This is a genomic window from Maribacter sp. HS, from assembly GCF_048059195.1.
Taxonomy (GTDB): domain Bacteria; phylum Bacteroidota; class Bacteroidia; order Flavobacteriales; family Flavobacteriaceae; genus Maribacter; species Maribacter dokdonensis.
This window is the reverse complement of record NZ_JAYLVV010000004.1, coordinates 173014-230320: the sequence shown is the minus strand read 5'-3', so window position 1 is coordinate 230320 and position 57307 is coordinate 173014. Positions and strand designations below refer to the sequence as shown.

Below are 57307 nucleotides of genomic sequence, written 5' to 3'. Positions count from 1 at the left end.
CCTTTGAAAATTGTTTTATCAAAATCAATGAAAGTAATGCTTCAAATTACCCCGATAACACGGCATTTTTTAGCAATATCATTATGTCCGGAGAACTAGATTATTTTTCACCCATTGATAACGATTTTAGAATAGGATTTGAAAGTGAAGCCTTTAACAAAGGGGATGTAAATACAGCAAACGCTGTACCTTATGATATTTTAGGAGTTTCAAGAATATCTTCTCCAGATTTAGGTGCTTATCAAGCAATTGAAAAGGAATTTTAGTTATAATTCTTATTTGTCTGCAAGATTTTTCGCTCACAAACCCCATAAACATTGATTTTATAAATATATCCTCTGTTTTTATAAGGACATTCTAGGTCAACCTTTTATAACCTATGTTTAATTTCGTGGTACACGCTATATCATTTGAATTATACTTACACCATAATAGACTCTGATGCTGTTTCAAATTTACAGCTACATGCTTTCTTAGATGAGTATGGCGATTTTGAGTGTATAAATACCACGAACAACCCTTCTGATGGTTTAAACGATATTCTTAAATATTCCCCGGATATTGTTTTCATAAACCTAAATAATGACTATGCCTCTGTTTTTTTAATGATTACCGAGATTCATCAATATATGAATCAGCTTCCTATTTTGATCGGTATTGCTACAACCAAGAATTACGCATATGATGCAATCAAAAACGGTTTTTTTGATTACTGGTTGCAACCATTCAATGAATTTGATATTCGTAAATCATTGATGAAGCTTCAAAAGCGCATGCCAAAGGAAAAAGCACCGGCTACCCTATGCTTAAAATCATATAACGATTTTCAATATTTGGACACCAATGATATTTTATATCTAAAGGCAGATAATAATACAACGGAGTTTTTCATGAAAGACGGCACAATTATTAATGCCTATAAGACGTTAAAGACTTTTGAGAATACCTTGCCCAAGAACTTTATGCGTATTCACCAAAGCTATATTGTAAACACCAATTATGTCTCTCGTATAAACTTTGGTAAATCTATATGCGCCATAAAAAAGGTAAACGAAAATATCCCATTCTCTAAATCTTACCGTGAGAATATGGACAATTTAAAAAGCATACTTAACAAAAACACACTTTCTGCCTTAAATTAATAAATTCTCTCAAAATTAGGTCATATACTCACAGAACCTAACCATCCACTCATAGCTGTGATTTTATCAATTGTAACCGGCTTTATCATATTACTTTGGTAGTATAATAAACCTAAAACCCCTTAAAACACACAGTATGAAAAAAGTAACAAGTATTTTAGCAGTAGCAGTAATGGCAGTTGGTATGGCTTCTATGTCATCTCAAAATATATCAAATGAAATTGAGACAAAGAACGATGTTTCTAAAACATTTCAATGTGATGACTGTGATGCACCTTTAGGAGATAGAATTCCACCAAAAAAGATAGCATAAGTATAAATTATTATTACAAAAAAAAGCCTTTAACGTATACGTTAAAGGCTTTTTTTTTTACCTTGGTTTTATTTTTACCCATAAAATCTATACTTGAACAAATTTTACATTTATATAATTGCACTTTTTCTACTATGTTTAAGCTGCTCAAAAACTGAGTCTAGAAAAGAAATTCAATCAGAACTTATATCAAATGATAGTATTACCATTTGGACAGCTGAAAGTTATGAGGCGGACTCTAAGAGAAAATTGGAACTTCAATATAAAGCTTATCAATTCGCAATAAATTCACCTACAGATTCTATAAAAAGCTTACACCTTTCTAACCTCTCTTACAATCAACGGTTTATTTCTGACAGCTCATTATACCGACAAATAAATAAAGAGGCCATTTTAGTTAATCAAAAAATCAAAGATACTTCCGCAATAGCATCAGCATACTGGGATTTAGCTTATTTTTTTGAAAATAAGAAAGTACGGGATAGTGCATTTTTCTATTACTCAGAAGCTCTTAATCTATATAATGAAATTAATTTTAGAGAGCACGTTGGTCGCATGTATTTAAACATGGCAGGTATCCAAATGAAAATCAAAGATTATATTGGCAGCGAAGCCAATACCATAAAAGCAATAGAAAATTTTAAACCCTTAAAAAATAACGAGTACCTATATAGAAGTTACAACATGTTGGGCATAGTTTTAACCGACTTAAAAGAATATGAAAAATCTTTAGCCTATTATAACGAAGCCTTATTTTATCTAGAAAAAATTCCTGACAGTTACATTGATGAGGTTACCGTAATAAACAATATTGGTGTAACTTATAGAAATGACAAACAATATGACAGAGCAATAGATAATTTTGAAATAGTATTAAGAACTATTAATGTATTAACAGAAAAGCCCAGTTTATATGCGCTGGCCCTAAGTAATTTAGCGACTTCAAAACTCTACAAAAAGGATACCTCTAATGTTCGTGACTTATTTAATCAAGCCATAAAAATTAAAAAAGAGGTAAATGATCTTGGAAGTATTGCTACCAGTTATTATAATTACGCAGAATTTGAAGCTTTTGCCCATGACACTACCGCAGCTATCCATAAAGCAAAAGTAGCAGAAAGCTTAGCTATAGAAGGAGAGTCCAATGAACGTCTTTTAAAAACTTGGCAGTACTTAGCCATTTTAGATAAAAATAACGCTTCAGATTATTTCAAAAAATTTACTAAACTAAATGATAGTCTACTATCTGAAGAACGCAAACAACAAAATAGATTTGCCCGTATACGTTTTGAAACTGACGAATTTATTGCAGAAAATATTGAGTTAGAAAGTGAAAAACAGGTGCTGTCCAAGCAAAAGCAAATTTGGATAGGTATTGCTACTGGTTTCTTTTTACTGGGGCTATCTGTCTACATCATTATCAATCAACGTGCAAAAAATCAAAAATTAAGGTTTGACCAGCAACAGCAAGCCAACAATCAAGAGATTTTTAATTTGATGTTAATGCAAAAGCAAAAAGTAGATGAAGTAAAAAGGCTAGAGCAAAAACGAATTTCAGAAGAACTACATGATGGTGTTTTAGGCAAAATGTTGGGTGCTAGAATGATACTAACAGGTTTAAATAAACGTGCCACGGATGAAGCTATTCAAGAAAAATCAAAAGCCCTGGGATCATTACAAGAAATTGAAAATGAAATTAGGTCCATATCACACGAATTAAGCCATAGTGCATACCAAAAAATAAGCAACTTTACAGATTCTGTAGAAACATTACTTGCAAATAACCGTAATACCGAGATTAAAACTATTTTTCATTTTAATGAAGATGAAAATTGGGATAGCTTGGCCGGTGAAATCAAAATTAATGTATATCGAATAATACAAGAAACATTTCAAAATGCTATTAAACATGCCAAATGTTCATTTTTTGAAATTACCTTTTACAGAAATGATGAACAGTTCAATGTAATTATGAGCGATAATGGTATAGGTTATAACGTTAATAAAGGCAGAAAGGGAATAGGAATTAGAAACATTACTTCTAGAATTGACAAACTTAAAGGTACCTTTCATATTGACTCTACTGAGGGTAAAGGCACTACTATTTCTTTAAATATTCCAATCTAAATTGAAAGTAATAAATTTGTCGATAATAATAGTTAAGTTAAAAACGTTTAGTAAATTACATTAGAATCACAACTTATGAACACTGTACGAATTTTAGCGGTAGATGATCATGAAATGACTGCTCTTGGATATAAATATATCTTAGAAGATTCTGAATTTGACAACTTTAATGTTAAAGTTGAAATAGCAACGAACTTCGAAAAAGGAAAGAGCAAAATTGAAATGTCAAAAAGAGCAGTACCTTATGACATTATTTTATTGGACATTCAGTTGTTCTCTCCAGAATCCAAAGACCCAAGAACTGGTATAGATTTAGGTATAGTTGCAAGAAATGAAGTCCCTAAATCAAAAGTTGTTTTCATGTCATCTTACAGTGATAACTACAGAATTAATAACATTTTTAAAACGGTTAATCCTGATGGTTATATGGTTAAATCCGAGATTGATGAAATGTCTCTTAAAACCATGGTTGAAACAATAGCAAACGATTCACCTTACTATACCGCTAGTGCATTATCTGCAATTAGACGAAGAATGTCGACAGACATTGTTATTGATGAGCAAGATCAGAAAATATTATATCATTTATCTCAAGGAATACACACTAGAGACATAGCCCCTTTAATTGGATCTGCAAATACAACTGTTGAAGCTAGAAAAAGGCAACTAAAAGCACTTTTTGACGTTAAGAACGGAAATGACCTTGCCTTAATTAACGAGGCTAAAACAAGAGGATTTCTATAGAATTAGCATATTTTTTAAATTATTGATTTACAGGGTTTTATAAAAATTTAATTCATTTTATAATAATATCCTCTGAAATTCTAAGGTTTTTCTATATCAGATTTTGAAGTTAGAAAAGTATCTTTATGATAAAGAATGCTATAAATTTCTACTCGTATGCCATTTAATTACGAAAATTTTATTAATAATTCTAAATCCGAATATACCAAGGAAATCATTGGTATAGATGAGTTTTTAAAATCGTTAGACTTCCATTATTTCTCTAGTGTTAAGCTAAATAACAAGCATATTACATTTAACTCAATTAGCTTAGTTTTGGAAATTTCCTGCAATTTGGATTTATTAGAACTTCTAGCCCATTTTAACACGGATAGATGGGGGCATAACGGTAAAGAAAAATCTCCACTACAACAAGAATTAGAAATCCTTGACTTAAAAAACAAGTACCATATTGATATTGAGGAACTAACATTCTTTTTAAATGATACAAGTGTTGTTATAAAACGTATTTATGACAAAAGCATACCCACCCAGCTGAATGACATATTAAAACAGATTGCGTTTAATTATGTGTTTCTAACAAGAGGATTAACGCAAAAACCATATGAAATTTTTGTCCCCATTTTTGAAGACACGCTTGAAAACCCGGACAATAACGAAGATGAAATGAATATTGCTCCTAAATCGTACTCTGAATTTTGGGGCATATATCTAGATAAAGATGATGAGGCCTCTATCTATGATGTAAATAAAAATACATATGTAAGTGGTGATTTGGAGTTTTTATCTGAATAAAAACCCCAAATCATTACTAAACTTACTTAGGCATTAAAAATTGGTCTTGTTTTCATCATTTCGTTGACCTTACCTCTAACCTCTTTTATTATTGATTCATTCTCAGGATTCATAATTACCTGATCAATAAATTCAACAACCTTTTCCATATCAGATTCCACTAGACCTCTAGTAGTAATTGCTGCTGTCCCAAATCTAATACCAGATGTTACAAACGGAGATTTGTCATCAAATGGCACCATATTCTTATTTGCTGTGATATCAGCCAACACTAGGGCTTTCTCCGCATCTTTACCAGAAATATCTTTGTTTCTTAAATCAATAAGCATCATATGGTTATCGGTACCATCAGAAATAATATTGTAATCTAGTTTTACAAAGGCCTTAGCCATGGCATCGGCATTTTTCTTTACTTGAGAAATATACGTAGCATATGAATCTGTCAAAGCCTCACCAAAGGCAATTGCTTTACCGGCAATAACATGCTCTAAAGGTCCTCCTTGATTTCCTGGAAAAACCGCTAAATCCAATAATGCCGACATTTTTCTTAAGTTTCCATTCTTAAGTTTTATACCAAACGGATTTTCAAAATCCTTGCCCATCAATATTAAACCTCCCCTTGGTCCTCTTAACGTTTTGTGAGTTGTTGTTGTAACAATGTGACAATGCGGAATTGGATCACTTAAAAGCCCTTTCGCAATTAAACCTGCAGGGTGAGAAATATCTGCAAGTAAAATAGCATTTACACTATCGGCAATTTTACGAAAACGTTCAAAGTCCATATCCCTTGAATAGGCAGATGCACCTGCAATAATCAACTTTGGTTGTTCTTTTGTTGCTATTTCCTGAATTTTATCATAATCCAACCTTCCGGTTTCCTTATCTACTCCATAAAAAACAGGGGTATACAATCTTCCAGAAAAATTTACGGGAGAACCATGCGTTAAATGACCTCCATGTGATAAATCAAAACCTAAAATTTTATCTCCTGGTTTTAAACATGCATGATATACAGCCGCATTTGCTTGTGACCCAGAGTGTGGTTGTACATTCGCATATGCTGCACCAAATAACTCTTTTGCCCTATCTATTGCCAATTGCTCTACTTTATCTACTACTTCACAACCACCATAATACCTCTTTCCAGGGTATCCTTCGGCATATTTATTGGTAAGTACAGAACCTTGAGCCTCCATTACTTGAGGACTTGTAAAATTTTCAGAGGCAATTAACTCAATGCCGTTGATTTGGCGTTGTTTCTCTTCTTCAATAAGATTAAAAATTGTGGTATCGCGTTGCATGTGCTATATCTTTTAAATAAGTGGCAAAAATACAAATAGCACATTTAAAGAAATATAAAAAATGACACAATCACATAACTTATTTATTAAAATAAGTTAATAACTACACCTCTACCAAAGGCTTATGTAAGGACAACTATATGTCGTTTATCGAAAATATACTATTAAGCGTGTTAAAACGTTAATTATAAAATGAATTATGGCACGGCTGTTGAATAACATCTATAAATTTTAAAAATATTAGATATGAAAAAATTTCTACTATTTAGTTTTATTGGACTACTACTGGCTTGTAGTGGCGTAAAGAAAACGCAGGAGGCTCTAAATTCGGGAAATTATGAGACTGCCATTAACAAAGCAGTAATCAATATTGTCGAAAACAAGACCAAAAAAAGCAATCAACAATATATTGTTCTTTTAGAAGAAGGGTTTAAAAAGAATACCGAAAGGGAACTACAGCACATTAAGTTCTTAAAAAAAGATGGTAATGCCGCAAACTTTGAGGAGATATTCAATTCATACAATAGATTAAAATCTATACAAGAGAGAATTCGTCCTTTACTACCATTGCATATTCAAGATGAAGGTAGAAAAGCTCAGTTCAATTTTAAAAATTATGATGACGATATCATAGCCTCAAAAACAGCTTTATCTGAATTTCTATATAACAAAGCAACTACCCTATTGTCAAATGCTAATTATAAATCCGATTATAGAAATGCTTATAGTGACCTTAATTATTTAAATGAAATAAACCCTAACTATAAAGATGTGGTCTCTAAAATTGATGAAGCATACCTAAAAGGGCTAGATTATGTTATTGTGAACATGACCAATAATACAGACCAGATAATTCCAAAAAGATTGGAAGATGAACTTTTAAATTTAAATACGTACGGATTAAATACAAACTGGACAGAATATCATACCAACAGAATTCAAAACCAGTTGTATGATTACCAAATGGAGGTGTCTTTTCAAGATATAAATATTTCTCCTGAACAGATCAGGGAAAAACAAATAAGTAAAGAAAAACAAATTAAGGATGGTTATACTTTTGTTGAAGATCAAAATGGCAATGTTGTTGCTGACAGTCTTGGCAATAGTATTAAAGTGGATAAGTTTAAAACTGTTAGATGTGATTTTTACCAATTTACGCAATTTAAAAGCGCACAAGTTACAGGTGTCGTAAGCTTTATCGACTTAAAAAAACAACAAAAAATTAATCAATATCCTTTATCTAGTCAATTTGTATTTGAGCATGTTTATGCCAATTACGATGGGGATAAAAGGGCTTTAGATAATGACTTGGTTTCTTTATTACAATTGGCCAGAGTACCATTTCCCAGTAATGAACAAATGGTTTATGATGCCGGTGAAGATTTAAAGAACAATCTTAAAAACATACTTAATAATCAACGCTTTAATTAAAAAAAAGCCCCGTAATTACGGGGCTTTTTTTATACATATTGATGTATATTTATTTCTGAAATTGACCCATGTGAATCATGTACCACTACTTCCCCATTTTTTATGATCAAAAGTTGTGGAGATTGATGGGTTACCCCAAATTCTGACGCAACACCATTAGAGACATCCCTGTGAGCTAGTAGATCCAGAAAATACAAATCCATTTGTCCTTCTTCCAAACTATAACTGCCTTTAAACATATTTAAAACCATTCTGCTTATTCCACACGTGGTAGAATGCTTAAATATGAGTTGGGGCTTACTATTTGAAGCTTCCTTAATATCCTTTAACTGATCTATAGATGTCAAAGATATCCAAGGTATATTAGATGAATTATCACCTTCCCCACTCTTTGAACCTCCAAATAATCCACCAAATAATCCCATAAAATCCTTAATTTAAAATTGTTTTCCAATTACAGTAAAACTGACTAAATGTCGTTTGTTTAAGCCAAAAATACGCCATTTTGTCTTGCAATCTTAAATGGTAAGATTGTTGAAATACCATGTTCAAAAGTATTACAATAAACTAAAATTAAAGATAATGAACATAAATAATTTCACAATAAAATCACAAGAGGCTATTCAACAAGCCCAGCTGATTGCCCAAAATTTCGGACATCAGCAAATTGAAAACGAACATCTATTCAAAGCTCTTTTAGGCGTAGAGGAAAATGTAATGCCTTTTTTAATTAAAAAATTAGGCATCAACTTTTCTTTGGTTCAACAAATTCTTGATAAAGAGCTATCCAGTTTTCCTAAAGTACAAGGTGGTGAGTTGCAATTTTCTAGAGAAGGTGGTAAAACTTTAAATGAAGCCAGTATTATTGCCAAAAATATGGATGATGAATACGTATCCATTGAACATCTCTTTTTAGCTATTTTAAAATCCAAAAGTAAAATAGCCCAGATTTTAAAAGATCAAGGTGCCACCGAAAAGCATTTGGTTTCAGCAATTAATGAATTGCGAAATGGTGAAAAGGTTACTTCCCAAAGCGCAGAAGACAGTTATAACTCCTTAAAGAAATATGCCAAAAACTTAAATGAGTTAGCTGATAGCGGTAAATTAGATCCGGTGATCGGGCGTGATGAAGAAATTCGCAGAATCCTACAAATACTATCTAGACGCACCAAAAACAACCCTATTTTGGTGGGTGAACCAGGTGTAGGTAAAACAGCAATTGTAGAAGGTTTGGCCCATAGAATTATTCAAGGAGATATTCCAGAAAACTTAAAAGATAAGGTAATTTATTCTCTAGACATGGGTGCCTTAATTGCAGGTGCAAAATATAAAGGTGAGTTTGAAGAGCGCCTTAAGGCCGTTATTAAAGAAGTTGTTAGTGCAGATGGCAATATCATCCTTTTCATTGATGAAATCCATACACTAATTGGAGCTGGTGGTGGCCAAGGAGCTATGGATGCGGCAAATATTCTTAAACCTGCTCTTGCCAGAGGAGAGCTTCGCTCTATTGGTGCAACAACTTTAGATGAATACCAAAAGTATTTTGAAAAGGATAAAGCCCTAGAACGAAGATTTCAAAAAGTCATGGTAGATCAACCAGATACAGAGAGTGCCATATCAATTCTTAGAGGTATTAAAGAAAAATATGAAGCACATCATAAGGTACGTATTAAGGATGAGGCCGTAATTTCTGCCGTTGAGCTTTCTCAACGTTATATTACCAATAGGTTTTTGCCAGATAAAGCAATTGACCTAATGGATGAAGCTGCCTCTAAATTAAGAATGGAAATCAATTCTAAACCAGAGGAATTAGATGTGCTTGATCGCAAGATCATGCAGATTGAAATTGAGATCGAAGCCATAAAAAGAGAAAATGATAAACAAAAGCTACAGGTTTTAAACCTAGAGCTTGCAAACATTAAGGAAGAACGAAATAAAATTTTTGCACAATGGGAAAGTGAAAAATCTGTAGTTGACAATATACAACAGACAAAACAGGATATTGAAAATTTCAAAGCTGAAGCAGAACGTGCGGAACGTAATGGTGATTATGGTCAAGTTGCGGAAATCAGATACGGTAAAATAAAGGAAGCGCAAGAGAAACTTACACAATTACAAGACGACCTTAGCAATCAACAACACTCGGGAACATTGATTAAAGAGGAAGTCACCAGTGATGATATTGCCGAAGTTGTAGCTAAATGGACAGGTATACCTGTGACCAAAATGCTGCAAAGTGAGCGTGAAAAACTATTGAAGCTAGAAAGTGTACTTCATAAAAGGGTTGTAGGACAAGAAGAAGCCATTGAGGCCGTATCCGATGCAATTAGAAGAAGTAGAGCTGGTTTACAAGATGCAAAGAAACCAATTGGATCATTCCTTTTCTTAGGTACTACTGGCGTCGGTAAAACCGAGCTTGCCAAAACGCTTGCCTCATATTTATTTGATGATGAAAATGCCATGACTAGAATTGATATGAGCGAATATCAAGAAAGACACTCAGTTAGTAGATTAGTTGGTGCACCTCCTGGATATGTGGGGTATGACGAAGGCGGACAATTGACGGAAGCCGTGCGAAGAAGACCTTACTCCGTTGTTCTATTAGATGAAATTGAAAAAGCACACCCAGATACTTTCAATATTCTATTGCAAGTATTGGATGAAGGCAGGTTAACGGATAATAAAGGTCGTGTTGCAGATTTCAAGAATACTATTATTATCATGACCAGTAACATGGGGAGCGATATTATACAGGAAACCTTTGAAAATACTGATGATGTTTATAGCGCATCTGAAACCGCAAGAATTGAAGTTCTTGGACTTTTAAAGAAAACGGTTAGGCCCGAGTTCATTAACAGAATTGATGACATTGTAATGTTCACACCTTTAACCAAGGATAACATTAAAGAAATTGTTAGACTTCAATTAGAGCATTTAAAGAAAATGCTTGATAAGCAGCAGATAACTCTTGACGCTACAGAAGAAGCTATCGATTACTTGGCAGAAAAAGGTTTTGACCCACAATTTGGTGCAAGACCGGTTAAAAGAACCATTCAGAAAGAGGTACTTAACAATATGTCCAAATCTCTTTTAAGTGGAGAAATCAAATCTGACAGTATTGTGTTGTTAGATGCTTTTGATAACAGTTTAGTATTTAGAAATCAAGAGGATATTACCGTTTAATTTAAACAATGAGAATAAATGGCGTTCATATTTTTATATGGACGCTTTTTTTTATGCACATTATATACCATACAGTATAGATTTTTTTATATTCGCATAAAACAGTCTTATATGTCCACAAAAGCCGAAAGAACTACCGCTTATATTATTGAGACTGTCGCACCTGTTTTTAACAAACATGGTTACGTAGGTACCAGTATGAGCGACTTAACAGAGGCCACCAATCTTACTAAAGGTGCTTTGTATGGGAATTTTGAAAATAAAGAGGCTTTGGCCTTAGCTGCATTTGAATTTAATAGAAATCTACTTCTCACTGCTATAGATGAACATCTGTCAATTGATGGAAATGCTATGGGAAAGATCAAGAATTTAATAGAATTCTATAAAAAATATGACGTATTCACTTTAAATATGGGAGGTTGTCCTATTTTAAATGTTGGTATAGACGCTCAACATAACAACAGATTACTTGCCGCTGCCGCTAAAGAAACCATTAAGGAAATTGAAGGTAAAATTGCCTTGGTTTTTGAAAATGGAATAAATGGTGGTGAATTCAAATTACCGGTTACACCATTACAGTTTTCAAAGCAATTGTTCACTATAATACAAGGATCCATTGCAATGGCTACTTTGACCAAAGACCGTAAATATCTATTAAATACGGTTAGCTATTTAGAAGTGCTTATAAAAAGAGAACTGAAATAAGCTGTTACTTATTTCAGTTCTAACCAAGGGTGTATTTTGTAAGAGATAAAGTTCTTTACTCACCTGTAACCCTGAATATCCAGATTTTATCGGTGTACTTACCATTCAATTTAGAGTCTCTTGCTTGTCTCGCATCTTTGATAAAATCAAACTTAGCTAAGTATACATAATTATATTTATTCTTTTCCCTAAAGAAAGATTTGGCACTTATCCCTCTTTTTTTCATGTCTGCCAAGAAAGCATCCAAGTATTTTTTAGTTCCGAAAACGTTGGCAATCAAATAATACCCCGGTTCCAAAGCACCCTCTTTGGTAACTTCTTCATATTTTTCGCCAGCTTTTACTTCCACGACCTCATTTCTCATTGCCAAAGCCTTACTTTCAGCTATAGAATCTTGTCTTCTTTGCTGTGCCAATGCAACCGCTTCTGCCTTGCTCTTCATTACGGCCGCTATGGAGTCTTTTTGCCTTTGTTGCTGCAAAGCCTTTGCTTCTGCCAAAGCTTGCTCTGCTTTGGCATTCTCTAGCGAGTCACGCTTTCTTTTAATATCCCTTTTAGATTGTTTAACTGCCAAATCTGATTGTCTAGATGCATTTTGAATAGAATCTTTTATCCTTTTACTTTCTATAAGCGCTAAACGTTCTTGTTTTTTAGACTCACGTTTTAGAGCCAATTTTTCCGCTTTGGTCAATTCAGTAGTAGCCACTTCAATTTCCTCTTGCTGACCAAGTAATTCTTCCTTATTTTTCTCCTCAGCAATTAATTGCTCTTCAAGCTCTTCTGCCGGTGTCTGTTGTTTTCCTAATTTATAAGAAGTGACCAACTCAAATGTAGGATCTTGACCCTTTAAATCTGAACTTGTACCCACTTCAACCAATGCACCAAAAGATAATCTCTTAAAGAAACGACCACCAATACCACCTGAAAATCCATAAAAACTATTATACCCAGCTTGCGCCCAATATTTATTAGTTGTCAATAAGGTGATTAACCCGATTTGATTATCCAATCCTGGAATTGTTTTATAATACAGCATTGGTCTAAATACTGAACCATCATCACTACTTAACACACTTACAGGAAAATCGTAACTTACCAATGCCTGAAACATCCTATCATCAGGACTAGTGTTACGTTCGTTAGTGGTAAAATTATAATCGAACAAATTTTCAGAAGTCAACCCAATATTAAATCTATCGATACTTAAATTTATACCGGGAGCCATTTGTAGTATAAAATCATTTTCAGCGGAGGTCTGTATAGGATTAGGAACAAAAAAACGATCGTCAGCTAATTTTTGTTGAAAGGCAAAAACATTTAACCCAACCCCTAAGAAGATATCTTCACCAAGTGCAATATTATACGCATAATTTAAGTTTGCCCCTGTATTTAAAAAAATACCCGTATTGTGTTGAAAAAAGCCAATACCAGCAGCCGAAACATCATTTAATCTAGCTGTATAATTTAAAAAGAGAGAAGTTGGATCACCGTCATAAGTTTGCCACTGCCATCTAGACCAAAATGCTAAAGAAGATGGATTATTACGGTCTAAACTATATGCAGGGTTTACTATACTCCCGTTGTATTCAGTTAAGTTTTGTTGCCTAAAATCGGTAGGAAGTACTACTTCCTGAGCCTTAAGACCAAGAACTACAAAACCAATAAGAAGTGTCCCACAAAATTTTTTCATATGCAAAAAAACAAAAATTAGACTATTTATAGTACTATTTTGAAGTAATTTTAGTTATTAAATTAATACACCAAACATATTTTCATGAAAGCATTCAAATATATCCTTTTTATTTTGCTGGCTATCAATCTTTCTTGCAAAGATGAACCCACCATTGATAAATCTCAAGAAGAAACTTCCATTTCTACTTTTTACTTGATAAGGCATGCGGAAAAAGATAGAAGCAATCCTGATGATGCAGACCCAGAATTAACGCAGCAAGGTTTGGGAAGAGCCATGCACTGGGCAGAAATATTGGCAGACGTAGAATTAGATGCCATATATTCCACTGATTATAATAGAACGTCTATGACCGCTGCTCCAACTTCGGTAAAACAGAATATAGATGTTCAATATTACGACCCAACCTTAATTGATATTGCCCAATTTAAAAGCGAAAATTTAAATAAGAACGTTTTAATTGTAGGACATAGTAATACAACACCTGAGTTTGTAAACAAGTTAATTGACGAACAAAAATTCTATAGTATTGACGACAGTGAAAACGGCACTTTATTTATAGTTAAAATCACTAATGGCACACCTTCTGTGGATAAACTCATATTTAACTGCAACTGTCCAAAATAATACTATTTTATCCGATTAATACGTGTAAATAGTTACAAAAGATCAAATCATTAAATGAATAGTTCTTACTTTTGTAGGTAATGCAGAATACAATAAACATTAAGAACAAAAGAGCTCGTTTTGAATATGAGCTACAGGACAAGTTCACGGCAGGTATCGTTTTGGCCGGTACCGAGATCAAGGCCATTAGAGAAGGTCGTGCATCAATTTCGGAAAGCTTTTGTGAATTTAACGACAATGACGAACTATTTGTAATCAATATGCAAATAGACGAGTATTCACATGCATCGCATTTTAATCATAAACCTAAAGCGGAACGTAAATTACTTCTTCAGAAAAGAGAACTTAAAAAGCTTAGCAAAGAAGTAAAAACATCTGGTCTTACTATAGTTCCACTTAGAGTATTTATAAATGACCGCGGACTAGCAAAAATGCAGATAGCACTAGCAAAGGGTAAAAAACTCTACGACAAAAGAGAAACCATTAAGGATCGAGATAACAAAAGAGATCTTGACCGTATTAAAAAGAACTTTAATAATTAGTTCTTATTTTCCAATAAGGGTACAAATCTAAAAGACCCGTATTCTGTCTTTGAAAATTCTTTTTCCGTAGTTCTGACGAAAAGGGTCATTATTTGTTCTTCAAAACCAATAGGGATTACTAACCTGCCCCCCACTTTTAATTGTGACAACAATGCTTTGGGTACCTCTGGTGCACCTGCAGTAACAATGATACGATCAAACGGAGCTTCTTTGGGCAAGCCTTTATATCCATCACCAAAAATCACCTGCTTTGGTCTATATCCCATTTTTTTGAAAAAAATATTGGTTTTTTTAAAAAGTTCCAATTGTCGTTCAATGGTATACACCTTCACCTTAAGTTTTAATAGAACCGCTGTTTGATAACCACTACCTGTACCGATCTCCAATATTTTTTGACCAGGCTCTACTTGTAATAACTCTGTTTGGAAAGCTACGGTATAAGGGTGTGAAATAGTTTGGTTTGCAGCAATGGGAAATGCCTTGTTTTGATAGGCATGACCTTCAAAGCTACTATCCATAAACAAATGTCTTGGTATTTGCCTTACGGCGTCCAGGACCTTTTTATCTGCTATTCCTTTGTCAATCAATACTTGCGCTAGGTGGTTGCGCATTCCCCTGTGTTTTAAGGTATCTTTCAATGGTAGTCGGTTTGTTCTTCAAAGTTAACAAAGTTCTTTTAACGATGGAAGAACCTATTAAAACTAATATCCATTTTTTGATAAAATTGAAATAACCGATAACCTAAAAGTACCTAACTATGCGTATTTTTGGGGAAAACGATACAAATGTTAAAAGTTGGTGTTTTAGGAGCGGGGCATCTAGGTAAGATTCACCTGAGACTCCTAAATGATTCTAAAAAATATGAACTTATCGGTTTCTACGATGCCGATAGTACAAATGGCGAAAAAGTTAGCAAGGAATTCGGATATACCTATTTTGAAAAGCTTGAAGATTTAATGAATGCCGTAGACGTGGTGGACATTGTTACCCCTACCCTTTCTCATTATGAATGTGCCAAACAGGCCATAGAAAAGGGCAAGCATATTTTTATAGAAAAACCCATTACCCATACAATAGAAGAAGCAAACTCTCTATTGGCCTTAGAACAAGAATATAACGTTAAAGGTCAAGTTGGCCATGTTGAGCGTTTTAACCCTGCATTTACAGCTGTAAAACACGCTATAAAAGACCCAATGTTCATTGAGTCCCATAGATTGGCAGAATTTAACCCAAGAGGTACAGATGTACCAGTTGTTTTAGATTTAATGATACACGATATAGATGCTATTTTAAGTGTCGTTAATTCTGAAGTTGTGCAGGTTAATGCGAGCGGGGTATCTGTAATAAGTCAGTCCCCAGATATTGCAAACGCTAGATTGGAATTCGAAAATGGTTGTGTAGCCAATTTAACGGCAAGTAGAATTTCATTAAAAAATATGCGTAAGTCGCGTTTCTTTCAAAAGGATGCCTATATCTCAGTAGATTTTTTGGAAAAGAAAGTTGAAGTGGTCAAAATGAAAGACGCTCCTAAAGAACCTGGTGATTTTGATATGATCCTTCAAAATGCTGAAGGAATAAAGAAGCAGATATATTTTGAAAATCCGTCCATTGAAACCAACAACGCCATTTTAGACGAATTAGAATCTTTTGCCGAAGCCATTGAAAACAATTCAACACCAGTTGTTAGTTTAAAACAGGGCACACAAGCATTAAAAGTAGCTTTACAAATTATCGCAGCATTCAATCCAAAAAAAATATGAATAAAATAGCAGTTATAGGTGCTGGTACTATGGGTAACGGAATAGCTCATGTATTTGCGCAAAGCGGATTTCAAGTTCACCTAATAGATGTTTCGCAAGAAGCACTTGACAAAGGTTTAAGTACTATTGCCAACAATTTAGATCGTATGGTGGCAAAAGAAAAAATAACCAATGACGACAAGACAAATACATTGGCCAACATTACACTGTTTACTGAATTAAAAACAGGGGTAAAAAATGTAGACCTTGCCATAGAGGCAGCCACAGAAAATGTAACTATAAAACTGAACATTTTTAAGGAGCTAGACGCTGTCTGTAACAACAATACAATTTTAGCCTCAAATACATCATCAATTTCCATTACGCAAATAGCAGCTGTAACCAATAGAGCTGACAAGGTAATAGGTATGCACTTCATGAATCCTGTTCCAATAATGAAGCTAGTTGAAATCATTCGTGGTTATAGTACTTCTAACGAGACGACTAACATTATTATGGAACTTTCTAAAAAATTAGGAAAAACACCTACCGAGGTTAATGACTATCCTGGTTTTGTAGCAAACAGAATATTAATGCCAATGATCAATGAGGCCATAGAAACATTACATCATGGTGTTACAGGCGTAGAAGAAATTGACACGGTAATGAAACTTGGAATGGCGCACCCCATGGGACCTCTCCAATTAGCAGATTTTATTGGTTTAGATGTATGCCTTTCTATTTTGAACGTTATGTACGATGGATTCAAAAACCCAAAATATGCGCCTTCCCCATTATTGATAAATATGGTTATGGCCGGAAAGAAAGGTATAAAATCCGGTGAAGGATTTTATGATTATGCCGAAAGCAAAAAAGCCGAGGTGGTATCAAGTCAATTTAAAACTAAGTAGTAGTTGAAATCAAGTGTATGTCCATAAAAGAAAATCTTTTAGCTGTTAAAAAAACCATACCCAATTCCGTAACATTGGTTGCCGTATCTAAAACAAAACCTATTTCTGATATTCAAGAAGCGTATGACCAAGGCCAGCGTATTTTTGGAGAGAACAGGGTGCAAGAAATGACCGAAAAATGGGAGAAAATGCCAAAAGATATTGAATGGCATATGATAGGTCACCTTCAACGAAATAAGGTAAAGTACATGGCTGAATATGTTAGTTTGGTTCATGGTGTAGATAGTCCAAGACTTTTAGCCGAAATCAACAAACAAGCTGAAAAACATAATAGAACCATACCATGTCTTTTACAAGTTCACATTGCTGAGGAAGACACCAAATTCGGATTTAACGAAGAAGAATTGCTAGACTTAGTACGCAACGAAAATTTCAAATCGCATAAAAATGTAAAAATAGTGGGATTAATGGGTATGGCTACTTTTACCGAAAATATGAATCAGGTAAGGCGTGAGTTCAAAAGCTTACATTCGCTATACTTAAAACTTAAAAGTGAATATGCAGATTTTACAACGCTTTCAATGGGCATGAGCGGTGACTACCAAATTGCAATTGAAGAAGGTAGTACTATGGTACGTATAGGAAGTAGTATCTTTGGCTCCAGAAATTAACGCTAAAAACTACCGCCGTCCAAAACAGATAATTATACATGTACGCAATTTTAGATATTGAAACCACGGGAGGAAAATTTAATGAGGAAGGAATTACTGAAATTGCTATTCACAAATTTGATGGTCAAAAAGTAGTAGACAAGTTCATAAGCCTAGTAAACCCCGAGAAAGAGATTCAGCCTTTTGTAGTAAAACTTACTGGGATTAACAGTAAAATGTTGAGAACTGCACCTAAGTTTTACGAAGTAGCCAAACGAATAATAGAAATTACGGAAGATACCGTTATTGTAGCCCATAATGCACAGTTCGACTACAGAATCTTAAGGACAGAGTTTAGGCGCCTAGGGTACAATTTTGAACGCAAAACGCTTTGTACCGTAGATCTTTCAAAATTATTACTGCCAGATGCAGAATCCTATAGTTTAGGAAAATTGGTAAGATCCTTGGGCATACCTGTTAGTGACAGGCACCGGGCAAATGGCGATGCTTTGGCTACGGTCAAACTTTTTAAGCTCTTATTGGCCAAAGATTCTGAAAAGATTATCATCAAAGACGCTATTAGAAAAGAAACCCAAGGGGAACTGTCTGAAAAGCAATTGGATATCGTAAGAGACCTACCCAATGAAACCGGAGTGTTCTATATGCACAATAAGGACGGGGACATTATTCACCTTAGTAAAACCAGTGATCTAAAGAAAAAGGTGAATCAAATCTTTACCAAGTCCAACCAAAAATTTAAAAAGCTCGCCAAAGAAACCAAGAAAGTAACTTATGAACTCACTGGGAATGACTTGGTAGCAATTTTAAAAGAACATCAAGAACTGCTTAAAATAAGGCCTAAATACAGCACCATTCCTAAAAAACGAATGTACAGTCATGCAATTTGCACAACTATTGATGAACATGGGTATTATAAGTTAAAAATAGAGCCTTATAGAGAATGTAAAGAACCTCTAGGTCTTTTTAACGGTGTATTTAGTGCAAAAAATTATCGTTATAAGATTACTAAGGAGTTTGGTCTGTGCGAGAAACTAAATGGCATTAGCGAAGCTAGAAATAATTGCTCAGGTTATGATGAAGGCACGTGCCTAGGAGCATGTATCAACAAAGAAGATGTAGCCGAGTATAACAAAAGGGTAACCGCGGCAATAACCAAAAACAGTATTAAGGGCAACAAGGTTTTGATAATAGACAAAGGCAGGGAAATAGGCGAACAAAGTGCTATTTTACTTAAAAACGGATCTTTGGTAGGTTTAGGTTTCTATGATTTGAACCATCAAATAAATAATATTCATATCTTAGAAAGTATAATTACCCCTATGAACGGTACACGAGATGCCAATTATCTAATTGAATCTTACTTAAGAAAAAAACGAGTACTTAAAATATTGGAATTAAACGATTAGTTTGAAAGAAGACCAAAAATTATCTCCATGGAAACAAAAACTTCATGAAATCATTTATGAAGCAGATACCCCTATGGGTAAATTGTTCGATATTATTTTGTTCATCATCATTATTTTCAGTGTTATACTTATAATGCTGGAAAGCGTAAAAGCTATAGATGCAGAATATCATGAAACACTATTTATATTAGAATGGTTGGTAACTATTTTCTTTACTATTGAATATATCGCAAGAATTATATGCATTAAAAAACCAAGTAATTATATATTCAGTTTTTATGGTATTATTGATTTTTTATCCACTATACCATTATATATCTCCTATATTTTTGCGGGTTCTCAGGTGCTTTTAGCGGTTAGAGCATTTAGGTTACTACGTGTTTTCAGAATATTAAAATTAGCACGTTTTCTTGGTGAAGCATCGCAACTGAAAAGAGCATTAAAAGCAAGTAGGGCAAAAATCACGGTATTTCTATTTGCCGTTCTTATTGCATCAGTTATGATGGGTACTTTAATGTACTTGGTTGAAGGTGACGAAGCTGGGTTTACAAGCATACCTACTAGCATATATTGGACTATTGTTACACTTACTACTGTTGGTTATGGAGACATTGCCCCTATAACACCACAAGGCCAAGCTATTGCTACCATTATTATGTTATTGGGTTATGGTATTATTGCCGTACCTACAGGTATGGTAACCGCTGAGTTTGCAAAACAAGGTAAAGACACCTCTACTCTAAAGAATTCTGGCAGCTATGTACATGTTAACACACAGTGTTGCCCAACATGCACCAAAGAGGGTCATAGAGATGATGCTACCCATTGTTATAATTGTGGATCTTTACTTAATGAATAATATTTTAATTTCTGTAGTGGGGCCAACTGCCATTGGCAAAACCAAATTAGGTATTCTATTAGCAAATTATTTCAAGACCGAAATTATATCTGCGGATTCTAGACAGTTCTTTAAAGAAATGAATATTGGCACCGCTGTTCCCGATAAAGAAGAACTAGCACAAGCCAAACACCATTTTATACAACATAAAAGTATCTTAGAAACATATACGGTAGGCGATTTTGAACGAGAGGCTTTACAAAAACTATCTCACCTCTTTGAAAAACACAAAGTAGTAATTATGGTTGGCGGCAGTGGTCTTTATGTAAATGCAATAACAGAAGGATTAAATAATTTCCCCACAGTAGACCCAAACATTCGTAAACAATTGAACGCCGAATTAGAAAATTCTGGGATAGCTGCTTTACAGACAAAACTCAAGGAATTGGACCCAACCTATTACGGCAAAGTAGATATCAACAATCCGCAACGTGTCATTAGGGCGCTTGAAGTTACTATTGGCAGCGGTACACCCTACTCTTCTTTTGTAAATCAACCTAAGGAAAAAAGAAATTTCAATGTTTTAACTATTGGACTAAAGGCGGAAAGACCTATAATTTACGACCGTATCAATAAACGAGTTGATTTAATGATCGATAACGGGTTATTGGAAGAGGCAAAGAATATGCTAGCTTTTAAAAACTTGAATGCCCTACAAACCGTTGGATATAAAGAATTATTCAAGTATTTTGAAGGAGATTGGACTTTAGACTTTGCCGTTTCAGAAATTAAAAAAAATACCAGAAGATTTGCAAAGAGGCAACTTACTTGGTTCTTGCGCAATAAAAATACCATTTGGGTCAATTATGATTATGAACCTAAAAAGCTTTTAAATGAAATTGACGATGAAATTAAAAAACTAAAGCATGGTTAAAAAACAGATTCTATATGTAATGGGTGTTTCGGGCAGCGGAAAGTCTACTATTGGGAAATTATTGGCCAATAAACTACAGTTTCCGTTTTTTGATGGTGATGATTTTCATCCAGAAGCGAACGTAAAGAAAATGAAAGCAGGTCACCCCTTAAATGATGATGATCGCCAAGGCTGGTTAGAAAAATTAAATGAGGTAGCAATAGAAAATTTAGCTACTGGTGCCGTAATTGTATGTTCTTCCCTTAAAAAAAAATATAGAACTATTCTTAGTAAGAATTTAGAGGACAAGCATAAGTTCGTTTATTTAGAAGGAAGTTTTGACCTTATAGACAAAAGGTTGAGTGCAAGAAAAAATCATTATATGCCCGCGGGACTACTACAATCTCAATTTGATATTCTTGAAGTACCTTTAGAGGCAATTACCGTATCAATTGACCAAGAACCCAATGATATTGTCAACGACATTATGAGAAAGCTCTAAAACAAAAAAGCATCCAATAAATTGGATGCTTTTTTAGTATCTGGAATAGTGAATTATTCACCTTCTGTCTTTACGACCAAACGGAATCCTTCACCGTGAATATTTAAAATCTCAACAGTATCATCTACTTTTAAATACTTACGTAATTTGGCTATATAAACATCCATACTACGAGAAGTAAAGTAGTTATCATCTCTCCAAATCTTTGTTAATGCCAATTCTCTTGGCATAAGATCGTTTTCATGTAAGGCCAACAAACGTAACAATTCATTCTCTTTTGGAGATAATTTTATTGATTCTTCATCTTTGTACTTCAAGAATCTTAATTTAGAATTCAAATGGAAACCACCAATAGTAAATTCAAATTTCTTACTGTCCGCCAATCCGTTAGAAGCCTTTCTTTGAAGAATAGCTTTTAGCTTCATTAACAATACCTCAGAATCAAATGGTTTATTCAAATAATCATCTGCACCTGCCTTATACCCTTTAAGAACATCTTCTTTCATTGTTTTCGCCGTCAAGAAAACAATTGGCACGTTCTCATTCTTTTCACGAATCTCCTTCGCCAAGGTAAAACCATCTTTATAAGGCATCATAACATCCAATATACAGATGTCATAATTATCTTTTTTAAACTTCTCAAAACCTTCCATTCCATTCTTAGCCAAGGTGACATCGAAATCGTTCATTGACAAATAATCTTTCAACACAATTCCAAAATTTGGATCGTCCTCAACTAAAAGTATCTTCTTGTTTATTGTTTCCATATTTTTTTATATTAACGGCAATTTGATGTAAAATGTACTTCCTTTTCCTTTTTCACTTTCGGCATAAACTTCGCCTTGGTGGTCTTCTACTATTTTCTTTACGTAAGCCAGTCCTAATCCGTGACCTTTAACGTTATGTATATCTCCAGTGTGTTCTCGATAGAATTTTTCAAATACTTTCTTGACTACACCTTTACTCATACCAGCTCCTTGATCTTGAACTTTAATTATGATATAGTTTTTAGCTCGTTCTGTGAACACATCTATTTTTGGTGCATCTTCAGAGTACTTAATGGCATTATCCAACATATTGACAATTACATTCGTAAAATGCATCTCATTCGCCAATACTTCTGAACGTTCCGCATCTAAATGAGTGTGAATATAACCGCCCCGATCATCTACGATCAATTCTACGTGGGTAATTGCATCTTCTATAATGTCGTGCACATTAACCCTATCCTTACTAATATCCAGCTGATTTTTTTCCAACTTAGATATTCTTAGAACGTTTTCTACTTGGGCATGCATACGTTTGTTCTCATCACGTATCATCTGCAAGTACCTTAAAACCTTTTCTTGATCAACAATTATCTTAGGATTCCTGATTGCCTCAACAGCTAAATTAATGGTCGCAATGGGAGTTTTGAACTCATGCGTCATGTTATTAATAAAATCAGTTTTAATTTCAGATATCTGTTTCTGACGGATCAACTGATATATTGCCCCTGCATAAGCTACCACAATAATAATGGTAAACAATAATGAAAGCATTGCCAGACCTAAAATAGACTGCACCAAGAAACGTTTTTTCTTAGGAAACGAAACTAACAAATCGAAATTTGAAACCCCTTCAAAATCTACGAACATAGGAGATTTATAGATATTTGCTTCGGCATATTTAAACTTAGATGACTTTACTTTGGTAGGTAAGCCATTACTGTACACACCATATTCAAAAGAGATATCTACACCTCTATTCTCAAGTTCACGCTGTAATAACAACTCTATCTCTTGTTTTGATACACGTTTATGAATTGGAACGCGTTTGGCATGAACCATAAACATTTCTTCCATTGCGGCCTTTTCCATTTTATTAAGACCTCCAATTTTCTCAATTCGTTGAATAGGATTTAAACGCGGTGTATTTCCTTCTAAATCAAAATCTTCTTTAAAAATAGAAGTAGTTCGTTTACTGGTATAATTTTTAATGATGGTAGTATCCGCACCATCACTACTATCAAAGAACGTAGACGAGATTCCGTAATCCTCTTCTAAAATACCGTGCTCATACAGTAAGATTTCGTTAGAATTGATATCTCGATCAATAAAGAAAAAATTTGTAAGCTGTGCCCCTTTTAGTTCACCACCTGCACTATCCTTCGCATGTAAATATCTATCGAAGTAATTTTTTGATTCTCTTTCCGTAATCTTATTGGTAACACTGTTCAACGCTTCTGAAACACTGCTTGAAAACTGTTCTTCACTACTATCAATGGATTTGCTTATCCAAAAACTTTGAACGAAAATCAGACCAATAAGTGAAAGGCTCATTAAAACTACTAAGAGCACAAATAACTTTTTGTTCATTGGGGGATAAAATTAAAGATTTAACAGTTAGACGATAGTACGTTTAACCTAACCTTAACAAAAATGTTAAAATTGCTAAATTACTAGCAATCAGTTATGATTGCAGCGTGTACTTGAAGGACAATTGACCTAGTTCTTTCTATGTCAATATTTTCTATAACGAAATCACTTAAGTTCAATTTCTCTTCATCGTCCATTTGATTGTTCATTCTGGCAATTACTTGTTCCCTTGTTCCATTATCCCTACTTACTACCCGTGAGATACGTTCTTCTTTTGGCGCGGTGACCAAAATAATACTATCGTATAAATGCCGCGCATTATTTTCGAACAACAAGGCCGTTTCTTGAATTACATAACAATACTCTTGCTCACCTGTCCATTTAAGAAAATCTTCTCTAACTACCGGATGCACAATAGCATTAAGCTGCGCTAACAAAGTGGTATCATTGAACACCTTTTTTGCGATATATGCTCTGTTTAACTTTTCTTCATGGTAAGATTCTTTACCCAAAAAAGCAATAATTTGATTTTTTATCTCCGCAGATGTATTCATTAATTTTTTTGCTCGCTCGTCTGAATTGTAAACGGGAACACCCAACTCTAAAAACATTTTGGACACAGTAGATTTACCACTGCCTATACCACCGGTTAGACCTACCACTTTCATTCTCTTCGCAAAATAAATTCTACCTCATTAACACTTAGAACAACATTATGCAATGTTTTAGGATATTGTACCAGTTGAATTGACAACCTATTACCGGTTTCTTTATTGGTTTTAGCGTAATCTGCCTCAACAACAAAATCCTCTTCTTCCAATTCTTTTAAATGATCTAGTGTACCTTGACAGCGTACTTCCACTACCTCTGGAAACGTACGCACTTGAACATTATCAGGTAGATTAATTACTTGTACAGGAACGGCTAACACCTTTTCAGAAAACTTCACCACTTTACCTGAGATTTGTACTTTGTGGTCAGAAAACGAAGTGCCATTCAAATTTTTTGGCAAGTTTAGATCCACGTCTTCAACAAAGGTACTATTTAAATTGTCTTTTATAACTTTCATTGACCTTACAACTCTTATGGAATCAATCTGGCTTTTTGGACCAGAAACTTGTATTGAATCTGGATCTACCTTAATGTCTCCTTCAAGTATATGGTTTGCAGAAAAATCTAGTTGCAATACCGCCTCAACCGGTATTTTCTTAGTCTCCAAAGAAGTAAAATCAAAATAAATGGCATCACTTTCAAAATCTACCAAAGCACTTGAATTACTCAATTGAGCTTCTAATTGTATTCTTATTTGATCAGAGGTGAGGTAATATCTATCATTGTTATACATTACCTTACTCACATCTAATTGAATGTGTTTAGGCTTTAATTCATAGCCTAAAAATTGAAATCCGACAGCTTTTAATCTTACAGCTATTTCATCTTTAGGGCTAGTTGCCAGTAAAAAATCATCTGGTATATTAATATATTCAACTTTAAAACTGGTGTTACTTGTATATGTTAAAGACAGTTTATTGATCAACCAAGCAAGTGAAGCACATAACAAGAATATTAGAAAGATTTTCACCTTTCTTTTTTTTAATCCTGTTTTGATCCATTCTAGCAAACGCTCCATTACTTCACTCTAAAAAATAATTTAGGAAAAATCTCCTCTGGTTCTTTATTAGAAAAATTAATATACAGGGTTGATTTTAAAAATCCGTATCCATATCCAAAAAATTGTATCGCAGTTGCCAATAATGCCAAAAACGAAACTTTTAAATTTCGTGTTTTCAAAAGCGCATCAATAAACAAAACCAAAAAGTATGTGCAATACATAAACCATAACACCTTAAAACCTAAAAACAACAAAATCAATGCTAATATAAATCCTAAACAAAAAACGGTTGGAAACCAATATGTAACCTTTTTTGTTTCCGGATGCCATTTGTTTAAAATGGGCCTAACCATTCCAAATTTGTTGACCTGAATATAAAACTTGTTCCAGTCTATTCTTCTTTTATGATACACAAAAGCTTCTGAAATCAATTTTGTTCTATAGCCTTTGTTCCAAATACGAATAGTAAGATCCGGATCTTCACCTGGGTGTATATTACCGTAACCACCAACATTTTCAAAGGCTTCTTTAGATATACCCATATTAAAACTTCTGGGTTGAAATTTGTCTACCGCCCTCTTACCTCCACGTATGCCGCCAGTAGTTAAAAATGAAGTCATGGCATAATTAATTGCCTTTTGTACCGTAGAAAATGATTCATGAGCAGCATCTGGACCTCCATAACAATGCACAAAATCATCCTTTAGACTTTTTTCCGCTTCTTTTAAATATTGTGGAGGTAATATACAATCAGAGTCCAACACAATAAAATAATTGCCCTTTGCCTTAACCATACCGTAATTACGGGAATCACCTGGACCAGAATTTGCTTTTTTATAATATGAAATGGACAAATAGTCTACGTACTCACCTATAACTTCTTCTGATGAAATAGTTGAACCATCTTCAACGATTACTACTTCAAAAGGTTGATCATAGGTCTGTAAACGTAGACTATCCAATAACTCTTTAATTTCATTGGGTCTATTGTATACAGGAATGATAAAAGAAAACGATAAGTTCATTATAACTCTCCTTTTATGAATAGGCTCCAATGAAATTGGAAAACTAAAATATTGATTAAAATTTCTCTATAACCTCTTGACTAACTCCTGTGTTAGAGAAACCACCATCATGAAACAAGTTCTGCATGGTCACTTTTCTTGTAAGATCTGAAAATAAGGTTATGGTATAATCAGCACAATCTTGAGCCGATGCATTACCTAACGGAGACATTTTTTCCGCATAACTAATGAATCCGTCAAAACCTTTTACCCCTTGTCCAGCAGTAGTGGCCGTAGGTGATTGTGAAATGGTATTTACACGAACTTTTTTCTCTTTACCAAAGAAGTATCCAAAACTACGAGCAACAGATTCTAAATACGCCTTATTATCTGCCATGTCATTGTAATCCGGAAAAGTTCTTTGAGCCGCCATATAAGTCAAGGCCACAATACTACCCCACTCATTCATAGCATCTGCTTTATATAACGATTGCATTACCTTATGAAATGATAATGCCGAAACATCCCAACCTTTTTGGGTAAAATCATATTTCTCATCTGTATACGCTCTTCCTTTACGTACATTTACAGACATACCAATAGAGTGTAATACAAAGTCAATTTTTCCTCCTAGAATCTCAACAGATTTAGCAACTAAATTATCTAAATCTTCAACACTAGTAGCATCTGCGGGAATAATTTCTGAACCGGTTTTCTTTGCCAACTCGTCTATTTGACCCATTCTCATGGCAATTGGGGCATTTGTCAAAACAAAAGTACCACCTTCATCATGTACAGTTTGTGCTGTTTTCCACGCAATAGAATTTTCATCCAATGCTCCAAAAATAATTCCCCTTTTTCCTTTTAATAAGTTATATCCCATGATGGTAAATTGTATAGTTTGATTTAATATTCAAAGATATCTAAAATATGTTAAAACAAAATTGAAGTGACCAGTAAAAACCCTTAATTTAAAAGTTGTTTTGCATGTGCCAATGCCGAATCTGACAAATCTTTACCACCTAGCATATGTGCTAGTTCCACAACTCTTTCCTCAGTGGTAAGCTCTTTTAAATTTGTCATGGTACGTTCAGCACCTTCAGTTTTAAAAACCTTAAAGTGATGATTTCCTTTAGATGCCACTTGAGGTAAATGGGTAATGGAAAATACTTGAAGGTCCGTACTCATATCTTTCATAATATCTGCCATTCTATTAGATATTTCGCCAGACACCCCAGTATCTATTTCATCGAACATAATGGTAGGCAACTTTTCATATTTGGCAAGCAATGCTTTTATAACCAGCATAATTCTTGATAGCTCACCGCCTGATGCTACTTTTTTTAATTCACCATAGTTACCACCTCTATTCGCGGTAAAAAGAAACGATAGTTCATCCATACCAGTTGCTAAGAAAGTGCTGGTATCGGTAAGACCTATTTGAAATGATGCGCTTGGCATGCCCAGTAAATTTAAATCTGATTCCAGCTTTTTCTTTAATTGTGGAATAACAGATTTTCGTTTTTCACGAATAACCAAAGCTTGTTTACCCAAAACAGATTCCATTTCTTGAATCTCTTTGGTCTTCAATGTAATTTTCTCGTCTAAATTAGCTGTTTCAAATACCTTATCCGCAAGTGCATTTTTAATCTCGATCAATTCTAATACATCACTTGCGTTGTGTTTTTTAAGAAGATCATATAGTTGCTGAAGCTTGCCGTTAACCTGCTCCAATTGATCTGGGTTTGCCTCTACACCGTCTTGCAAACGTTGCAATTCAGAATTTACATCATCCAATTCTATCAAAACCGATTGAACACGCTCGTACAAATCTTTATAATTAGCTCCAAAATCCACCAATTTAGAAAGTGATTGACGCATTTCCGTAACCAAAGGTAATACCCCTATTTGCTCATCATTGAACAATTGATCTCCTTTAGAAAGCTGTTCCATGATCAACTCAACATTGTTCAATTGCTCATACTCCTCTTCTAACAACTCAATAATACCTTCTTTTAATGGTGCTTTTTCAAGCTCCTCTAACATAAAGGTATTATAGTCTTGCTCCTTAATAGCCGTACTTTGCACTTCAATAAGATTTTGAAGTTCCTTTTGAGCCTTACGATAGATCTTTAAATCTTTTCTGTAATCGGTTAACCGTTTTTGATTATTAGCCAGAGCATCCACCAATTTTAACTGAAAATCATTTTCAGTAAGTTGCATGGTTTGATGTTGAGAATGAATATCTATTAAGTTTTCTCCCAATGTAGACAACACCCCCAAAGTAACCGGGGTATCGTTCACAAACGCCCTAGACTTTCCACTTGGTAAAATCTCACGTCTAATGACGGTACTATCCTCATAATCCAAATCATTTTCCTCAAAAAAACTTTGAAGACCGTAAGTATCAATTTTAAAAGTTCCTTCAATGATACATTTTTGATCTTTGACCCTTAGGGAACTTAAATCCGCTCGTTTGCCCAATACCAAGGACAAACCACCCAATAAAATTGATTTACCGGCACCTGTTTCACCTGTAATAACGGTAAAACCTTTATTAAAGTCCACTTCTAGACTGTCTATTAATGCGTAATTGGAAATGGTAAGGGTTGAAAGCACGCGTTAGAATTTTAGATACACAAAGGTAATCTATAATTCGGTTTTGTAAAACGGTTCAATATTTAATATCGTTCCAAGTAGTAGCGTACAATGGCGCTATTTTATTCAAGGTTTCCTTAAGCTTTACAATATCTACCTTTGGTCCGTCAGAAAAAATATTCTTTATCTCTTCAGATTTAGCATCAAAAAATGTAGAAATCAGAAATGCATTTGGTCGTCTATTGATCATCGTTTGGAACAAATTCATGGTCCCTGCAATGACCTGCTTGCCCGTACTATTATTATCGGGCAAAATATCCAATCCTTTTCTATGATAATTATACATGGCGATGCGATACTCCCTGTAGGTATTGGACAATAAATTATCTATCAACTCAAATCTACTTCGATTAGAATCGGCAGACTGACTCCATCCGGCAGAATTACTACCTTGAGCCTGAGTTACAATATTCTGTGCCCTTCTGTAGAAATCAGTACCTCCTTCCAAAGAAAAAGTATCGGCATCCAAGCCCAAAATCACATATGCGTAATATGCCATTACGCTGACCAAATTGGACTCGAACTGATTTTCGTTGAATATCAACGGTTGAAATTCAATATATTGAAAATTAAAAGCGTTATCCTTATAATTGAACACTGGTGTTGAATAGGAAGTATTATAAACAGGTCTTGACGACTGTATTTGAATATTACCGCTAAATACATTAGACTCATAAGAAGTAATGGTAATGAACATTTGTGCATTTACACGCTCATTTTCTTTGTAGACACGGTTGGTCCATTTTGATTTATTGATAAAATCGTTCAATGAACGCTCCAACGTTTTAAAAACCTGAAGATCTCCTTGAGTCAATTGATCCGAATTAACCGTAACAACACAGTTTAATTCTTGTGCAATGGAAACAAAACAAAAAAGGTTGAAAAAAAATAAAAATACCGCTTTACGCATACCGTCTTTTAATAATTTCATTGAAGATATCCACGGCAACTTCTGCCTTGGTCTTTAGTTCAAACGTAGTAATGTTCGAATTGGTATCTATAAATGAAATTTTATTGGTATTACCTCCAAAGCCTGCACCTTTGTCCCTCATTGAGTTAAGCACAATGGCATCTAGATTTTTACGTTTTAATTTCCCCTTGGCATTTTCTACCTCATTCTCGGTTTCCAAGGCAAAGCCTACTAAAAATTGATGCGTTTTATGATCACCGAAAGTTTTTAAGATATCCTTATTCTTCACTAGTTCAATAGTGAGGTTTTCTTCGGATTTTTTAATTTTTTGTTCCGCAACGGTTTTAGGTCTATAATCCGCAACTGCTGCAGCACATATAACAATATCCGCAGTATCATAGTACATTTGAGCACTGTGATACATGTCATCTGCAGAAACTACATCAACAACATGTATATTATCATGAGAAACGGATAACCTTGTAGGTCCCGTAACCAAATACACTTCGGCACCCAAATTAGCCGCTGTTTTAGCAAGCTCAAAACCCATTAGACCGGAAGAGTGATTTCCAATAAAACGAACGGGGTCTATAGCCTCATAAGTTGGTCCTGCCGTTATTAAAACTTTCTTACCTGTTAAGGGTAAACCTTTGGACAATTGATTTTTTATAAAATCAACGATTTCTTCTGGTTCCGCCATTCTTCCTTCACCATGCAAACCACTGGCCAATTCACCACTTGTTGCCGGTATTACCAAATTGCCGAAGGATGCAAGTTGCCGTAAAGATTTTTTTGTACTTGGATGCTTGTACATATCCAGATCCATTGCAGGTGCAATATAAACCGGACATTTAGCTGACAAGTATGTAGCCATTAACACATTGTCGCAATTTCCATTTGCCATTTTAGACATGGTATTGGCAGTTGCAGGTGCAATGACCATTAAGTCTGCCCACAAACCCAATGCTACATGATTGTTCCAGTCTACCGTATTTTCATCGGTCTTTACAAAATCTAGAACAACTGGGTTTTTAGCCAAAGTGGCCAAGGTAAGTGGAGAAACAAAAGAACTGGCACTATCAGTAAGGATAACCTTAACGTTAGCACCAGCTTTTATAAATAAACGAACTAAGAATGTTGTCTTATAAGCAGCAATGCCTCCAGTGATTCCTAAAAGAACATTTTTGCCGTTCAACATATTTCTTAAGCGTCTTTTTCTGTATTTCTGTGGTAAATTTTATCCATTAACCACTCTTCTACCGCCATAGCGTGTGGCTTAGGTAATTTCTCGTAAAATTTAGAAACCTCTATTTGCTCTTTATTCTCAAAAACCTCTTCTAGACTATCGCTGTAAGTAGCAAACTCCTCTAACTTTTCTAAAAGCTCTTTTTTAATTTCAGAGTTGATCTGAATAGCACGTTTTGCAGTAATTGAAATAGCCTCATAGATATTTTCCGTAGGCTGATCAAACTCATTACGATTAATAGTTACCGTAGATACTGATGCTTTAGAGTTTTTTAAATCGTTCATATTCATAATTACATTATTTATTTTGACCCAACTACCTGCGCTTGTTGCATGCGTTGTAATTCTTTATCAATCTTTTCAATTAAATCCGTAGCCTCTTTATCAAATTTTGATTCAGGAAACTGTTTCATCAAAGCTGCATGTGCCGCTTTTGCGTTCTTTAGTCGTTCTTCCTTCAACTGTTCAAAACTATTGACCGCCATATGCGTTAAAGCCTCTACCTTTACGAACATGGCCTCTTCCCTAAAAGGAGAACCCGGATTGTCCGCTACAAAGTTATCGCTTGCCGCAACTGCAGATTTCAGCATATCGTAATTGAACTCGCCTAGTTTATTATATTGCTTTAAAATTTCAAAAGCCTTTTGCTCTTTCTTCGTAGTCAATTCCTGCGCCATCGCATTTGCTTCTGCAAAATATTCCGACTCAGCATAGGTATTGATGAAGTTTTGCAATTTCAACAAGGCTTTATCGGTATCTGTTTGATCCAACGAATATTCCGGAGATAGTTTGTAATAACTTTTGGCGCCTAAAAAAGTAGCCTCTACCGCCTTATCACTTTTTGGATATGACTTTACAAAACGCTCAAACTGGTAGCCAGCCATATTATAATCTCCACGCTGAAAATAGCTGTTGGACAAAAAGAACATAACACGTTCCCCCTGCGGCTTACCTACGTATTTAGGGGCAATTTGTTCAAGCAATCTATTTGCTCTTCTAAAATCTCCTTCTTCGTAGAATGTTTCTGCCATATCATATTTGGCTTTTACATCATCATGCTTAAGCACCTTTTGGTACTCGCTACAAGATTGTAAAGCAATGGCAATCAATACTATTGGAAAAACTCTCCTCATTTTAAAAAACATTTTGCAAAATTAGTGATTATCAATGGATTTAAAAAACAAAATAATCCAATAAAAATACAGGCTTTAAACCACAAGAATGCCCTACTCAATGAAGATTTAACGAATATTTATGCAGGTATACGTATCATAGATTCCATAAACGAAACAATTCTATGCTTTAAAGCATCCGATGCAACAATTAAAGGCAGTCTCACAAAGGGGTTAGCTAAACCTAGATATTCAAAAATCACCTTAATACCTGCCGGATTGCCTTCTTCAAAGATCAACTTCATACCTTCTTGCATTTTATAATGGTAGCTATAAGCTACTTCGGTATTTCCATTTAAGCCCTCGTGAACCATTTTAGAAAATTCTTCTGGCAGTCCCTGACCAATAACCGAAATTACACCATCGCCTCCAGCAACAATTGTAGGCAATGCAGTAATATCATCACCTGAAAGTACTAAAAAGCCTTCTGGTCTTTTTGAAATCAATTCTTGCACTTGAGTCATATCTCCACAAGCTTCTTTAACCGCAACAATGTTATCAAATTTCTTTGCTAAACGAACAACGGTTTCCGGCAACATATTACTTCCGGTTCTACCTGGTACGTTGTATAAAATTATAGGTAATGGAGATGCTTGTGAAAGTGCAGCAAAGTGTTGATAAATTCCTTCTTGGGTTGGGCGGTTATAATAAGGAGAAACAGAAAGTATGGCATCATATGCGGACAAATCTGCAGATTGTAATTCTTCTACCAAGGCAGCGGTATTATTACCACCAATACCTATCACCAATGGTAATGTACCTGCATTTGCTTCTTCTACCGTACGCATTACCAATAGTTTTTCCGCTTTTGATAACGTTACTGACTCGGCCGTTGTACCTAACACTACTAAATAATCTATGTTACCTTCAATATTGAAGGCTACAACTTTTCTAAGAGCCTCAACATCTACAGATCCATCTTCCTTAAATGGCGTTATTAACGCTACCCCTGCTCCTCTTAATTCTTTCATAACTAAATCTCCTTAAAAATGCCCAAGTACTTTTTCAATTCTTTTTTAAATATCTGAAAGTCCTTTAACGGCGTATCTAACATTAAATCATTATAAGTAGGCCCAACTTCTTTAAAACCTACCTTTAAACGAGCCTTGGTCTTTACTGACATTAAATTTAACAGTAAGCTGTCCTCATTATAATAATTCACCAATAAGTCATATTCACGTCCTAAAAATTCAAGGGCATAACTGTTCTCTATATCGCCGTTCCATCCAAGATCTTTATCTGAAAAAACTGGAGTGGCATATGGCGAGTTTTTATCATAAAAACGTTTATAACCAATAATTTTCACCGCATTTGGATGCAATGATAACTCTTCTTGAAACTGAAAAAACACTTCAGATTTCTCAAACTTATCTAGATCCACAATACAACCTACAGAACGTATTCCTTTACTCTCACGCGTTACAGCAATTGGTGTTGCCACCAACTGTTTTAATATTTTACGGCCAGATTTCCGTTTAAACTTGTCCTTAATTCCTTTTAAAAACATGTATTTTTACATTTAGACAAATGTAAATAATATCCCTGCAACTATATGGCGAAGTTAAAACACTTTGATATTTTAAATATAAAACATTATGTTATATTTATAACATTTATAGTTTTAGCGTCTTGCAAAAATGCTCCGGAACACCTTACCGAACTGACTGGCAAGCAAATAGCAATTGATAGCAGTTTTACCACTGTTGACAGTATTCAAAAATTTATTCAACCTTTTCATGATCGTGTAGAAAGTATTTTAGATAGTACGTTGGCCTATGCTCCGTTCGTTATATCTAAAACCGATGGAAAATTCAACACTACAGCAGGTAATTTAATGGCGGATATTGTTCTAAGTGAAACCAATCCTATATTCAAGAAACGAACTGGCCACAATATAGATATGGTTTTATTGAACCATGGCGGTATACGCTCTATTATCTCCAAAGGCAACGTTACTTCCAGAACCGCTTACGAGGTAATGCCTTTTGAAAATTCCGTTGTCGTCGTAGAATTAAAAGGTGAATCGTTAATGAAAATGGTAGACTACCTTATACATTCTAAACGAGCGCACCCCATTGCAGGCGCGCAGCTTATATTGAATAAAAATAACACAGTCAAAGCCTTTACTGTGGACGGTAAACTTATTGACAAAAATAAATCCTACTATGTGGCTACATCAGATTATTTGGTAACTGGTGGCGACAATATGGGATTTTTCAAAGATGCCATTTCAAAAACGGAAACCGATTACAAAATAAGAAATGCCATGATAGATTTCTTTTCCAAAGTGGATACCCTAGCCCCAAAAGTAGATTTAAGATATTATCAATTACAGTAAAATGGAAAGAAGAAAATTTATAAAAAATACGGCTGCAACCTCTGGTTTATTGACTTTGGGCGGACTTAGCTTAAATTCTTGCAGCGTTGCCACAAAAAAACACATTACCATTTTACACACCAATGACGTACACAGTCACGTAGACGCTTTCCCCAACGATCATGCAGATTTTCCAGGCTTAGGCGGTTTGGCGCGTAGAGCTGGTTTGGTAGATAGTATCAGAAAAGAGAATCCGAATACTTTTCTTTTTGATGCCGGTGATATTTTTCAAGGTACTCCATACTTCAACTTTTATGGCGGTGAGTTAGAATTTAAACTAATGAGCATGCTCAATTATGACGCAACTACCATTGGAAACCATGATTTTGATAATGGTATTGACGGTCTATTGGCTCAAATGCCATATGCCAAGTTTAATTTTATCAGTGCCAATTACGATTTTTCCAATACCGTTTTAGACGGATTAACACAGCCTTATAAAGTTTATGAAAAAGACGGAATTAAGGTAGGTGTTTACGGATTAGGAATTAAATTGGTCGGATTGGTAACCAAACAACTTTACAAAGAGACCGTATTTCTTGACCCTTATGAACTTGCGATAGATATGGAAACTAAACTTAAAGAAGAAGAAAAGTGCGATTTGGTCATATGCCTTTCTCATTTAGGGTATGAGTATAAAAGTCAAAAACCAGATGATTTAAAGCTCGCTAAAAAAACGAAATATACAGATTTGATTATTGGTGGGCACACTCACACCTTTCTAGATCAACCTACTGTAGTTAGCAATGCCGTAGAGCGTGATATTCTTGTAAATCAAGTTGGGTGTTTTGGAGTAAATCTAGGTAGAATTGATTTTTATTTTGACAATAGCACGGTTAATGCGGATGGATATTCCATTAAAGTCTAAAAAAGAGACCTCTTATGCTTTACTATAAACGTTGTTCTAGTGATAATAAAAACTTTAAAGAATTAGTTGCTTTGCTCGATGCTGATTTGGCATTACGTGATGGTGATGAAAATGCTTTCTACGCACAATTCAACGGTATTGATGCGTTGAAAAACTGTGTTGTTTTTTATTCGGACAAAACACTTGTGGCCTGTGGCGCATTCAAAGAATTTAATGAAGACTCGGTCGAGATTAAGCGAATGTTTGTTCAACCAGATTTTCGAGGAAAAGGCATTGCCTCAAAAGCACTAAAAGTACTAGAAGAGTGGGCAAAAGAATTAAATTACTCCTACGCTGTTTTGGAAACCGGATTACGCCAACCGGAAGCTATTGCTCTTTATAAGAAGAATAATTATACAGTGATTGATAACTATCCTCCGTACGAACATATGTCCAATAGTATTTGTTTTAGGAAGGTGTTGTAGATTTTCAGGTTAGGTTATCTACCAACACCTTAATTCACTGGGAAGCGAAGTTATTAAGTCTAAAATCTATTTTAAAATTTAAGTTCAATTAAACGGTAATATAATGAAGTATAGTTTTGGAGATGTTTAATAATATTATATTGATAAAGATGAATTGTTTATTCAAAAAAACAACCTATTCTACTTTGCTCAAAATAATTTCTCCCTTGTGATATGGAATACCGTAAATAATCATTGAGGAATTTTTTAATTCTATGATAGGAAATGCATAACGTATAATACCTTGTTGATAAAAACATAAAAAAGAAGTACCAGCGAAACTATTAATGGAAACCATATCTGAAACAAGTGGAGGATAATAAATTAGTATTGGGTCCTTAATACTTCTTTTTTCTCCTAGTGTAAATGATAAATTCTCTTTTTCTAATTGAACTGTATAGGAGAAACCCTCAAAATCACCATTCACATTAGAACCGAGTTTTGTCGGTAATAGTCGATGGAATATTGCTGGGTCATCGTCTATTTTATTCTGATAATAAGGTCTTAACTCTAAAATATTATGTCCTAAAAATCTATAATCAACATTTATTGTATCTAATAGGGTTATTGTATTTTCAGAAATTTTAATTTTTGTTTTTTCTTCTAATTGATTGAAATTATATGAAAATAAACTATCATTTTTAATTTCAATTATATTTACGTGTTTACTTCTTAAACTATTAGGAATTTCAAATTCAATCCATTTACCATTGATATCTTGAGCATTCAATGAAATAAATATAAAAATTGAAGTAAGAAAAATCCAAATCTTAGATTTCATATTGTTTTAATTTATTTATAAGATAGTCCTCATTTCCCAAAATTAATGCGTTTGCAATATGCACAGGTATGTTTTTTTTGCAAAATGCTTGCTCTATCTTATATTTAATTGATTAATTATTAAATGCAGTTTTATATTTTCTATTTCAATTTGTTGAATAATATTACTTATTGAAAATTGTAACTTTCAAGATATCAGTTTTTAATTATGTTAAATCATAAACCTAATCATGACTAGAAAAACAATATTAATCTTAGCTTTTTTTCTTTCTCTATATTCTTCTGGACAGCAAACAAATTTATTAAAGCTTGACGGTTTTAAGTCTATTAAAATTGGAACTAAAAAGAAAAAATTTGATAATTTAAAACAAACAAATGATGCTCCGGAAGGATATTTAAGTTTTGAATACCATCCTAAGGATATTAATTTATACAAGGTATTTGATACAAAGTATGACCGTATTCTTCTCTATTTCGACGACACTACAGAAAGACTAAAAACCATAGTAATTTCATCAACTTTTACAGGAGACAATTCTTATCAAACAGCCTTAAATAAATCTTCGTTGACAATTGGAGAATTTGACAAAAATATTGGTCCTCCTTATGAAATAATCGAAGTAAAAGATGCCTCTAACAAATCTGGTTTTTCTTGGTATGGGAACAATATTTATATCGATGTATTTGTAATGTCCAATGGTGAAAAAAGTAAACGTACAGAAGCTGTAGTTGAAATTGGAAAAGATGTTGAATTGAAGTATTAATTCAAAACCTACGAATACCCTAAATCTAAATTATCAAAAAATGAACCCTTAAAAAGTAAGTTCAATAATTAAACCTGCCAAATAAAATCATATTCGCATTTCTTGTTCTCGCCCCCTTTATTTACCTGTAATTAAATGATATTCAGATAATTAATTTTTACCTTAGAATATATCTAAATTTTAAAATTATGCAATTAAACATCCATTCTGAAGGGCTTGAGGATCATCTTGGTGTTTTACAAGAGAAATATATGAAGCTTAAATTCTCCATTAAAAACAATCTTAAGTTGACAGCTTTAGCAAAGCAAAATCAATTGAAAAATAATAAAGAAGAATATCTTGAAAAGAAAATAGATGCAATGGGTAGTCTTTACTAACCACATTCTTATTTACTTCAATAGATTTTAAATCATTTGGCGACAATGTTCATTCACTGTCGCTTTTTTATTGCTTTACATTTAATTCAAAAGTATTTTCCGTAAATGATTAAACACCGATTGATTATATTTAAATCATCGTTATTCTATCCAAGCATTTACCTCATGAAATTACATTTACTCTTATTTTTATTCATCTGTTTTACCTCTTGTAAACAACAAAAGAAGACTGAAGAACAGGCAACCGTTGAGAGGAATATAAACAAAATTAAAAAGTCTGAAATTCAAACTATCATTGATAAGGCAAATACTAACGGTTCTATAGTAATTTACAACCTCACTAAAGACACCTACTATTCCAATAATTTTGATTGGGCATTACAAGGTAAACTACCAGCATCAACCTTTAAAATCACAAATACTATTATTGGATTGGAAACGGGAGTTATTGAAAGCGATTCAACAATATTTAAATGGGATGGAGAACAAAAATGGTTAGATCTCTGGGAGCAAGATTTAGTTTTACGTGATGCATTTCAGTTTTCTTGCGTTCCTTGTTATCAGTCAGTGGCGTCAAAAATTGGACCTCAACAAATGAACCAGTATGTAAATAAATTGCAATATGGCAATTTAAAAATTGATGATTCCAACATTACCGATTTTTGGTTAGAAGGCGAATCTAGAATAAACCAAATGCAACAAATAGATTTCTTAAAACGATTTTATACCAATAAGCTTCCCATATCCAAAAGAACTACAAAAATCGTAAAGACCATTTTGCTCATTGATGAAAATAGCGCTTTTACACTTAGCGGAAAAACCGGATTATCTATTGCCTACAATCAATATAATGGCTGGTTAGTTGGGTATATAGAAGTAGGCAACGATGTTTATTTCTTTGCTACTAATCTAGAACCAAAGAGTGACACGATCAATATACAAGAATTTAATGCTATTAGAAAAGAAGCTACCATATCGGCGCTTAAAACAATCCATACTATATCATAACTTTTATACCTCATCTTTAAACAAAAAATGATGTTAATGTGATTTCAATTAAAACAATAAATAATACTCGCCAGATTGTTTAATTTCACTTCAAAATTAATAATACACTAACACCTCAGTAATGAAAATTATAGGCATTGGAAAAAACTATGTTTTAGATAAATCTGAAATTGATGATTTAAAAAATGATGTACAACTAATATTCACCAAACCAGATTCATCATTGGTAACGGATAGCAAGGATGTTGAATTCCCTGCGATTACCAATCAATTGATCTATGAGGTAGAATTGGTCGTAAAAATCGGTAAAACCGCTAAAAACGTTTCTGTAGAGGAAGCAAACTCATACATTTCTGAAATAGGTATTGGAATAGACTATACAGCAAAGGATGTACTTACTGCCAGCAGAGAAAAGAAAGGTCCTTGGGCTTTGGCCAAAGGTTTTGACGGTGCCTCACCTATTTCTGGTTTTAAACCTATTTCCGATTTTCCCGAATTGGATAATATTAACTTTGATTTAGTCATCAATGGTGAAAAGAAGCAAGTTGGCAACACCGGTTACATCATTTATAACTTTGCCGAAATCATCAGTTTTGTTTCTACTTTTATGACCTTAAATCCGGGCGACATGATTTTTACCGGAACGCCAGCTGTTGGTGCAGGTGAAACTTTTAAAGGAGACCATTTACAGGCTTCCATAGAAGGAGAAATTCTTCTGGATTTTAAAATGATCTAGTTGCTTTTATAGCATTATAAGAATCGGGATTACTAAGTAATTCCGATTTTTTTTGCTCCAAATTTAAATTTTAAGATTTTTGCTGAGCCTTGAAAGCGGTTGGACTAACACCCACATTCTTTTTAAAAAAGCGGGAAAAACTGCTTATAGACTCAAACCCTAGGTCAAAAGCCAATTCTTTTGTAGTGATCTCGCTTCTTATAAGTTTGCGTTTTGCCTCTGTTATTTGTCTTTGCTGTATCACTTGTTTTGCGGTAAGGTTCAACTTTTCTTGAAGCACCTGATTTAATCGCTTTGTACTTATCCCTAATTGATTTGCATAATATTCTGCATTGGTTTCATTCAAAAAATTAATTTCCATCAATTCTAAAAACTGAAACACTCTTTTTTGATGAATGTCTTGTGGCAACAATTCATTGTTCTGAAACCGAATTAAATGTAACAAGAGTACTTTCAATAATGATTTAAGCATTATGTAAGATACGTTCTCTCCAAAATACTCATCTTTCAACATCTCAATCAACTTCTTTACTTGAGTTACTTCTTTTTCAGATCTGATATTTAATTGAGGGTATTTATTGAAAAGCGACATAACATCTAATGCGTACTCCACATCATCTTCATCTATTAAATCGCGCTCAAAATTTAAAAGCACACCGCTATTACCGGTGTAAACACTATTTTTAAATAATTCATTTAAAGGCTTAAAATGTACAATAATGTTATTTACCGAATAAAACTCAAAGTAAATACCCATAGAATTACCTGATAACAACACCGTCTTTGTATCGAAATTTAAATCAATCTTAATTTTAGTTTTCCAGGTATTCAAATTCATAAACTTTCATAGAAGTCTATAAATGTAACAAGAATTCAAGTAACCCTAATCTTTTCTCAATTTTCTAAAACTAAAAAATATAACAACACCTATACACAAGGCAAATACCGCTGAAACCCCGTAAATTGCCATGTAGTTGTTAGATATATATTCTACAAACGTAGATAGAAATTGACCTCCAAAAACGCCCATTGAAAACAACCCTAAGTTTTTACCTTGATTTTGAGCATTGCTCACCTCTATCATCATGTGATTTAATAATGGGATCGTAAACCCAAAACCAATTCCTATAAATAGTGCTGTCAACCCTAAAAACGGTATACTCATGGTAGTTGCCAGAACCAAATAACCAAGCATAAAGAATAAGAAACCAAGCGCTACCGTTCTTCCGTCTCCAAACCATTTTACCATTTTAGGCATTTGGCTCGCAGTAATAATGGCAATCAGCGATATAAAGGACATTAAATAGCCGGTTTCCGACTCACTAAAATTAAAAGCAGATGGCAAATATAATGGTAGGGTTACAAATCCGATAAAAAACAACATCATTGCTAAAAGAGCCGCAATAAATATTACTTTGACTCCTTGCTTATCTTTTTTGGTTACTATAGTTTTCAATGATTCATCAACTGCATGTTTATTTACCTTGGGCAATGACTTTAAAACTAATATTAAACAGATCAATGCAACCAGATAAATATAGAAAGGATACTGCCAATTTAGTTCACCCAGAACACCCCCAATTGCCAAGAAAACGACACCACCTAACTCAATTGCCATTCCTTGCCAAGCTATCATTTTCATTCGATGTTCACCGCTAAATTTTTCTGCAATGTAAGCTGTTACGGAAACCTGAACTGCAACCGTTGCCCCACCCAATAAAAACCGATCAACAATTAAAACATAATCGTTATCTATAAACGCGCCAATAACTCCTAAAAACGCATAAGGCACTAAACCAATACACAACAGTTTTAATGCTCCCAGTTTATTCAAGGTGCGTCCTATAATCGGGGCAAAAACCACAACACCCAATGATGGTAAGGTAATTAACCAACTTGGTGAAAAGCTTAGGTCTTTATGTTGCATTATTCCTGATAATGAAGGTGCTATCACCGCACCTACCATTATCGTTAAACTACTGACGAACAGCAGTGTAAATATTCCGAAGTTTGATATTTTTTTCATACCGCAAAGTTCTTGCATCTTCGTTCAAGGAACTTTGCCGATTTTCTAAAATGATAGACCAAAATGGAAATTTTCAACTACAACTACAAAGGAATTATAACATATAAAAAATGTTAAACAGATAATTCTATGTACTATTTTTCCTATTTTAGAGTTATTATTTCCCACTATAACCAATTTAAAACTGCACCAATGAAAAAGTCGATTAAACTATTATTTCTAGTCGTCATAACTACATTTCAATTTTCATGTTCAAATGATGACAATGATGACGCAAGTTTAAACCCAAAAAGTGTTACCACATGCGATTTAGGAGACTTTTCACCTACAGGAGTTAAGGTTTGTTTGAACGGTGCAGACTATGCTTTGCCAAACGAAACCATAACGTTCGCCGCAGAATATAACGCTCGAGTTGCTCTTTTCACATGGACTATTGAGTCGGGGAATATGGAAATTATTAATATCGAAGAAAGTGCAACCAGTTCTACCTCTAAATCTATTGCTACTATAAGATTTAATTCAGACTTTAATGGCAATGCCGTTTTCAAAGTAAAAGCTAAAGACTCTAGAGGAAGTGGTGAGGTAACACATGCAATAGAACTGGAGGAAACAAATTAGTACTAAACTTAATTTTCAATAATAAACTCCACAATTACCTTAAGCTCTTCGTCTAAGGTAATTGTGGGATATTCTTTATTCGCTAATCTATACCAGTATCCCGCATTAAACCGATCACCTTCTTTTCTGTGCAAATAGGCATGCAACCAACTACCAAGTTCATTGTGCATATCTTGGGCAATATTATGAGAAGCTTCCCAATCGCCTTTGGCATCGTACCAAGCAGCTTTTAGTCCGTTTGACCAGTCTTTTGGCACATTGGTGAATTCCAAACTCTTTTCAAATTCAAGATAGGTCTTAGGTATCATTTCACTACGCTTTTAATCAATTTTTCAACGGTTAAGCCTTGCCCTATTATCGAGAACACCACAACTATGTAGGTTATCACTAAAAAAGCGTCTCTATGCATGTCATCTGAAAGACCTAATGCCAATGCTATAGATATACCACCGCGTAATCCTCCCCATGTCATGACCAAATTGGTTCTTGGCACAAAATCCAACTTCTTTTCAAAGAATTTAATAGGAAGCATTAATGAAAGATAGCGACAAAGCAATACTAGCGGAATTGCCAATAAACCTGCAATAATATATTCTGTTTTAAATGTCAGTACCAGCATTTCCATCCCTATCAATACAAATAACAAGGTATTCAACAGAATATCTAAAAGCTCCCAAAATTTATCTACATAGGTCTCCGTGGTCTCTGACATGGCAGAATTACGAACGGTGTCGTTACCAACCACCAAACCTGCAGCTACCATTGCCAAAGGTGCCGATAAATGGAATTTCTGTGCTATCAATGTACCTACCATTACCGTTGCCAATGTAATGATCACCTCTATATCATAATCGTCAATAGATCGCATTAACTTATACGTTCCCCAACCTAGAGCCAGACCCAATGCCAACCCGCCAATTACCTCAACTCCAAATAGTTCTATAATATCTAATGGAGATACAGCTACCTCGGTTGCAGATGCCAGTTGAAATATCGTTAAGAATACAACGACTCCTACCCCGTCATTGAACAATGATTCTCCCACAATTTTGGTTTCCAACTTTTTTGGTGCACCAGCCTTTTTTAAAATTCCCAAAACGGCAATAGGATCTGTTGGTGATATAAGAGACCCGAATAACAAACAGTAAATAAAATTGATCTGCATACCCAACAACTGCAACAAATAATACATACTGGTCCCCACTAAAAAGGTAGACACCAAAACACCTAGTGTAGAGAACACCAATATAGGCCAACGTTGTACTTTCAGCTGTTCAAAATTGGTATGCAGCGCCCCTGCAAATAACAAGAAACTCAACATTATATCTAACAGAACAGACTTGAAATCTATCTGTGTAATGATGTAGCGTTCTGCGTTTATTAACGTATCGTCTATATAGCCAATAGCAAACACAGCTAAAGTAAACACAATTGTAATCAACATTAAGCCAATACTATTGGGTAGTTTTAAAAAGCGGGCATTTATATATCCAAAAATTGCCGAAAGAAAAACAAGTACTGAAATTATTGTAAAAATATCCATATTGATCTATGCTAACATGTTTATAAAATCTTGCTCACTGATAATGGGTATACCCAGTTTTTCTGCCTTTGCAAGCTTACTAGGTCCCATTTTATCTCCTGCAACCAAATAACTTGTTTTAGAAGATATAGAAGAGCCTACTTTACCACCATTATCCTCTATTTTCTTTTTAAGCTCATCTCTACTTAAAATCTCAAATACCCCGGAAACCACAAAGGTATTACCCGCCAAGGCATCGGTCTGGTTTTGTAACTTTTCTTCAGATATTGATAATTGTACGCCAAAGCTTCGCAATCTTTCTATGGCATTTATATTCTTCTCGTTCGCAAAAAAGTCAATGACACTTTGCCCTATGCGCTCCCCTATCTCATCTACAGAAGTTAAATGCTCTAATGTTGCTTCTTTTAAAGCATCTATGTTTTTATATGCTTTTGCCAACTTCTTAGCCACGGTCTCGCCTACAAAACGAATACCTAAAGCAAACAACACACGTTCAAAAGGTACTTTTATAGATTCCGCTACTCCGTTTACTAAATTCTCGGCAGACTTCTCCGCCATTCGTTCTAAGGGCAAAACATCTTCTTTGGTGAGTTTATATAAATCGGCGTAATCGTCAATCAACCCTTCTTTAAACAGTAATTCTACCGTCTCGCCACCCAAACCTTCAATATCCATTGCCTTTCTAGAAATGAAATGCTGAATTCTACCGGTTATTTGTGGCGGACAACCGTATTCATTTGGGCAATAATGTTTCGCATCACCCGCTGTACGGGTAAGCTCGGTACCACATTCTGGACATTCATGAATATATTCCGTTGGTTTTGAATCTGCCGGTCTTTTCGAAAGATCTACCGCTATAATCTTAGGGATAATTTCTCCGCCTTTTTCTACAAATACGGTATCGCCTACCCTAATATCCAATTTTTCTATTTGGTCGGCATTATGTAACGATGCTCTTTTTACCGTAGTACCTGCCAATAATACCGGTTCTAGATTGGCTACCGGTGTTATTGCGCCTGTACGCCCTACTTGATAGGTAATTTCTTTTAAAGTGGTAAAAACCTGTTCTGCCTTAAATTTATATGCCATTGCCCATCGCGGGGCTTTTGAGGTAAAACCAAGCTCTTCTTGGTTTTGTAGACTATTTACTTTGATGACCACACCATCGGTTTCATAAGGCAACTCATGGCGTTTTACATCCCACTCCTCAACAAATGCCATTACCTCATCTGTAGTTTTACAAAGTTTGGCAACAGTTGGTACTTTAAAGCCCCATTCTCGTGCTTTCTCCAACATATGAAATTGAGAGTCAATATTCAGGTTTCTACCTACAATACTGTATAGCAAACAATCTAAAGGTCTCTGTGCAACAACACTGCTATCTTGAAGTTTTAAACTGCCCGATGCCGTATTTCGCGGATTCATATACGGCTCTTCTCCATTGGCAATGCGTTCTTCGTTCATTTTCTGAAATCCGTCGAACGGTAATACTATTTCTCCTCGTATATCAAACTTATCAGGATAATCTCCTTTTAACTGGAGCGGAACCGATTTAATGGTTTTTATATTATTGGTAACATCATCCCCTTGAATTCCGTCACCACGGGTAACCGCTCTTACCAGTTTACCTTGTTCATAAGTTATACTGATAGATGCGCCATCATATTTTAACTCACAAGTAAATTCAACAGGTACGTCTCCCAAATTACGCTGAATACGTTTCTCCCAATCTTCTAAATCTTCTTTAGAGTATGAATTATCTAAAGAGTACATTCTATGCTCATGAACTACGGTTGCAAAATTCTTGGTGATCATACCACCTACACGTAATGATGGTGAACTGGCATCATAAAATTCAGGATGTTTAGCTTCCAAACCCTGCAATTCTTTCAATTTCATATCGAATTCATAATCTGAAATGGTCGGGTTATCCAACACATAATAATTGTGATTATGCTCTCTTAATTCTTTTCTTAGTTCTTCAATCTTTGCCTTCATAATTATTAAAGCTGTTCTTTATTGATCCATTTTGGTGTAGGCAATGGTGTATAGTTTTCCATTTTATGCAATAGGGTTTCTATAGTATCATCTACCAAAATAGTATTTAAATGTTCTTTTTTAACAAATCCGTTCTGGACCATGTCATGCATCATTTGCAATAGGGAATCGTAAAAACCATTGGTATTCAAAATTCCTATGGGGTATTGATGCAACCCAAGCTGCGACCAAGTCAACATTTCAAAAAACTCTTCTAAAGTACCAAATCCTCCAGGGAGCATTAAAATCCCGTCAGATAGTTCATGCATTTTTAATTTGCGCTCATGCATATTTTGGGTGACAATCAATTCTGTCAACCCCTCATGAACTACTTCTTTTTTCTTTAAAAATACAGGAATTACCCCTATTACCTTTCCTTTATTATTTAAAACACCTTCGGCAACTTTACCCATAATGCCAATTTTGGCTCCACCATATACAAGCTGTATATCTTTCTTTGCAAAAGTCTCTCCCAGTTCATATGCTTTTACTCCATAATCAGAAACAATACCTTCACTACTACCGCAAAACACTACAATACTTTTCATTTTCTTATTCCTTTTATCATACGGTCATTACCAAACATATCTAGTCTTAAATCAATAGTCTTAAAGTTAGATTGTTGTAATATTTGCTTGGTTTCTTCTCCTAAATACTGATTGATTTCCAAATACAGACAACCATTTTTATTCAAGTGTTCAGATGCAAAATTTACTACTGCCTTGTAAAACTTTAACGGGTCTTCATCTGGAACAAAAAGTGCCAAACTTGGCTCATGGTCTATTACATTATTTAGCATTTCTGCTTTTTCCAATTCTCGCACATAAGGCGGATTGGAAATAATAATATCAAATTTTTGATCTAATTCTTTTGCTGAGGTTTTAGAATGTAAGGACAACATATCCGCCTTAACAAACGTAACATTTGCACCAAGCGTTCTATTGTTTTCTTCAGCAACCACTAAGGCTTGGGGCGAAACATCTAAAGCGTACACTTTAGCATCGACCAGATTTTTATCTAACGAAATAGGAATACAACCACTGCCTGTACCCATATCTAAGATATTTAAGAAATGTTTTACTTCTTTGACATCATCCAACACCCAACGAACCAATTCTTCGGTTTCTGGTCTAGGTATTAATACGTGTTCATTTACGGCAAAGTCCAAATCCATAAAATATGCCGTACCTGTAATATGCTGAATAGGTTTATGTAACTTCAATTCGGACAACGCCTTAAACAAGATAGTCTCTTGTCCTTTTTCTATATTAAGATTAGGTTGTAACGCCAATACAAAACGTTCTAATTCAAAATAGTGCTCAATAAGTAGATAGAAAAAGCTGTTTACTTCATCTTTACCATAGATAGCGTCCAATTCTGCATGAAAAATATTCTTGACCTCTTTTAACAGCACAATTACAACGTTTTAAGCATAAATACAGGACAGGAATAATGACCGGTATCCCCCATACGGGCATCTATATATTCAAAGCCTATCTTCTTATACAATTTTTGGGCAGCTTCCATATAGGGCATTGTCTCCAAATAACAGGCATCAAAACCGTATTCCTTGGCTTTATCCAAACATACATTGATCATTTTATGACCTGCCCCTTTGCCTCTTGCTTCTTGCAAAAAGTACATTTTCTGAAGCTCACAAACTTTACCGTTGTAATTATCTAGTTGTGCAATACCGGCACTGCCTAAAATTGAACCATTTTCTTCGATCACAAAATAAGTGGCCTTGGGCTTATTATAATGCTCATACATGTTATCCAATGAAGGGTCTTCATAGGCCGTGCCCACTTTTGGCACTCCCAAATCTTCCAATACCTGCCGTATTACCCTAGCAACTTGCGGGTTATCTTCCTTTTTAATTTCACGTATCACGACATTTTCCATATGAACTATGCAATAGGTTTTAAAGTACTATTTTTGAGGTGTGAAGATACGTGATATGCGTATAAAGGTAAAGTTTGATGTCCATTAATAATCTTGATTCTACAAATTCAATACCATCTCAATCAAACGCACTTTCTGCAGATGAGAAATATATGCAACGGTGTATTGAAATTGCAAAAAACGGATTGGGTACTACAGCGCCCAACCCCATGGTAGGAGCAGTAATTGTGTATAATGACACAATTATTGGTGAAGGGTTTACCAGTGCTTATGGTGGTTCACATGCCGAGGTGAATGCTATAAACTCGGTAAAAGACAGTACGCTACTCAAAAATTCTACTATTTATGTAACCTTAGAACCTTGCTCTCATTATGGCAAAACTCCACCTTGTGCGGATTTAATCGTAAGAATGGGAATACCTAAGGTTGTCATTGGGTTAAAGGACCCTCATGAAAAAGTAGCCGGTAATGGTATAAAAAAATTGAAAGCGGCGGGTTGTGAAGTGAATGTTGGTGTTTTAGAACAAGAATGCGCGGAACACCATAAACGATTCTTAACTTTTTTTACCAAAAAGAGACCCTACATTATTTTAAAATGGGCGGAAACATCTGACGGTTTTATAGCACCAGAGCCTTTAATACGAGAAGAAGAAAAGAAACCCTATTGGATTACAAACACCAAATCTCGTCAATTGGTACATAAATGGCGTAGTGAAGAACCAGGTATACTAGTAGGCACCAACACTGTGTTAGCTGACAACCCACAATTGAATATTAGACAGTGGACGGGAAAAGCACCTACACGAATTGTTCTTGATAGAAATTTAAGGATTTCTACAGATTTTCATGTTTTAGATGGACAGCAAAAAACGATAGTATGTACACAAATAGTAGATACTACAAAGTACGTTGAAGGTGTTAGCTATAAAATTTTGAATTTTGAATCTCAATTACCGCAGCAATTATGTTATCTGATGTTTGAAGAGCAGCTACAAAGTGTCATTATTGAAGGCGGATCACAAACATTACAAAGTTTTATTGATGCTGACTTATGGGACGAAGCTCGAATCTTCAGAGGAGCAGCCGAATTTCAAAAAGGAATAAAAGCTCCAAAACCCACAGGACGAATAATAAAACAAATGGAAATTTTGACCGACCAACTAACGATACTTAGAAATGATTAAAAATATAATTTTCGATTTTGGTGATATATTTATTAATCTTGACAAACAAGCGCCGTTAATGGAAATGGCAAAATTTGGATTTACCGAATTGACTCCGGATTTAGATGCCATTTTCAAGTCATATGAAATGGGCTTAATAACGTCTGACGTGTTTGTTGAAAAACTGCAAGGCATTTTCACCAACGCTTCTAAATCTCAGATTATAGATGCCTGGAATTCCATTATACTGGACTTTCCTGAAGAACGCCTAAAGTTTATTGAAAAGTTGAAAGCCGACAATCAATACCGACTGTTCTTGTTGAGCAATACTAACGATCTTCACATTGACAAGGTTAAGGAGTCTATGGGAATGGAGCGATTTTTAAGGTTTAAAAATTGTTTTGAGGTGTTCTACCTATCACAAGAAATGAAAATGCGAAAACCTAATGCCAATATATATGAAAAGGTGCTTAGCGATAATAATTTGAACGCATCAGAAACTTTTTTCATTGATGATACCAAAGAAAACACAGATAGCGCGTCTAAACTAGGAATACAGTGTTGGAATCTTCAAGTAGGTAAAGAAGATGTTTTAGAAACTTTAAGCCGCATAGTATAAATGTATTTAGCGCTCAGTATTCTTTTCTCCAGCTTAATCTTTGTGGTTTTTAAATTATATGCCAAGTATCGGGTACAAACAATTTATGCCATTATCACTAACTACTTCATTGCTTGCATTGTCGGCTTACTATATTATAAAGAACCGATCAATGTATATGACATACCACAAAAGAGCTGGTTTTGGGGAAGCCTACTTCTTGGTCTATTATTCATACTAATATTTAATTTAATGGCAGCCACTTCACAAAAGCTAGGTGTATCCGTAGCTTCTGTTGCCACTAAAATGTCACTCACCATTCCGGTATTGTTTGGAGTGTTCTTCTACAGGGAAGTTTTAAGCATATTAGAAATTTTAGGAATAATTCTCGCATTGTTGGCCGTTTACTTCACTTCTTTAAAGGAAAACAAAATAAAAGCTGAAAAATGGGCATTTGCCCTACCGGTCTTAGTTTTTCTAGGATCAGGCATAATAGACACAAGCATAAAATACTTTCAAGATGCACATATGCCCGAAAAAGAATACGCACTGTTCTCCGCAACGGTATTTGCATCCGCAGGGATATTCGGCTTATTTTTTATCGGATATAAATCCACCCAACAACGATTAAAAATAAATTTCAAAAATATTATTGGTGGAATTTGTTTAGGTGTCCCCAATTACTTCTCCATATATTTCTTATTAAAAGCCTTACAGCACCCAACTTGGAACAGCGCATCTGTGTTTACTATTAACAATGTGGCCATTGTAATGTTCTCCACCCTTTTAGGCATACTATTGTTTAAAGAAAGATTAAGCATTAAAAACTGGTTTGGTATAGGTTTGGCAATTTTCAGTATTATTCTGGTGGCTTTTGGTCCTAAAATAATGATGTACCTTTAAATTCTACTTGGCACTACGTATATGGACACCTATAAAACCATTTCAAAACCTTCTGCCCCCCTATTGTTCAAAGAGCGAAAAAGTAAATTTTATGGATATTGCTTTCCGGTTTCCGATGAAGACAGTATTAAAGAACACATAGAGGCATTAAGAAAAGAATACCCAACCGCCAACCATGTGTGCTACGCATGGCAAATGGGTGTTGAATCCAAGTCTTATCGTGCCAATGACGATGGAGAACCCAACAATTCTGCCGGTATGCCAATTTATGGGCAAATACAATCTTTTGATGTAACCAACATTCTAGTTGCAGTGGTACGAATATTTGGCGGCACCAAACTAGGTGTTGGTGGATTGATCAGTGCCTACAAGGAAACTGCAAAGCTAGCATTGGAAAATGCGGCAATAATCACCAAAGTATTACAAGAAGAACTAACCGTTACTTTTGAATATTCAGAAATGGACATCGTAATGCGTTTGGTCAAAAAACACCAACTAACCATTGTATCACAAGATTTGCATTTGAAATGCAAAATGTTTTTAGCTGTAAATAAAAGTGATTTAAAAAAAACAATGAAACTTTTTAAAGCACATCACAAATTAGAAATCAAGGCAAACGTCTAATCTTTAATATTCCAATTTGTCCAATAATATCTGCGGACATTTAGTGGGTCTATTTCTTTTCATATCCATAAATACCAAAACCGTATTTGCGGTCGCCAATAATTCTCCCGCTTCATTTGTCATTTCATAATCAAATTCAATCCTAACCGCAGGTTTTTTTGTCAAAATTACCTTTACGGTTACCAAATCATCATACTTCGCAGATTTCAAATATTTAATGGACAAACTAATCACCGGAAGCATAATTCCGCCCTCCTCCATACTTTTGTAAGAAATTCCTAACGACCTTAACCATTCAACTCTTGCTAATTCTAAATACTGAGCATAGTTTCCATGATAGACAACTCCCATTTGATCCGTCTCACTGTATCTTATTCTAAAAGAAATTTCATTTGTTCGCATTTATTTCAAGTAAAAAGTATATATTTAAAAGCTCCCCTAAGCGGTAAACGAACATGAGAAAAAAAAAGGTCAAAATCAATGACAATCAATTTTTTTTTTAAATAATTTGTTCACATATTTGCCCAAGTTGAACGAGAACTTAGATTGAAAAAATTCAATCTCTTTTAGCTAAAAGCTAACCATTAAAAGAGTATAGATTATTATGAATGTTACTGCTAATTCCGTATGGAAAAACTGTTTGGTGTTTATTAAGGATAATATCCAACCGCAGGCATTCAAAACATGGTTTGAACCCATTAAACCTATAAAGCTTACAGAAAATGCTTTAAGCATTCAAGTACCAAGTAAATTCTTTTACGAGTGGCTAGAAGAGCATTACGTTAAACTGCTAAAGGTTGCATTAACTAAAGAATTAGGAGAGACTGCGAAATTAGTATATATCATACGTATGGAAAATACGTATGGCAACAAAGAGCCTTTTACAGAAAAAATTCCTAGTTCAAATAGAGGTGCAATGGCCGCCCAGGAAATGGATGTACCCATTAAATCTAAAAACCCTGAACTACGCAATCCGTTTGTTATTCCAGGGATTAGAAACATAAAGATAGAATCTCAATTAAATCCTAATTATAATTTTGATAATTTCCTTGAAGGAGATTCTAACCGTTTGGCACGTTCTGCCGGTATGGCCGTAGCCAACAAACCGGGAGGTACATCTTTCAACCCGTTATTGGTTTTTGGTGGTGTCGGATTAGGAAAAACACACTTGGCACACGCCATTGGTGTTGAAATAAAAGACAAGTACCCTGAGCGTACAGTGCTTTATATTTCTGCAGAAAAATTTACCCAACAGTATATTGAATCCGTAAAGAAAAACACTAGAAATGATTTTATCCATTTCTACCAGTTAATAGATGTTCTGATTATTGATGATGTACAATTCTTATCAGGTAAGTCTGGTACGCAAGATGTTTTCTTCCATATTTTCAATCACTTACATCAAAACGGAAAACAAGTAATTCTTACATCTGACAAAGCTCCTGTAGACATGCAGGATATTGAGCAACGATTGTTATCTCGTTTTAAATGGGGATTATCCGCAGAATTGCAAAGTCCAGATTACGAAACAAGAATCTCTATCTTGAAAAACAAGTTATATAGAGATGGTGTAGAGATACCAGAAGATATTATTGAATATGTTGCTAAACATATTAAAACCAATATTAGAGAACTTGAAGGCGCCATAATTTCACTTATTGCACAGTCAACCCTAAACAAAAGAGAGGTCACTATTGAGCTTGCACAACAAGTAGTTGAAAAATTCGTAAAGAACACTAAACGTGAAGTTTCTATTGACTACATACAAAAAGTTGTTTCCGATTACTTTGAGATGGATGTTGCAACATTACAGTCCAAAACAAGAAAGAGACATATTGTACAAGCTAGACAATTAGCCATGTTCTTTGCCAAGAAGTTCACTAAAGCCTCATTGGCAAGTATTGGTTCACAAATTGGAAAGCGTGATCACGCTACGGTACTTCATGCATGCAAAACAGTGGATAACTTAGCCGAAACAGACAAGCAGTTTCGCAAGTATATTGATGACCTAACTAAGAAATTCTCTTAAATTCTATACTAAATGAAGGTGTTGATGGTTTGCCTAGGTAATATTTGCAGGTCTCCATTGGCAGAGGGTATTCTTAAAAGTAAAGTTGACACAACAAAAGTATACGTAGACTCAGCAGGTACAGCAGGTTACCATATTGGAAATAAACCTGACCCAAGATCTATAAAAGTAGCACAAAACCACAACATCGACATTAGCTCACAAGTCTGTAGAAAATTTTTGGTATCTGATTTTGACACTTTTGATGTGATATATGCCATGGACAAAAGCAATTATGGCAATATAATTGGTATGGCCAGAAATAGAGCGGATGCAGAAAAGGTAAAGCTTTTGTTGAATGAAATTGACCCCACGGACCAAGAAGTGCCAGACCCCTATTATGATGCAGACGACGGATTTGAAACCGTTTTTCAAATGATAGATAAAGCTTGTAATATAATTGCAGCCAGATTAGACCATTAATAAATGAGCACACAAAACGGTAAAATTGGAAAAGTTTATTTGATTCCTTCTACGCTTGGCGATATGCCACCGTTAGAAGTATTACCCATTTCTATAAAACAAACCATAGAGAGACTTGATCATTATGTGGTAGAGAACGAAAAAACCGCTCGACATTTTATAAAAAAAATAAGTCCCAGAAAATCCCAACCTGGCTTAAAACTTTTTGTTCTTAACAAGTTCACTGAACCAGAAGAAATTCCCACTTTTCTAAACCCTTGCTCGGAAGGTAACGATGTAGGCATACTTTCCGAAGCTGGTTGCCCAGGCATAGCCGATCCTGGTGCCGCCGTGGTAAAAATAGCCCATAGCAAAAACATTCAAGTTATTCCATTAGTAGGCCCCTCTTCCATTTTATTAGCTTTAATGGCAAGTGGCATGAACGGTCAAAATTTTGCATTCAACGGGTACCTCCCTATTGACAGTTCTGACCGAAAAAAATATATTAAAAATTTAGAGCGTAGATCAAAAGAAGAAAATCAATCTCAAGTATTTATAGAAACACCTTACAGAAACAATAAAATGCTTGAAGAGCTGATCAAAACCCTTGCACCAAGCACAAGTATATGTGTTGCTGCCGATATTACATTACCTACCGAATACATTAAGACCAAAACAGCAATTAACTGGAAAAAGGAAAATGTAGATCTACACAAAAGACCGGCTATATTTATAATCCAAGCATAAAAAAACCTTGACAAACTAGTGCCAAGGTTTCACATTTTCATATCTACTTAAATTCTTAGATTCTTGGGTTACGTTTTGCTTCAATCATTGAGACATCATAACCCGCAAACTTTTTCATATAATTAGAAATACTTGTACCGTAACCGTCGGTGATTTCCATACGACCATGAGACCTTAAATATAATTTCACGTTACCCGGTCCTGCAAGGTGCGCTGCTGCCAAAATACCCGACTCGGTAATTTCAACACCGTTCATGCGAACACCTACATAGCGTTTAATATCCCTTCTTAAAATCCACTTGTTACGTGACGTGTTAACATGAAAAACTTTTTCCTGTAATTCAGGATTATTCAAGAATTCATTTCCATTGTAAACACCGACCAACTCTAAAGTGCCCAACCCAAATTGATACTTACCTAAGTAACCAAAAGTATTGGTTACAAAATAGTTTCCTTGAGACTCCTTAAAAGCTAAAGCTTCTTTGAAACCTATAAATTGGCGACCAAGAAAAGGGGGAGCTATTTGATAATTTGACAATAGAGCTTCATCTTCCGGAAAAGAAACCAGCTCTGGCTTGTTTACTTTTAACTGGTTAGGCACATCTACCTTAAAGGGTTTAAACCCATAACCAGAAATTATAAACGTAACAATTAGAGGACAACTTGCTAATATCCATCTTCTCATACATATAGTTTCTTAAGACTTATGGCGACTACTATTTGCCTGCTTAAATTTCTGAGGCAAAGGTAGGTCTGAAATTTTAAGAGTTTTAGAAGGTTCTGTTAAAAGAATACAGAATTAGTTAACAAGTTCTAAAAGTCGGATGAAAGCTTACCTGTTGATTTTCTGAGCGTTAATCCATCGGATGTACTGCTCTTTATTTCGGTTGTGTTGCGTTAAATTCTCTGCAAACATATGATAACCGAACTTTTCAACATTGGCTACAAAATAGTAATAATTATGTTTTTTAGGATTTAAAACCGCATCAATCGCCGTTATATCCGGCATTGCAATTGGTCCTGGCGGCAATCCTGCATACTTATAGGTATTATAAGGTGAATCCATTTCCAAATCCCTATACAAGACCCTTTTAATAATGGTATCAAAGTTACCCGTTTCTTTCTTTATCGCATATATAACGGTAGGATCGGCTTGAAGCAACATCCTTTTTCTCAACCTATTCAAATACACCCCGGCAACCGTAGGACGCTCATCAACTTTTGCTGTTTCCTTATGTACTATGGATGCCAAAGCAATAACTTCATTCGGTTTCAAGCCAAGTGCTTTAGCTTTATCCTTACGTGTATCCGTCCAAAATCTATTATACTCCTTTAACATTCTACTCCTAAACCCTTCAGCCGATGTATTCCAGAAAAATTCATAGCTATTAGGAATGTACAATGATATTTTATTGGCATCATCAAATCCGTTCGCCTTTAAAAACTCTTTATCGCTAAATGCCGCAACTAAAGAAACGCTATCAGCCTCAATTTGCCCTGCAATTCTTCCTGCCAAATCATTAATATTTTCTTGATTATTGAAAGATACCTTTACAGGCAAATTGCCACTTCTTAATGAGTTTACAATCTCATTATTATTCATACCCTTCTTTATCTTATATCGACCGGCCTTTATATTACCCAAGTAACCTTTTCGATCGGCCGCAGATTCAAATGAACTAAAGTCTTCTAAAACAGGAGAAAGACGTTCTTCCAAATCCATCAAAGTAGCATCGGTCGGTACAAATACAATAGCCTCATCATTATTAAAGCTGGTATTTGGGGTAAAAAATGTACCATAAACCATAAAGGCAAAAATTCCACCACCTATCAACCCTATGAGCACCACACCCAATAAAATACGTTTGATATACATTAATTATTTATTTTTTGTAATAATATTTCGTTCTTAAAGGTATTTTTAAAGCGTACCCAATCTTTCTTGACCCCAACTTGTTGAAATCCTAACTTTTGGAACAAATGAAGGCTAGCCAAATTATCTTCTAATATATTGGCATATACCTGTCGTAATCCTAAGGCTTCGAACAAATACTCCGTAAGTAAGGTAATTGCTTCTGCCCCAATCCCCTTATTTCTTTCTGCCTGGTTCAATATCACAATACCAATACCGGCTCTTTTGTGATTTGGCTCAAAATCAAAGACATCTATCAACCCCAATGTGTTATGCTCATGTGCACAAATGACCAAACGTAACTGTTTAACATCAAAGATATCCCTATGTGCATTCTCCAAATAAAATCTAAGTACGTCTTTTGAATACGGAGTTACCGTTCCACTAACTTCCCATACGCTGGTATCATTCTCCAATAGATACAGAAAATCAAGGTCTTTTTTTTCCAAAGCCCTTAGATAAATCTGTTTTCCTTTCAATGTTACCACGTTAGTTCACCTTTAAAAACCTGTTTAGCCTCACCTTTTAGGTAAATATCCGAATAAGAACCGTTCTGTTCTTTGAATGAAACTTCCAAATTACCACCAAGGGCTTTGATACCGATCGTATTCTCTTTTGTATTCCCAAGGTGATACATTCCAAGAGCCACCGCAGTTACTCCAGTTCCACAAGACAAGGTTTCATCTTCTACCCCACGTTCATATGTCCTAATATCAAAACCACCTTCATCATTCTTTTCAACAAAATTAATATTACTGCCCTTTTCACCATACACGCCATAGCGCATGCGTGCACCTTCTTTTACAACATTAA

64 protein-coding genes (2 of these 64 running past the window's edge) are annotated in these 57307 nt (G+C 34.7%); 33 read left to right on the top strand and 31 right to left on the bottom strand.

The annotated features are described in order from the left end of the window. The 6 genes from VBZ51_RS10440 to VBZ51_RS10415 all read left to right on the top strand — a co-directional run. On the top strand, positions 1 to 266 hold the 3' portion of the coding sequence (locus VBZ51_RS10440; protein WP_416576877.1) for a hypothetical protein. Its footprint begins 1261 nt before the window's first position; only the last 266 of its 1527 coding nucleotides appear in the window; its start codon lies beyond the left edge, outside the window; its stop codon occupies positions 264 to 266. Positions 267 to 410: 144 nt separating this feature from the next. Next, a complete protein-coding gene (locus tag VBZ51_RS10435) occupies positions 411 to 1142 on the top strand; it encodes a LytR/AlgR family response regulator transcription factor (protein WP_058102936.1) in 732 nt (243 codons plus the stop codon). A 136-nt stretch (positions 1143 to 1278) separates the two neighbouring features. After that, positions 1279 to 1455: a hypothetical protein gene (locus tag VBZ51_RS10430; protein ID WP_416576876.1), complete on the top strand. Its 177-nt coding sequence runs from the start codon at positions 1279 to 1281 to the stop codon at positions 1453 to 1455. Positions 1456 to 1548: 93 nt separating this feature from the next. Further along, positions 1549 to 3582, top strand: coding sequence for a tetratricopeptide repeat-containing sensor histidine kinase (locus tag VBZ51_RS10425; protein ID WP_416576875.1), 2034 nt, complete (start codon positions 1549 to 1551; stop codon positions 3580 to 3582). Positions 3583 to 3657: 75 nt separating this feature from the next. Beyond that, positions 3658 to 4326, top strand: a complete 669-nt coding sequence (locus tag VBZ51_RS10420; RefSeq protein WP_058102938.1) for a response regulator transcription factor — start codon at positions 3658 to 3660, stop codon at positions 4324 to 4326. Positions 4327 to 4482: 156 nt separating this feature from the next. Next, entirely contained in the window at positions 4483 to 5121 is a 639-nt protein-coding gene (locus VBZ51_RS10415; protein ID WP_058102939.1) for a hypothetical protein, read from the top strand. A gap of 26 nt (positions 5122 to 5147) precedes the next feature. On the opposite strand, the gene glyA is transcribed toward VBZ51_RS10415, so the two are convergent. After that, positions 5148 to 6422 carry a serine hydroxymethyltransferase gene (gene glyA / locus VBZ51_RS10410; RefSeq protein WP_058102940.1) on the bottom strand — a complete coding sequence of 425 codons (1275 nt, stop codon included), beginning with the start codon at positions 6420 to 6422 and terminating at the stop codon, positions 5148 to 5150. A 246-nt stretch (positions 6423 to 6668) separates the two neighbouring features. On the opposite strand from glyA, the gene VBZ51_RS10405 reads away from it, so the two are divergent. Next, the gene (locus VBZ51_RS10405; protein WP_416576874.1) at positions 6669 to 7853 is read left to right on the top strand and encodes a hypothetical protein; all 1185 of its coding nucleotides are present in this window, start codon (positions 6669 to 6671) and stop codon (positions 7851 to 7853) included. A gap of 29 nt (positions 7854 to 7882) precedes the next feature. Here the strand turns inward: VBZ51_RS10405 and ytxJ are convergent, their stop codons facing one another. Then, positions 7883 to 8278, bottom strand: coding sequence for a bacillithiol system redox-active protein YtxJ (gene ytxJ / locus VBZ51_RS10400; RefSeq protein WP_071342399.1), 396 nt, complete (start codon positions 8276 to 8278; stop codon positions 7883 to 7885). A 157-nt stretch (positions 8279 to 8435) separates the two neighbouring features. Here ytxJ and clpB point away from each other — a divergent pair, with 157 nt between their 5' ends. Both clpB and VBZ51_RS10390 read left to right on the top strand, forming a co-directional pair. Next, positions 8436 to 11036 carry an ATP-dependent chaperone ClpB gene (clpB, locus tag VBZ51_RS10395; protein WP_416576873.1) on the top strand — a complete coding sequence of 867 codons (2601 nt, stop codon included), beginning with the start codon at positions 8436 to 8438 and terminating at the stop codon, positions 11034 to 11036. A 111-nt stretch (positions 11037 to 11147) separates the two neighbouring features. Further along, positions 11148 to 11741 (top strand): TetR/AcrR family transcriptional regulator, encoded by a 594-nt coding sequence (locus VBZ51_RS10390; RefSeq protein ID WP_058102943.1) that lies wholly within the window; start codon positions 11148 to 11150, stop codon positions 11739 to 11741. A 55-nt stretch (positions 11742 to 11796) separates the two neighbouring features. On the opposite strand, the gene VBZ51_RS10385 is transcribed toward VBZ51_RS10390, so the two are convergent. Next, positions 11797 to 13431: a PorP/SprF family type IX secretion system membrane protein gene (locus VBZ51_RS10385; RefSeq protein ID WP_416576872.1), complete on the bottom strand. Its 1635-nt coding sequence runs from the start codon at positions 13429 to 13431 to the stop codon at positions 11797 to 11799. Between the two features lie 84 nt (positions 13432 to 13515). Here VBZ51_RS10385 and VBZ51_RS10380 point away from each other — a divergent pair, with 84 nt between their 5' ends. Together VBZ51_RS10380 and smpB are read left to right on the top strand one after the other, a co-directional pair. Then, positions 13516 to 14058: a SixA phosphatase family protein gene (locus VBZ51_RS10380; protein ID WP_071342401.1), complete on the top strand. Its 543-nt coding sequence runs from the start codon at positions 13516 to 13518 to the stop codon at positions 14056 to 14058. A gap of 80 nt (positions 14059 to 14138) precedes the next feature. Beyond that, the gene (gene smpB, locus VBZ51_RS10375) at positions 14139 to 14600 is read left to right on the top strand and encodes an SsrA-binding protein SmpB (protein WP_416576871.1); all 462 of its coding nucleotides are present in this window, start codon (positions 14139 to 14141) and stop codon (positions 14598 to 14600) included. Here smpB and VBZ51_RS10370 read toward each other — a convergent pair. After that, the gene (locus tag VBZ51_RS10370) at positions 14597 to 15238 is read right to left on the bottom strand and encodes a protein-L-isoaspartate(D-aspartate) O-methyltransferase (RefSeq protein WP_058102947.1); all 642 of its coding nucleotides are present in this window, start codon (positions 15236 to 15238) and stop codon (positions 14597 to 14599) included. The two genes, smpB and VBZ51_RS10370, sit on opposite strands and share 4 nt — an antisense overlap. Positions 15239 to 15385: 147 nt before the next feature. On the opposite strand from VBZ51_RS10370, the gene VBZ51_RS10365 reads away from it, so the two are divergent. From VBZ51_RS10365 to VBZ51_RS10335, 7 genes are read left to right on the top strand one after another with little or no spacing between them, the layout of a single operon-like run. After that, positions 15386 to 16360: a Gfo/Idh/MocA family oxidoreductase gene (locus VBZ51_RS10365; RefSeq protein ID WP_348359450.1), complete on the top strand. Its 975-nt coding sequence runs from the start codon at positions 15386 to 15388 to the stop codon at positions 16358 to 16360. After that, positions 16357 to 17250 carry a 3-hydroxyacyl-CoA dehydrogenase family protein gene (locus VBZ51_RS10360; protein WP_416576870.1) on the top strand — a complete coding sequence of 298 codons (894 nt, stop codon included), beginning with the start codon at positions 16357 to 16359 and terminating at the stop codon, positions 17248 to 17250. The genes VBZ51_RS10365 and VBZ51_RS10360 overlap by 4 nt, the downstream gene beginning before the upstream one ends. Positions 17251 to 17267: 17 nt before the next feature. Then, positions 17268 to 17921 carry a YggS family pyridoxal phosphate-dependent enzyme gene (locus VBZ51_RS10355; protein ID WP_416576869.1) on the top strand — a complete coding sequence of 218 codons (654 nt, stop codon included), beginning with the start codon at positions 17268 to 17270 and terminating at the stop codon, positions 17919 to 17921. Between the two features lie 38 nt (positions 17922 to 17959). Further along, the gene (locus VBZ51_RS10350; RefSeq protein WP_416576868.1) at positions 17960 to 19327 is read left to right on the top strand and encodes an exonuclease domain-containing protein; all 1368 of its coding nucleotides are present in this window, start codon (positions 17960 to 17962) and stop codon (positions 19325 to 19327) included. Position 19328: 1 nt separating this feature from the next. Beyond that, the gene (locus VBZ51_RS10345; RefSeq protein WP_416576867.1) at positions 19329 to 20186 is read left to right on the top strand and encodes an ion transporter; all 858 of its coding nucleotides are present in this window, start codon (positions 19329 to 19331) and stop codon (positions 20184 to 20186) included. Then, entirely contained in the window at positions 20179 to 21099 is a 921-nt protein-coding gene (gene miaA / locus VBZ51_RS10340) for a tRNA (adenosine(37)-N6)-dimethylallyltransferase MiaA (protein ID WP_416576866.1), read from the top strand. The genes VBZ51_RS10345 and miaA overlap by 8 nt, the downstream gene beginning before the upstream one ends. Next, entirely contained in the window at positions 21092 to 21580 is a 489-nt protein-coding gene (locus VBZ51_RS10335; RefSeq protein WP_252736480.1) for a gluconokinase, read from the top strand. Before miaA ends, VBZ51_RS10335 begins: the two co-directional genes overlap by 8 nt. 53 nt (positions 21581 to 21633) lie before the next feature. On the opposite strand, the gene VBZ51_RS10330 is transcribed toward VBZ51_RS10335, so the two are convergent. The 13 genes from VBZ51_RS10330 to VBZ51_RS10270 all read right to left on the bottom strand — a co-directional run bounded on the left by VBZ51_RS10330 (position 21634) and on the right by VBZ51_RS10270 (position 34045). Further along, positions 21634 to 22347: a response regulator transcription factor gene (locus VBZ51_RS10330; protein WP_027067244.1), complete on the bottom strand. Its 714-nt coding sequence runs from the start codon at positions 22345 to 22347 to the stop codon at positions 21634 to 21636. A gap of 6 nt (positions 22348 to 22353) precedes the next feature. Continuing rightward, a complete protein-coding gene (locus VBZ51_RS10325; protein ID WP_416576865.1) occupies positions 22354 to 23937 on the bottom strand; it encodes a sensor histidine kinase in 1584 nt (527 codons plus the stop codon). Positions 23938 to 24020: 83 nt separating this feature from the next. Continuing rightward, positions 24021 to 24605: a dephospho-CoA kinase gene (gene coaE / locus VBZ51_RS10320; protein ID WP_321827601.1), complete on the bottom strand. Its 585-nt coding sequence runs from the start codon at positions 24603 to 24605 to the stop codon at positions 24021 to 24023. Then, complete coding sequence (locus VBZ51_RS10315; RefSeq protein ID WP_416576864.1) at positions 24602 to 25567, bottom strand: hypothetical protein; 966 nt, start codon at positions 25565 to 25567, stop codon at positions 24602 to 24604. The genes coaE and VBZ51_RS10315 overlap by 4 nt, the downstream gene beginning before the upstream one ends. Beyond that, positions 25567 to 26574 (bottom strand): glycosyltransferase, encoded by a 1008-nt coding sequence (locus tag VBZ51_RS10310; protein WP_416576863.1) that lies wholly within the window; start codon positions 26572 to 26574, stop codon positions 25567 to 25569. Before VBZ51_RS10310 ends, VBZ51_RS10315 begins: the two co-directional genes overlap by 1 nt. Positions 26575 to 26629: 55 nt before the next feature. Further along, positions 26630 to 27436, bottom strand: coding sequence for an enoyl-ACP reductase FabI (locus tag VBZ51_RS10305; protein ID WP_058102959.1), 807 nt, complete (start codon positions 27434 to 27436; stop codon positions 26630 to 26632). 83 nt (positions 27437 to 27519) lie between these two features. Then, on the bottom strand, positions 27520 to 29172 hold the full coding sequence (gene recN, locus VBZ51_RS10300; protein WP_416576862.1) for a DNA repair protein RecN: 1653 nt from the start codon (positions 29170 to 29172) through the stop codon (positions 27520 to 27522). Positions 29173 to 29227: 55 nt separating this feature from the next. Continuing rightward, positions 29228 to 30121, bottom strand: coding sequence for a DUF4835 family protein (locus tag VBZ51_RS10295; RefSeq protein WP_074674806.1), 894 nt, complete (start codon positions 30119 to 30121; stop codon positions 29228 to 29230). After that, entirely contained in the window at positions 30114 to 31319 is a 1206-nt protein-coding gene (coaBC, locus tag VBZ51_RS10290) for a bifunctional phosphopantothenoylcysteine decarboxylase/phosphopantothenate--cysteine ligase CoaBC (protein ID WP_416576861.1), read from the bottom strand. Before coaBC ends, VBZ51_RS10295 begins: the two co-directional genes overlap by 8 nt. A gap of 5 nt (positions 31320 to 31324) precedes the next feature. Continuing rightward, complete coding sequence (locus tag VBZ51_RS10285; RefSeq protein WP_058104250.1) at positions 31325 to 31651, bottom strand: DNA-directed RNA polymerase subunit omega; 327 nt, start codon at positions 31649 to 31651, stop codon at positions 31325 to 31327. Positions 31652 to 31668: 17 nt separating this feature from the next. Then, positions 31669 to 32499: an outer membrane protein assembly factor BamD gene (locus VBZ51_RS10280; protein ID WP_232231245.1), complete on the bottom strand. Its 831-nt coding sequence runs from the start codon at positions 32497 to 32499 to the stop codon at positions 31669 to 31671. A 119-nt stretch (positions 32500 to 32618) separates the two neighbouring features. Beyond that, positions 32619 to 33509 (bottom strand): 4-hydroxy-tetrahydrodipicolinate synthase, encoded by an 891-nt coding sequence (gene dapA, locus VBZ51_RS10275; protein WP_305521108.1) that lies wholly within the window; start codon positions 33507 to 33509, stop codon positions 32619 to 32621. Between the two features lie 2 nt (positions 33510 to 33511). Further along, entirely contained in the window at positions 33512 to 34045 is a 534-nt protein-coding gene (locus VBZ51_RS10270; protein ID WP_058102964.1) for a DUF6913 domain-containing protein, read from the bottom strand. 45 nt (positions 34046 to 34090) lie between these two features. Between VBZ51_RS10270 and VBZ51_RS10265 the strand changes: the two genes are divergently transcribed. Genes VBZ51_RS10265 through VBZ51_RS10255 form a run of 3 tightly spaced genes read left to right on the top strand, consistent with a single transcriptional unit; the run spans position 34091 to position 36247 of the window. Further along, a complete protein-coding gene (locus VBZ51_RS10265) occupies positions 34091 to 34876 on the top strand; it encodes a 5'-nucleotidase C-terminal domain-containing protein (RefSeq protein WP_416576860.1) in 786 nt (261 codons plus the stop codon). A gap of 1 nt (position 34877) precedes the next feature. Then, entirely contained in the window at positions 34878 to 35783 is a 906-nt protein-coding gene (locus VBZ51_RS10260; RefSeq protein ID WP_416576859.1) for a metallophosphatase, read from the top strand. A 14-nt stretch (positions 35784 to 35797) separates the two neighbouring features. Then, positions 35798 to 36247, top strand: a complete 450-nt coding sequence (locus VBZ51_RS10255) for a GNAT family N-acetyltransferase (protein WP_416576858.1) — start codon at positions 35798 to 35800, stop codon at positions 36245 to 36247. 175 nt (positions 36248 to 36422) lie between these two features. Here the strand turns inward: VBZ51_RS10255 and VBZ51_RS10250 are convergent, their stop codons facing one another. Then, complete coding sequence (locus tag VBZ51_RS10250; RefSeq protein ID WP_416576857.1) at positions 36423 to 37067, bottom strand: hypothetical protein; 645 nt, start codon at positions 37065 to 37067, stop codon at positions 36423 to 36425. Positions 37068 to 37296: 229 nt separating this feature from the next. On the opposite strand from VBZ51_RS10250, the gene VBZ51_RS10245 reads away from it, so the two are divergent. From VBZ51_RS10245 to VBZ51_RS10230, 4 genes are all read left to right on the top strand, one after another. After that, the gene (locus VBZ51_RS10245) at positions 37297 to 37830 is read left to right on the top strand and encodes a hypothetical protein (protein WP_416576856.1); all 534 of its coding nucleotides are present in this window, start codon (positions 37297 to 37299) and stop codon (positions 37828 to 37830) included. A 188-nt stretch (positions 37831 to 38018) separates the two neighbouring features. Beyond that, positions 38019 to 38207 carry a hypothetical protein gene (locus VBZ51_RS10240; protein ID WP_348359470.1) on the top strand — a complete coding sequence of 63 codons (189 nt, stop codon included), beginning with the start codon at positions 38019 to 38021 and terminating at the stop codon, positions 38205 to 38207. A 165-nt stretch (positions 38208 to 38372) separates the two neighbouring features. After that, positions 38373 to 39215, top strand: a complete 843-nt coding sequence (gene blaOXA, locus VBZ51_RS10235) for a class D beta-lactamase (protein ID WP_416576855.1) — start codon at positions 38373 to 38375, stop codon at positions 39213 to 39215. A gap of 121 nt (positions 39216 to 39336) precedes the next feature. Then, positions 39337 to 39951, top strand: a complete 615-nt coding sequence (locus VBZ51_RS10230; protein WP_210706346.1) for a fumarylacetoacetate hydrolase family protein — start codon at positions 39337 to 39339, stop codon at positions 39949 to 39951. Positions 39952 to 40021: 70 nt separating this feature from the next. Here the strand turns inward: VBZ51_RS10230 and VBZ51_RS10225 are convergent, their stop codons facing one another. Both VBZ51_RS10225 and VBZ51_RS10220 read right to left on the bottom strand, forming a co-directional pair. Continuing rightward, positions 40022 to 40789 carry a helix-turn-helix domain-containing protein gene (locus tag VBZ51_RS10225; protein WP_416576854.1) on the bottom strand — a complete coding sequence of 256 codons (768 nt, stop codon included), beginning with the start codon at positions 40787 to 40789 and terminating at the stop codon, positions 40022 to 40024. A 45-nt stretch (positions 40790 to 40834) separates the two neighbouring features. Continuing rightward, positions 40835 to 41977: an MFS transporter gene (locus VBZ51_RS10220; protein WP_416576853.1), complete on the bottom strand. Its 1143-nt coding sequence runs from the start codon at positions 41975 to 41977 to the stop codon at positions 40835 to 40837. A 192-nt stretch (positions 41978 to 42169) separates the two neighbouring features. Here VBZ51_RS10220 and VBZ51_RS10215 point away from each other — a divergent pair, with 192 nt between their 5' ends. Then, entirely contained in the window at positions 42170 to 42595 is a 426-nt protein-coding gene (locus tag VBZ51_RS10215) for a hypothetical protein (RefSeq protein ID WP_416576852.1), read from the top strand. A gap of 8 nt (positions 42596 to 42603) precedes the next feature. Here VBZ51_RS10215 and VBZ51_RS10210 read toward each other — a convergent pair whose 3' ends face one another. Genes VBZ51_RS10210 through VBZ51_RS10185 form a run of 6 tightly spaced genes read right to left on the bottom strand, consistent with a single transcriptional unit; the run spans position 42604 to position 48077 of the window. After that, positions 42604 to 42903 carry a hypothetical protein gene (locus VBZ51_RS10210; protein ID WP_058102972.1) on the bottom strand — a complete coding sequence of 100 codons (300 nt, stop codon included), beginning with the start codon at positions 42901 to 42903 and terminating at the stop codon, positions 42604 to 42606. Continuing rightward, positions 42900 to 44138, bottom strand: a complete 1239-nt coding sequence (locus tag VBZ51_RS10205) for a cation:proton antiporter (RefSeq protein ID WP_058102973.1) — start codon at positions 44136 to 44138, stop codon at positions 42900 to 42902. The genes VBZ51_RS10210 and VBZ51_RS10205 overlap by 4 nt, the downstream gene beginning before the upstream one ends. A 6-nt stretch (positions 44139 to 44144) precedes the next feature. Then, on the bottom strand, positions 44145 to 46136 hold the full coding sequence (gene ligA / locus VBZ51_RS10200; protein ID WP_416576851.1) for an NAD-dependent DNA ligase LigA: 1992 nt from the start codon (positions 46134 to 46136) through the stop codon (positions 44145 to 44147). 5 nt (positions 46137 to 46141) lie between these two features. Further along, positions 46142 to 46723: a TIGR00730 family Rossman fold protein gene (locus VBZ51_RS10195; RefSeq protein WP_416576850.1), complete on the bottom strand. Its 582-nt coding sequence runs from the start codon at positions 46721 to 46723 to the stop codon at positions 46142 to 46144. After that, entirely contained in the window at positions 46720 to 47589 is an 870-nt protein-coding gene (gene prmC, locus VBZ51_RS10190) for a peptide chain release factor N(5)-glutamine methyltransferase (protein WP_416576849.1), read from the bottom strand. Before prmC ends, VBZ51_RS10195 begins: the two co-directional genes overlap by 4 nt. A gap of 2 nt (positions 47590 to 47591) precedes the next feature. Beyond that, positions 47592 to 48077, bottom strand: coding sequence for a GNAT family N-acetyltransferase (locus VBZ51_RS10185; RefSeq protein WP_416576848.1), 486 nt, complete (start codon positions 48075 to 48077; stop codon positions 47592 to 47594). A gap of 152 nt (positions 48078 to 48229) precedes the next feature. Here VBZ51_RS10185 and ribD point away from each other — a divergent pair, with 152 nt between their 5' ends. From ribD to VBZ51_RS10165, 4 genes are read left to right on the top strand one after another with little or no spacing between them, the layout of a single operon-like run. After that, entirely contained in the window at positions 48230 to 49261 is a 1032-nt protein-coding gene (gene ribD, locus VBZ51_RS10180; RefSeq protein WP_416577193.1) for a bifunctional diaminohydroxyphosphoribosylaminopyrimidine deaminase/5-amino-6-(5-phosphoribosylamino)uracil reductase RibD, read from the top strand. Further along, positions 49254 to 49859 (top strand): HAD-IA family hydrolase, encoded by a 606-nt coding sequence (locus VBZ51_RS10175; RefSeq protein ID WP_416576847.1) that lies wholly within the window; start codon positions 49254 to 49256, stop codon positions 49857 to 49859. The genes ribD and VBZ51_RS10175 overlap by 8 nt, the downstream gene beginning before the upstream one ends. Further along, the gene (locus VBZ51_RS10170) at positions 49860 to 50741 is read left to right on the top strand and encodes an EamA family transporter (protein ID WP_416576846.1); all 882 of its coding nucleotides are present in this window, start codon (positions 49860 to 49862) and stop codon (positions 50739 to 50741) included. Between the two features lie 21 nt (positions 50742 to 50762). Next, on the top strand, positions 50763 to 51365 hold the full coding sequence (locus tag VBZ51_RS10165) for an IMPACT family protein (RefSeq protein ID WP_416576845.1): 603 nt from the start codon (positions 50763 to 50765) through the stop codon (positions 51363 to 51365). 3 nt (positions 51366 to 51368) lie between these two features. On the opposite strand, the gene VBZ51_RS10160 is transcribed toward VBZ51_RS10165, so the two are convergent. After that, entirely contained in the window at positions 51369 to 51767 is a 399-nt protein-coding gene (locus tag VBZ51_RS10160; RefSeq protein WP_058102981.1) for an acyl-CoA thioesterase, read from the bottom strand. A 202-nt stretch (positions 51768 to 51969) separates the two neighbouring features. On the opposite strand from VBZ51_RS10160, the gene dnaA reads away from it, so the two are divergent. The 3 genes from dnaA to VBZ51_RS10145 are packed head-to-tail and all read left to right on the top strand — an operon-like array spanning position 51970 to position 54582. After that, complete coding sequence (gene dnaA / locus VBZ51_RS10155) at positions 51970 to 53394, top strand: chromosomal replication initiator protein DnaA (protein ID WP_058102982.1); 1425 nt, start codon at positions 51970 to 51972, stop codon at positions 53392 to 53394. A gap of 12 nt (positions 53395 to 53406) precedes the next feature. Next, on the top strand, positions 53407 to 53856 hold the full coding sequence (locus VBZ51_RS10150; protein ID WP_416576844.1) for a low molecular weight protein-tyrosine-phosphatase: 450 nt from the start codon (positions 53407 to 53409) through the stop codon (positions 53854 to 53856). A 3-nt stretch (positions 53857 to 53859) separates the two neighbouring features. Further along, the gene (locus VBZ51_RS10145; protein WP_416576843.1) at positions 53860 to 54582 is read left to right on the top strand and encodes an SAM-dependent methyltransferase; all 723 of its coding nucleotides are present in this window, start codon (positions 53860 to 53862) and stop codon (positions 54580 to 54582) included. Positions 54583 to 54637: 55 nt separating this feature from the next. Here the strand turns inward: VBZ51_RS10145 and VBZ51_RS10140 are convergent, their stop codons facing one another. From VBZ51_RS10140 to dapF, 4 genes are all read right to left on the bottom strand, one after another. Continuing rightward, entirely contained in the window at positions 54638 to 55267 is a 630-nt protein-coding gene (locus VBZ51_RS10140) for a hypothetical protein (protein WP_058102985.1), read from the bottom strand. A 147-nt stretch (positions 55268 to 55414) separates the two neighbouring features. After that, positions 55415 to 56458, bottom strand: coding sequence for an endolytic transglycosylase MltG (gene mltG, locus VBZ51_RS10135; RefSeq protein WP_416576842.1), 1044 nt, complete (start codon positions 56456 to 56458; stop codon positions 55415 to 55417). After that, the gene (locus tag VBZ51_RS10130; protein WP_416576841.1) at positions 56458 to 56982 is read right to left on the bottom strand and encodes a GNAT family N-acetyltransferase; all 525 of its coding nucleotides are present in this window, start codon (positions 56980 to 56982) and stop codon (positions 56458 to 56460) included. Before VBZ51_RS10130 ends, mltG begins: the two co-directional genes overlap by 1 nt. Continuing rightward, on the bottom strand, positions 56976 to 57307 hold the final stretch of the coding sequence (gene dapF, locus VBZ51_RS10125) for a diaminopimelate epimerase (RefSeq protein ID WP_416576840.1). Its footprint extends 445 nt past the window's final position; the window shows 332 of its 777 coding nt (coding positions 446-777); the start codon falls outside the window, past its right edge — the gene reads right to left on this strand; the stop codon is at positions 56976 to 56978. The genes VBZ51_RS10130 and dapF overlap by 7 nt, the downstream gene beginning before the upstream one ends.

What these genes read in the sequence shown, in the direction of transcription:
- VBZ51_RS10350 (WP_416576868.1), top strand. Translation starts at nt 17,960, where the DNA reads ATGTACGCAATTTTAGATATTGAAACCACGGGAGGAAAATTTAATGAG.
- VBZ51_RS10150 (WP_416576844.1), top strand. Translation starts at nt 53,407, where the DNA reads ATGAAGGTGTTGATGGTTTGCCTAGGTAATATTTGCAGGTCTCCATTG.
- VBZ51_RS10305 (WP_058102959.1), bottom strand. Translation starts at nt 27,436, where the DNA reads ATGGGATATAACTTATTAAAAGGAAAAAGGGGAATTATTTTTGGAGCA.
- dnaA (WP_058102982.1), top strand. Translation starts at nt 51,970, where the DNA reads ATGAATGTTACTGCTAATTCCGTATGGAAAAACTGTTTGGTGTTTATT.
- smpB (WP_416576871.1), top strand. Translation starts at nt 14,139, where the DNA reads ATGCAGAATACAATAAACATTAAGAACAAAAGAGCTCGTTTTGAATAT.
- blaOXA (WP_416576855.1), top strand. Translation starts at nt 38,373, where the DNA reads ATGAAATTACATTTACTCTTATTTTTATTCATCTGTTTTACCTCTTGT.
- VBZ51_RS10250 (WP_416576857.1), bottom strand. Translation starts at nt 37,067, where the DNA reads ATGAAATCTAAGATTTGGATTTTTCTTACTTCAATTTTTATATTTATT.
- VBZ51_RS10430 (WP_416576876.1), top strand. Translation starts at nt 1,279, where the DNA reads ATGAAAAAAGTAACAAGTATTTTAGCAGTAGCAGTAATGGCAGTTGGT.
- glyA (WP_058102940.1), bottom strand. Translation starts at nt 6,422, where the DNA reads ATGCAACGCGATACCACAATTTTTAATCTTATTGAAGAAGAGAAACAA.
- VBZ51_RS10195 (WP_416576850.1), bottom strand. Translation starts at nt 46,723, where the DNA reads ATGAAAAGTATTGTAGTGTTTTGCGGTAGTAGTGAAGGTATTGTTTCT.
- VBZ51_RS10380 (WP_071342401.1), top strand. Translation starts at nt 13,516, where the DNA reads ATGAAAGCATTCAAATATATCCTTTTTATTTTGCTGGCTATCAATCTT.
- VBZ51_RS10360 (WP_416576870.1), top strand. Translation starts at nt 16,357, where the DNA reads ATGAATAAAATAGCAGTTATAGGTGCTGGTACTATGGGTAACGGAATA.
- VBZ51_RS10165 (WP_416576845.1), top strand. Translation starts at nt 50,763, where the DNA reads ATGGACACCTATAAAACCATTTCAAAACCTTCTGCCCCCCTATTGTTC.
- VBZ51_RS10285 (WP_058104250.1), bottom strand. Translation starts at nt 31,651, where the DNA reads ATGAACGATTTAAAAAACTCTAAAGCATCAGTATCTACGGTAACTATT.
- VBZ51_RS10210 (WP_058102972.1), bottom strand. Translation starts at nt 42,903, where the DNA reads ATGATACCTAAGACCTATCTTGAATTTGAAAAGAGTTTGGAATTCACC.
- VBZ51_RS10205 (WP_058102973.1), bottom strand. Translation starts at nt 44,138, where the DNA reads ATGGATATTTTTACAATAATTTCAGTACTTGTTTTTCTTTCGGCAATT.
- VBZ51_RS10420 (WP_058102938.1), top strand. Translation starts at nt 3,658, where the DNA reads ATGAACACTGTACGAATTTTAGCGGTAGATGATCATGAAATGACTGCT.
- VBZ51_RS10175 (WP_416576847.1), top strand. Translation starts at nt 49,254, where the DNA reads ATGATTAAAAATATAATTTTCGATTTTGGTGATATATTTATTAATCTT.
- VBZ51_RS10240 (WP_348359470.1), top strand. Translation starts at nt 38,019, where the DNA reads ATGCAATTAAACATCCATTCTGAAGGGCTTGAGGATCATCTTGGTGTT.
- VBZ51_RS10315 (WP_416576864.1), bottom strand. Translation starts at nt 25,567, where the DNA reads ATGGAGCGTTTGCTAGAATGGATCAAAACAGGATTAAAAAAAAGAAAG.
- dapA (WP_305521108.1), bottom strand. Translation starts at nt 33,509, where the DNA reads ATGAAAGAATTAAGAGGAGCAGGGGTAGCGTTAATAACGCCATTTAAG.
- miaA (WP_416576866.1), top strand. Translation starts at nt 20,179, where the DNA reads ATGAATAATATTTTAATTTCTGTAGTGGGGCCAACTGCCATTGGCAAA.
- VBZ51_RS10365 (WP_348359450.1), top strand. Translation starts at nt 15,386, where the DNA reads ATGTTAAAAGTTGGTGTTTTAGGAGCGGGGCATCTAGGTAAGATTCAC.
- VBZ51_RS10140 (WP_058102985.1), bottom strand. Translation starts at nt 55,267, where the DNA reads ATGAGAAGATGGATATTAGCAAGTTGTCCTCTAATTGTTACGTTTATA.
- VBZ51_RS10160 (WP_058102981.1), bottom strand. Translation starts at nt 51,767, where the DNA reads ATGCGAACAAATGAAATTTCTTTTAGAATAAGATACAGTGAGACGGAT.
- VBZ51_RS10265 (WP_416576860.1), top strand. Translation starts at nt 34,091, where the DNA reads ATGGCGAAGTTAAAACACTTTGATATTTTAAATATAAAACATTATGTT.
- VBZ51_RS10335 (WP_252736480.1), top strand. Translation starts at nt 21,092, where the DNA reads ATGGTTAAAAAACAGATTCTATATGTAATGGGTGTTTCGGGCAGCGGA.
- VBZ51_RS10145 (WP_416576843.1), top strand. Translation starts at nt 53,860, where the DNA reads ATGAGCACACAAAACGGTAAAATTGGAAAAGTTTATTTGATTCCTTCT.
- VBZ51_RS10255 (WP_416576858.1), top strand. Translation starts at nt 35,798, where the DNA reads ATGCTTTACTATAAACGTTGTTCTAGTGATAATAAAAACTTTAAAGAA.
- ribD (WP_416577193.1), top strand. Translation starts at nt 48,230, where the DNA reads ATGCAACGGTGTATTGAAATTGCAAAAAACGGATTGGGTACTACAGCG.
- VBZ51_RS10385 (WP_416576872.1), bottom strand. Translation starts at nt 13,431, where the DNA reads ATGAAAAAATTTTGTGGGACACTTCTTATTGGTTTTGTAGTTCTTGGT.
- VBZ51_RS10280 (WP_232231245.1), bottom strand. Translation starts at nt 32,499, where the DNA reads ATGAGGAGAGTTTTTCCAATAGTATTGATTGCCATTGCTTTACAATCT.
- VBZ51_RS10295 (WP_074674806.1), bottom strand. Translation starts at nt 30,121, where the DNA reads ATGCGTAAAGCGGTATTTTTATTTTTTTTCAACCTTTTTTGTTTTGTT.
- VBZ51_RS10330 (WP_027067244.1), bottom strand. Translation starts at nt 22,347, where the DNA reads ATGGAAACAATAAACAAGAAGATACTTTTAGTTGAGGACGATCCAAAT.
- VBZ51_RS10325 (WP_416576865.1), bottom strand. Translation starts at nt 23,937, where the DNA reads ATGAACAAAAAGTTATTTGTGCTCTTAGTAGTTTTAATGAGCCTTTCA.
- VBZ51_RS10260 (WP_416576859.1), top strand. Translation starts at nt 34,878, where the DNA reads ATGGAAAGAAGAAAATTTATAAAAAATACGGCTGCAACCTCTGGTTTA.
- ytxJ (WP_071342399.1), bottom strand. Translation starts at nt 8,278, where the DNA reads ATGGGATTATTTGGTGGATTATTTGGAGGTTCAAAGAGTGGGGAAGGT.
- VBZ51_RS10405 (WP_416576874.1), top strand. Translation starts at nt 6,669, where the DNA reads ATGAAAAAATTTCTACTATTTAGTTTTATTGGACTACTACTGGCTTGT.
- VBZ51_RS10220 (WP_416576853.1), bottom strand. Translation starts at nt 41,977, where the DNA reads ATGAAAAAAATATCAAACTTCGGAATATTTACACTGCTGTTCGTCAGT.
- VBZ51_RS10230 (WP_210706346.1), top strand. Translation starts at nt 39,337, where the DNA reads ATGAAAATTATAGGCATTGGAAAAAACTATGTTTTAGATAAATCTGAA.
- VBZ51_RS10215 (WP_416576852.1), top strand. Translation starts at nt 42,170, where the DNA reads ATGAAAAAGTCGATTAAACTATTATTTCTAGTCGTCATAACTACATTT.
- VBZ51_RS10390 (WP_058102943.1), top strand. Translation starts at nt 11,148, where the DNA reads ATGTCCACAAAAGCCGAAAGAACTACCGCTTATATTATTGAGACTGTC.
- VBZ51_RS10310 (WP_416576863.1), bottom strand. Translation starts at nt 26,574, where the DNA reads ATGAACTTATCGTTTTCTTTTATCATTCCTGTATACAATAGACCCAAT.
- VBZ51_RS10170 (WP_416576846.1), top strand. Translation starts at nt 49,860, where the DNA reads ATGTATTTAGCGCTCAGTATTCTTTTCTCCAGCTTAATCTTTGTGGTT.
- coaE (WP_321827601.1), bottom strand. Translation starts at nt 24,605, where the DNA reads ATGAAAGTGGTAGGTCTAACCGGTGGTATAGGCAGTGGTAAATCTACT.
- VBZ51_RS10225 (WP_416576854.1), bottom strand. Translation starts at nt 40,789, where the DNA reads ATGAATTTGAATACCTGGAAAACTAAAATTAAGATTGATTTAAATTTC.
- VBZ51_RS10415 (WP_058102939.1), top strand. Translation starts at nt 4,483, where the DNA reads ATGCCATTTAATTACGAAAATTTTATTAATAATTCTAAATCCGAATAT.
- VBZ51_RS10270 (WP_058102964.1), bottom strand. Translation starts at nt 34,045, where the DNA reads ATGTTTTTAAAAGGAATTAAGGACAAGTTTAAACGGAAATCTGGCCGT.
- ligA (WP_416576851.1), bottom strand. Translation starts at nt 46,136, where the DNA reads ATGAAGGCAAAGATTGAAGAACTAAGAAAAGAATTAAGAGAGCATAAT.
- mltG (WP_416576842.1), bottom strand. Translation starts at nt 56,458, where the DNA reads ATGTATATCAAACGTATTTTATTGGGTGTGGTGCTCATAGGGTTGATA.
- VBZ51_RS10355 (WP_416576869.1), top strand. Translation starts at nt 17,268, where the DNA reads ATGTCCATAAAAGAAAATCTTTTAGCTGTTAAAAAAACCATACCCAAT.
- VBZ51_RS10185 (WP_416576848.1), bottom strand. Translation starts at nt 48,077, where the DNA reads ATGGAAAATGTCGTGATACGTGAAATTAAAAAGGAAGATAACCCGCAA.
- clpB (WP_416576873.1), top strand. Translation starts at nt 8,436, where the DNA reads ATGAACATAAATAATTTCACAATAAAATCACAAGAGGCTATTCAACAA.
- VBZ51_RS10245 (WP_416576856.1), top strand. Translation starts at nt 37,297, where the DNA reads ATGACTAGAAAAACAATATTAATCTTAGCTTTTTTTCTTTCTCTATAT.
- coaBC (WP_416576861.1), bottom strand. Translation starts at nt 31,319, where the DNA reads ATGTTGAACGGCAAAAATGTTCTTTTAGGAATCACTGGAGGCATTGCT.